This is a genomic window from Pannonibacter sp. I15F10I1, from assembly GCF_900185665.1.
Classification (GTDB): Bacteria; Pseudomonadota; Alphaproteobacteria; order Rhizobiales; family Stappiaceae; genus Pannonibacter; species Pannonibacter indicus.
The window spans coordinates 284,446-342,116 of sequence record NZ_FYAN01000002.1 but is presented as its reverse complement, the minus strand read 5'-3'; the positions used below and the strand labels follow the sequence as shown (position 1 = coordinate 342,116).

47 protein-coding genes, 1 tRNA gene and 1 riboswitch (2 of these 49 only partly in view) are annotated in these 57,671 nt (G+C 63.0%); of the genes, 27 read left to right on the top strand and 21 right to left on the bottom strand.

Going from position 1 to position 57,671, the window contains the following annotated elements; translation table 11 throughout:
* Positions 1-38 carry the start of a hypothetical protein gene (locus IF10I1_RS01480; RefSeq protein WP_186424329.1) on the bottom strand. The gene continues 409 nt to the left of window position 1, outside the view, so the window shows 38 of its 447 coding nt (coding positions 1-38); its start codon is at positions 36-38; its stop codon lies off the left edge, out of view.
* A gap of 17 nt (positions 39-55) precedes the next feature.
* A complete protein-coding gene (locus IF10I1_RS01475; RefSeq protein WP_186424328.1) occupies positions 56-406 on the bottom strand; it encodes a hypothetical protein in 351 nt (116 codons plus the stop codon).
* Between the two features lie 104 nt (positions 407-510).
* On the opposite strand from IF10I1_RS01475, the gene IF10I1_RS01470 reads away from it, so the two are divergent.
* From IF10I1_RS01470 to IF10I1_RS01445, 6 genes are all read left to right on the top strand, one after another.
* Complete coding sequence (locus tag IF10I1_RS01470) at positions 511-768, top strand: helix-turn-helix transcriptional regulator (RefSeq protein ID WP_186424327.1); 258 nt, start codon at positions 511-513, stop codon at positions 766-768.
* A gap of 211 nt (positions 769-979) precedes the next feature.
* Positions 980-2,116 (top strand): hypothetical protein, encoded by a 1,137-nt coding sequence (locus IF10I1_RS01465; protein ID WP_186424326.1) that lies wholly within the window; start codon positions 980-982, stop codon positions 2,114-2,116.
* Between the two features lie 363 nt (positions 2,117-2,479).
* Positions 2,480-3,550, top strand: coding sequence for a hypothetical protein (locus IF10I1_RS01460; RefSeq protein ID WP_186424325.1), 1,071 nt, complete (start codon positions 2,480-2,482; stop codon positions 3,548-3,550).
* Entirely contained in the window at positions 3,547-3,858 is a 312-nt protein-coding gene (locus IF10I1_RS01455) for a hypothetical protein (RefSeq protein ID WP_186424324.1), read from the top strand. Before IF10I1_RS01460 ends, IF10I1_RS01455 begins: the two co-directional genes overlap by 4 nt.
* Positions 3,848-6,097: a DUF6371 domain-containing protein gene (locus IF10I1_RS22800; RefSeq protein ID WP_208994249.1), complete on the top strand. Its 2,250-nt coding sequence runs from the start codon at positions 3,848-3,850 to the stop codon at positions 6,095-6,097. Before IF10I1_RS01455 ends, IF10I1_RS22800 begins: the two co-directional genes overlap by 11 nt.
* Before the next feature lie 126 nt (positions 6,098-6,223).
* Positions 6,224-6,847, top strand: coding sequence for a recombinase family protein (locus tag IF10I1_RS01445; protein ID WP_058900878.1), 624 nt, complete (start codon positions 6,224-6,226; stop codon positions 6,845-6,847).
* 554 nt (positions 6,848-7,401) lie between these two features.
* Here the strand turns inward: IF10I1_RS01445 and IF10I1_RS01440 are convergent.
* Positions 7,402-7,478, bottom strand: a tRNA-Arg gene (locus tag IF10I1_RS01440).
* A gap of 404 nt (positions 7,479-7,882) precedes the next feature.
* Here IF10I1_RS01440 and IF10I1_RS01435 point away from each other — a divergent pair.
* Both IF10I1_RS01435 and IF10I1_RS01430 read left to right on the top strand, forming a co-directional pair.
* Positions 7,883-8,653: a hypothetical protein gene (locus IF10I1_RS01435; protein WP_186391682.1), complete on the top strand. Its 771-nt coding sequence runs from the start codon at positions 7,883-7,885 to the stop codon at positions 8,651-8,653.
* Positions 8,654-8,735: 82 nt separating this feature from the next.
* Positions 8,736-10,145, top strand: a complete 1,410-nt coding sequence (locus IF10I1_RS01430) for a M48 family metalloprotease (RefSeq protein ID WP_051105384.1) — start codon at positions 8,736-8,738, stop codon at positions 10,143-10,145.
* A 357-nt stretch (positions 10,146-10,502) separates the two neighbouring features.
* On the opposite strand, the gene IF10I1_RS01425 is transcribed toward IF10I1_RS01430, so the two are convergent.
* The 5 genes from IF10I1_RS01425 to IF10I1_RS01405 all read right to left on the bottom strand — a co-directional run bounded on the left by IF10I1_RS01425 (position 10,503) and on the right by IF10I1_RS01405 (position 16,947).
* Positions 10,503-11,372 (bottom strand): RNA polymerase factor sigma-32, encoded by an 870-nt coding sequence (locus tag IF10I1_RS01425; protein ID WP_050472322.1) that lies wholly within the window; start codon positions 11,370-11,372, stop codon positions 10,503-10,505.
* Between the two features lie 465 nt (positions 11,373-11,837).
* Entirely contained in the window at positions 11,838-12,410 is a 573-nt protein-coding gene (locus tag IF10I1_RS01420; protein ID WP_050472324.1) for a CarD family transcriptional regulator, read from the bottom strand.
* Between the two features lie 470 nt (positions 12,411-12,880).
* The gene (fdxA, locus tag IF10I1_RS01415) at positions 12,881-13,219 is read right to left on the bottom strand and encodes a ferredoxin FdxA (protein ID WP_019964945.1); all 339 of its coding nucleotides are present in this window, start codon (positions 13,217-13,219) and stop codon (positions 12,881-12,883) included.
* Between the two features lie 198 nt (positions 13,220-13,417).
* Entirely contained in the window at positions 13,418-13,786 is a 369-nt protein-coding gene (locus IF10I1_RS01410; RefSeq protein WP_082205872.1) for an RNA-binding S4 domain-containing protein, read from the bottom strand.
* Between the two features lie 56 nt (positions 13,787-13,842).
* Positions 13,843-16,947, bottom strand: a complete 3,105-nt coding sequence (locus tag IF10I1_RS01405) for a helicase-related protein (RefSeq protein ID WP_244293660.1) — start codon at positions 16,945-16,947, stop codon at positions 13,843-13,845.
* Positions 16,948-17,642: 695 nt separating this feature from the next.
* Here IF10I1_RS01405 and pyc point away from each other — a divergent pair.
* The 3 genes from pyc (at position 17,643) to IF10I1_RS01390 (ending at position 23,573) form a co-directional block, all read left to right on the top strand.
* Positions 17,643-21,086 (top strand): pyruvate carboxylase, encoded by a 3,444-nt coding sequence (pyc, locus tag IF10I1_RS01400; protein WP_186424322.1) that lies wholly within the window; start codon positions 17,643-17,645, stop codon positions 21,084-21,086.
* Between the two features lie 1,042 nt (positions 21,087-22,128).
* Positions 22,129-22,572 (top strand): hypothetical protein, encoded by a 444-nt coding sequence (locus tag IF10I1_RS01395; protein WP_186391686.1) that lies wholly within the window; start codon positions 22,129-22,131, stop codon positions 22,570-22,572.
* 239 nt (positions 22,573-22,811) lie between these two features.
* On the top strand, positions 22,812-23,573 hold the full coding sequence (locus tag IF10I1_RS01390) for a TSUP family transporter (RefSeq protein ID WP_186391687.1): 762 nt from the start codon (positions 22,812-22,814) through the stop codon (positions 23,571-23,573).
* Positions 23,574-23,577: 4 nt separating this feature from the next.
* Here IF10I1_RS01390 and IF10I1_RS01385 read toward each other — a convergent pair whose 3' ends face one another.
* Together IF10I1_RS01385 and IF10I1_RS01380 are read right to left on the bottom strand one after the other, a co-directional pair.
* On the bottom strand, positions 23,578-24,294 hold the full coding sequence (locus IF10I1_RS01385; RefSeq protein ID WP_186391688.1) for a glutamine amidotransferase: 717 nt from the start codon (positions 24,292-24,294) through the stop codon (positions 23,578-23,580).
* Positions 24,295-24,375: 81 nt separating this feature from the next.
* Positions 24,376-24,849: a TerB family tellurite resistance protein gene (locus IF10I1_RS01380; RefSeq protein WP_050472331.1), complete on the bottom strand. Its 474-nt coding sequence runs from the start codon at positions 24,847-24,849 to the stop codon at positions 24,376-24,378.
* Between the two features lie 334 nt (positions 24,850-25,183).
* Here IF10I1_RS01380 and IF10I1_RS01375 point away from each other — a divergent pair, with 334 nt between their 5' ends.
* The 6 genes from IF10I1_RS01375 (at position 25,184) to dmeF (ending at position 32,029) form a co-directional block, all read left to right on the top strand.
* Positions 25,184-26,467 (top strand): imelysin family protein, encoded by a 1,284-nt coding sequence (locus IF10I1_RS01375; protein WP_186391689.1) that lies wholly within the window; start codon positions 25,184-25,186, stop codon positions 26,465-26,467.
* A 301-nt stretch (positions 26,468-26,768) separates the two neighbouring features.
* Entirely contained in the window at positions 26,769-28,313 is a 1,545-nt protein-coding gene (locus tag IF10I1_RS01370) for a di-heme oxidoredictase family protein (protein ID WP_186391690.1), read from the top strand.
* Positions 28,313-29,410: an imelysin family protein gene (locus tag IF10I1_RS01365; protein WP_186391691.1), complete on the top strand. Its 1,098-nt coding sequence runs from the start codon at positions 28,313-28,315 to the stop codon at positions 29,408-29,410. The genes IF10I1_RS01370 and IF10I1_RS01365 overlap by 1 nt, the downstream gene beginning before the upstream one ends.
* On the top strand, positions 29,391-30,554 hold the full coding sequence (locus tag IF10I1_RS01360) for a DUF1513 domain-containing protein (protein WP_186391692.1): 1,164 nt from the start codon (positions 29,391-29,393) through the stop codon (positions 30,552-30,554). The genes IF10I1_RS01365 and IF10I1_RS01360 overlap by 20 nt, the downstream gene beginning before the upstream one ends.
* A gap of 205 nt (positions 30,555-30,759) precedes the next feature.
* Positions 30,760-31,032, top strand: coding sequence for a metal/formaldehyde-sensitive transcriptional repressor (locus IF10I1_RS01355; RefSeq protein ID WP_050472336.1), 273 nt, complete (start codon positions 30,760-30,762; stop codon positions 31,030-31,032).
* 28 nt (positions 31,033-31,060) lie between these two features.
* Positions 31,061-32,029, top strand: coding sequence for a CDF family Co(II)/Ni(II) efflux transporter DmeF (gene dmeF / locus IF10I1_RS01350; RefSeq protein ID WP_186391693.1), 969 nt, complete (start codon positions 31,061-31,063; stop codon positions 32,027-32,029).
* Positions 32,030-32,042: 13 nt separating this feature from the next.
* On the opposite strand, the gene IF10I1_RS01345 is transcribed toward dmeF, so the two are convergent.
* The 9 genes from IF10I1_RS01345 to IF10I1_RS01305 form a co-directional block, all read right to left on the bottom strand.
* Positions 32,043-33,119 (bottom strand): iron ABC transporter permease, encoded by a 1,077-nt coding sequence (locus tag IF10I1_RS01345; protein WP_186391694.1) that lies wholly within the window; start codon positions 33,117-33,119, stop codon positions 32,043-32,045.
* Positions 33,097-34,038, bottom strand: coding sequence for an ABC transporter substrate-binding protein (locus IF10I1_RS01340; RefSeq protein WP_186391695.1), 942 nt, complete (start codon positions 34,036-34,038; stop codon positions 33,097-33,099). Before IF10I1_RS01340 ends, IF10I1_RS01345 begins: the two co-directional genes overlap by 23 nt.
* 11 nt (positions 34,039-34,049) lie before the next feature.
* A complete protein-coding gene (locus IF10I1_RS01335; protein WP_186391696.1) occupies positions 34,050-34,817 on the bottom strand; it encodes an ABC transporter ATP-binding protein in 768 nt (255 codons plus the stop codon).
* Positions 34,814-35,266: a DUF1636 domain-containing protein gene (locus tag IF10I1_RS01330; RefSeq protein ID WP_186391697.1), complete on the bottom strand. Its 453-nt coding sequence runs from the start codon at positions 35,264-35,266 to the stop codon at positions 34,814-34,816. Before IF10I1_RS01330 ends, IF10I1_RS01335 begins: the two co-directional genes overlap by 4 nt.
* 34 nt (positions 35,267-35,300) lie before the next feature.
* A riboswitch (cobalamin riboswitch) is annotated at positions 35,301-35,518 on the bottom strand.
* A 318-nt stretch (positions 35,519-35,836) separates the two neighbouring features.
* Positions 35,837-37,147 carry an NAD-dependent dihydropyrimidine dehydrogenase subunit PreA gene (gene preA / locus IF10I1_RS01325; RefSeq protein WP_186391698.1) on the bottom strand — a complete coding sequence of 437 codons (1,311 nt, stop codon included), beginning with the start codon at positions 37,145-37,147 and terminating at the stop codon, positions 35,837-35,839.
* A gap of 28 nt (positions 37,148-37,175) precedes the next feature.
* Positions 37,176-38,534, bottom strand: a complete 1,359-nt coding sequence (locus IF10I1_RS01320; RefSeq protein ID WP_186391699.1) for an NAD(P)-dependent oxidoreductase — start codon at positions 38,532-38,534, stop codon at positions 37,176-37,178.
* 508 nt (positions 38,535-39,042) lie between these two features.
* Positions 39,043-40,695, bottom strand: coding sequence for a CRTAC1 family protein (locus IF10I1_RS01315; RefSeq protein WP_186391700.1), 1,653 nt, complete (start codon positions 40,693-40,695; stop codon positions 39,043-39,045).
* Complete coding sequence (locus tag IF10I1_RS01310; RefSeq protein ID WP_186391701.1) at positions 40,692-42,161, bottom strand: di-heme oxidoredictase family protein; 1,470 nt, start codon at positions 42,159-42,161, stop codon at positions 40,692-40,694. The genes IF10I1_RS01315 and IF10I1_RS01310 overlap by 4 nt, the downstream gene beginning before the upstream one ends.
* 42 nt (positions 42,162-42,203) lie before the next feature.
* Positions 42,204-43,472: an ROK family transcriptional regulator gene (locus IF10I1_RS01305; protein WP_186391702.1), complete on the bottom strand. Its 1,269-nt coding sequence runs from the start codon at positions 43,470-43,472 to the stop codon at positions 42,204-42,206.
* A gap of 251 nt (positions 43,473-43,723) precedes the next feature.
* Here IF10I1_RS01305 and xylF point away from each other — a divergent pair, with 251 nt between their 5' ends.
* The 7 genes from xylF (at position 43,724) to IF10I1_RS01270 (ending at position 52,347) form a co-directional block, all read left to right on the top strand.
* Positions 43,724-44,758, top strand: a complete 1,035-nt coding sequence (xylF, locus tag IF10I1_RS01300; protein WP_050472347.1) for a D-xylose ABC transporter substrate-binding protein — start codon at positions 43,724-43,726, stop codon at positions 44,756-44,758.
* A 145-nt stretch (positions 44,759-44,903) separates the two neighbouring features.
* Positions 44,904-46,193 (top strand): sugar ABC transporter permease, encoded by a 1,290-nt coding sequence (locus IF10I1_RS01295; RefSeq protein ID WP_186391703.1) that lies wholly within the window; start codon positions 44,904-44,906, stop codon positions 46,191-46,193.
* 3 nt (positions 46,194-46,196) lie between these two features.
* Positions 46,197-46,979 (top strand): ATP-binding cassette domain-containing protein, encoded by a 783-nt coding sequence (locus IF10I1_RS01290; RefSeq protein ID WP_186391704.1) that lies wholly within the window; start codon positions 46,197-46,199, stop codon positions 46,977-46,979.
* 154 nt (positions 46,980-47,133) lie between these two features.
* Entirely contained in the window at positions 47,134-48,579 is a 1,446-nt protein-coding gene (gene xylB, locus IF10I1_RS01285) for a xylulokinase (protein WP_186391705.1), read from the top strand.
* 1 nt (position 48,580) lies between these two features.
* Entirely contained in the window at positions 48,581-49,897 is a 1,317-nt protein-coding gene (xylA, locus tag IF10I1_RS01280; protein ID WP_186391706.1) for a xylose isomerase, read from the top strand.
* An 82-nt stretch (positions 49,898-49,979) separates the two neighbouring features.
* A complete protein-coding gene (gene otsB, locus IF10I1_RS01275) occupies positions 49,980-50,717 on the top strand; it encodes a trehalose-phosphatase (RefSeq protein WP_186391707.1) in 738 nt (245 codons plus the stop codon).
* A 226-nt stretch (positions 50,718-50,943) separates the two neighbouring features.
* Complete coding sequence (locus tag IF10I1_RS01270) at positions 50,944-52,347, top strand: trehalose-6-phosphate synthase (RefSeq protein ID WP_163001411.1); 1,404 nt, start codon at positions 50,944-50,946, stop codon at positions 52,345-52,347.
* An 84-nt stretch (positions 52,348-52,431) separates the two neighbouring features.
* Here IF10I1_RS01270 and hppD read toward each other — a convergent pair whose 3' ends face one another.
* Positions 52,432-53,544 (bottom strand): 4-hydroxyphenylpyruvate dioxygenase, encoded by a 1,113-nt coding sequence (hppD, locus tag IF10I1_RS01265; protein WP_186391708.1) that lies wholly within the window; start codon positions 53,542-53,544, stop codon positions 52,432-52,434.
* Positions 53,545-53,668: 124 nt separating this feature from the next.
* Here hppD and IF10I1_RS01260 point away from each other — a divergent pair, with 124 nt between their 5' ends.
* The 3 genes from IF10I1_RS01260 to IF10I1_RS01250 all read left to right on the top strand — a co-directional run bounded on the left by IF10I1_RS01260 (position 53,669) and on the right by IF10I1_RS01250 (position 56,659).
* Complete coding sequence (locus tag IF10I1_RS01260) at positions 53,669-54,148, top strand: Lrp/AsnC family transcriptional regulator (RefSeq protein ID WP_200901709.1); 480 nt, start codon at positions 53,669-53,671, stop codon at positions 54,146-54,148.
* Positions 54,149-54,213: 65 nt separating this feature from the next.
* Positions 54,214-54,951 (top strand): tellurite resistance TerB family protein, encoded by a 738-nt coding sequence (locus IF10I1_RS01255; protein WP_186391709.1) that lies wholly within the window; start codon positions 54,214-54,216, stop codon positions 54,949-54,951.
* 79 nt (positions 54,952-55,030) lie between these two features.
* Positions 55,031-56,659, top strand: a complete 1,629-nt coding sequence (locus IF10I1_RS01250; protein WP_186391710.1) for a GMC family oxidoreductase — start codon at positions 55,031-55,033, stop codon at positions 56,657-56,659.
* A 16-nt stretch (positions 56,660-56,675) separates the two neighbouring features.
* On the opposite strand, the gene IF10I1_RS01245 is transcribed toward IF10I1_RS01250, so the two are convergent.
* Positions 56,676-57,671, bottom strand: partial view of a citrate synthase gene (locus IF10I1_RS01245; protein ID WP_186391711.1) — the 3' portion only. 111 nt of this gene lie beyond the right edge of the window; the window shows 996 of its 1,107 coding nt (coding positions 112-1,107); its start codon lies off the right edge, out of view; the stop codon is at positions 56,676-56,678.

The following is a 57,671-nucleotide window of genomic DNA, read 5'->3' as shown; positions in this document are numbered from 1 at the left end:
AGAGCGGCCACAGGGCAAGGCTGATGACGCTGTTCCATGGTTTTCCTTTCATTTTTCACGCTGTGAGTGCTGCAAGTTTTGCCGTCAGCTGAGCGCGCCGGGCGGCTATGGTGGTGCTTGGGCTGTCGGAATAGTCAAGCAAAGTGATTGCCTCACTTGCGGCGGCGGCAAGGCGTGCCCGCTCTGCGGCTGGCAGGGCCGCAACGGCTGCCCGTGCTGCCTGCTTGGCCTTGGCCTTGGCGGCTGCGGCCTTGGCTGTCGCCCATGCCTCGCGCAGGGCTTTGCTGAAGCAGGACTGCAAGGACGGCGCAGGGCCGAAAATTCGGGCATTCCGCGTGAAATTTGCGTGAACTGCGCGGGCGTCTGCCCATGCAGCGCGGAAGATGGTGGAACGGTTAAACAGCATCGCTTTGCGCCTCAAATTGATTATGATAGATATCATAATCATTCGTAACGAAGTGTCAACCTGATAGCTACGATGGTAGTTATCAAAGCTATTCGGAGTATGGAATGCTATCGACGGGAAACCAGCTGAAGGCCGCGCGGGCGCTTGTGGGCATGGAGCAGATCGCTCTTGCCGCTGCGGCAGGCGTCAATGTCGGGACGATCCGGAAAATGGAAGCACGGGGCAGCAGCATTCTCAGCAGCGGGCTTGATACCATCCAAGCCGTGCAAGGTGCCCTTGAAGCCGCAGGCGTCGAGTTCCTGGCGGCCGATGCAGCAGGCGGTGTTGGGGTGCGCCTGCGGCGGGATGCGGTCGAGGGATGATGGTCTGCCCTGCCGACGCCAGCCCCCCCCTTCCAGGGACCGTATGACCGCAAAGCCGCGCTACGGGCGGAAAGACCCCGAAAAAGGGCCAGACACCCCGCCAAAAATGTTGGGTTGACGCGGTTGACGGGGTTGACGCCACCGGTTGACGTTGACGGGGTTGACCTGGTGCCCTGCGCCCGTTCTTCCTGATTTGTGAGAAGGTTTGATTATGGCTCAGTTGTTTGAAAGGCTTAAACGCGATTTCAGCAGTTATGCATGTGAAGAAGCGGTAAGGCGGAGGTTGGATGCGTGGACCTCTGGTAAAAAAGATGCCTATGTTTTTTGTCCAGAAACTAGAAAAACGCCTGAAGTTCAGTACTCTGAAGAGTTTAGGTCTTATCATCTATGGAAGCGTCTATATGGAGATACCATTCCATTCAATGGATATGGTCCCGAATATAGCGCTGAGGAACAATATTATTATTTTCCAATGCCTGACGCTTGGAAGCCGTATGTAAAGCCTTGCGGCCCCGCTTCGGAAATTGGTCTTGATGATTGGTTAGAGCAACTTCTGGCAAAAGGCGGAGAAGGCTTGCGGTCGCGCCTGCTTTCCCTTGGTGTTGATTGTCCATATTGGTGGACTAGGTGGGCGTTATTTGCGTGTGGATCTTCTGTTGATGAAATTTACAGAGATTGCAGGTGGATGGACCCAAAGATAATTTCATCTGTACTTGAAGAAATTATCAACTTAACTGAAAAAGCTTCAGATAATTTTGAGATATTACATAATTTGTTCTTGCGTAGTGGAATTAGTGAGGTGGCTGATGATCAGAGAAGATATGGAGCAGAGGGCTCAAATAGATATATGCATGGAATTGTTGAGGGTGGAATATACGGCGCTTTTGATCTTAAGAAAATAAGTAAAATAAAGGATTTCTCGGTTGTTCTTTTGCAAAGTGCAGTCGAGTGGAAATCACTTATAAATGCGAAGGGACGGCCTTCCGCCGTCAGGCGCAGGGCTTTTGCTGGCTTTGCAGGCGGTATTTATTACTTTTTGACAGGTGAAAAGCCAACCGAAACATACCATGGAGGGTTTCATGATTTTTTACTTACGGCGGAGCGGGTTTTTTGGGGGGATTGGGATGTCGCTCTTGAATTTCCAGAGAGACAAAAACCGGGAACGTCAAATAGTCATTCTGACGTTAAGCATTTAATAGGGGAGGTTTCTTATTATTTTAATGGATTTATGCATGAATTTAGAGAAGATAGGCCCAGTGAGCCGGGTGATACTTTGTTTTCCTATGAGGAATCTATATTTTATTGGATGCGCAACCTTTTAAAAGAGCAGCTGGCTCCGGTTCTTTAGTCCGGCCCGCCTTTAAAAGTGTGTGCGGCTTTCATGGACTAAAAAGGGTGCGGAATGAATGCCGTGCCTGCACCCTCATCGTGCGCCGTCGCAATTGTGCGGTTGGCTAAGATAAGGATGAGGGTCCATGGAACATGAACAACGACTTGACCCTGAAGCTCTGTTGACGGAGCGCGGGGCGGCTGACTTTCTCAAGATAAGCCATCGTGCTTTGCAGGCGTGGCGGGTGCGCGGTGCTGGCCCCGTGTTTGTTAAAGTTGGCCGGCTGGTCCGATACCGCCGGTGTGATCTGCTCGACTTTTGCGCTTCGCAGACTTTTGCCTCGACGTCCGCCGCTGATGCCCAGCGCACGGAGGTTCGGCCATGAGTGCTGCCGAGTTTGAAGACTTTGCCCGGTTCCTGGGCTTCTCCGGCGTTGAGCTTGAGGCCGTGAAAGTTGGCAAGGGGCTGGTGACTGCGCCTTGCCCGTGGTGCGGCAGCAGCCATCGCCACGGGGCCGGGGAGGGCTGGCGTGTGGCGGGGTGCAGCAGCGCCTACGCGATCAAAATGCGGCCCGGTCAGTACCGGCTAATGCCGCGTGAAGGCGCGGAATTTTCCTCTGTCAAGGCCGCTCAACGCAGTTTTGCGCCGCTCTCAGGGGTGAATCTTCTGGCCCGGTTGCATCCGGCTGAACGGCATTTTGCGCCTCTCATGCGGTCACTCATGGCTGCCGCTCTGGACGTGCGGAAGTGCAGCCGCTCGCCTTGGCGCGTCCAGACGATTGAGTATCACTGCGATGGCTTGGGGCGTGTCGAGATTGCAGCACCCGGCAGCTGGTTTTGGATGCCAGCGGAGGAAGCGGGCGGGCGTTCTCTCCAGCATAGTGGCGGGCTGCTGGGGCTGCTCGCTTCGCTCGCTGGCAGCTCAGGCGGCCTCTATGCGGCGGAGCTGCTGGAGGCTTTTACGGGCTTCCGAGTCTCGGGCTTGAGCCGGGCCGCGTTGCGGGATTTCTTCGACCGGCACACAGGGACTCTGCTGCCGGTGGTGGCCGGTTTGCGCCCTGAGGCCCTCTGGGCTTTGTCGAAGTCGCCGCCCGGCGCGGCATTGCACCCTTTGATGCGCGAATTGCTTAGTGCGCTGTTTCCGCGTGGGGAATCTTCGGAAGGGTCATTCTTCTACAACAATGCCCGTGCGGGGGTACGGTTTTCAGTTCTGCGGGGTGGGCGTTGGGTTGGCCGGTTCGATCTCGGCGGAGCTAGAGTGCGGGCACATGGGCGCGATGTGTTGTCGCTGCTGGGCCTTGTCTCCGGCATAGAAGGTGGCTGGTGGGCGGAAAGAATCCTCACGACAGCGCTGGGCCTCGATCTTCCGGGCGAAGAGCGAGGACGGCTTGCGCAGGGGCTCACTGAAGTTATTGCGCCTGCATTTTTCGCCAGAGAAGGCGACGAAGCATGAGGCGGCGGCGGATTAATTTCGAACGGGTGGCGAGCGCAGCGCTGGCAGCTGCGCCGTCAATTGTCAGCCGGTGGCTCCCGGACGGACGGCGCGAGGGCGTCGAGTGGGTCGCACGGAACCCAAAACGCGGTGACCGGCGGCGCGGTTCGCTGAAGGTGAACCTTAGCACTGGCAAATGGGCGGATTTTGCGACGGGTGACGGCGGGCGCGATCTTGTCGCGCTGGCGGCGTTTTTATTTGACCTCAAACAGCCGGAAGCGGCGGAAAAGGTGGCTGGTATGCTGGGGGTGAATGCCTATGACGATTGACCCCTTCGCCCCGATCTCCGGCAGCGCCAGCCCGGCCCCGGCCCCTGCCGCTCCGGCGTCGGTTCCTGCCTGGCTCCCGGTGCTGCCTGTGCCGCCCGGCGCGCCGAAGCCGCCAAAGGAGCACCCCGCGAAAGGCAGGCCGTCCGCCGTATGGATTTATCGAAATGCTGCGGGCGGGGTTCTCGCCCTCGTCGCCCGGTTCGAAAAGCCGGACGGCGGCAAGGACGTGATGCCTTTGACCTGGTGCCGGAATGCATCTGGGCGCGAGGCGTGGCGCTGGACGGCCATTCCCGAAAACCGGCCGCTGTACGGCCTCGACCGGCTCGCCCAGCGCCCGGACGCGCCGGTCATCATCACAGAGGGGGAGAAGGCAGCAGACGCGGCGGCAGCGTTGTTGCCGGACCATGTGGCCACAACGTCGAGCGGCGGCGGCAAGGGGGCAGCGAAGTCTGACTGGTCGCCTCTGGCTGGGCGGGCTGTGGTCATCTGGCCGGATGCCGATGCGCCCGGCCGGGTCTATGCGGATGAAGTGGCCCGGCTCGCGCTGGCGGCGGGGGCTGTGTCCGTTCGTGTGATCGAGCCGCCGCAAGGCGTCGCCAAAGGCTGGGATGCTGCGGACGCTAAAGAGCAAGGATGGAACACGGCTAAAGTTCTGCATCTGGTGGCGACCGCTAAAGAAGTCTCCCTCGCGCCACTGGGGAATGATTTTGCGCGGGATGAAGCAGGTATGCGCCCAGCGCCGGAACCGGCTCCCGAGACGGCCCCGGACAGCCTTGCCGACACTGCGAAGCAAGGGGGGCGCGGCAAGCGCCGGGAACGCAAGAGCCCGCCGAAACGGGATGCTTTCTTGGCTTCACTGGATGCGGCGGAGCTGTGGCACTCCCCGGAGAAGGTGGGTTTCGCCACCGTTCCTGTTAACGGGCACCTAGAGCATTGGCGATTGGACAGCGCGGCCTTTGCGCGCTGGGCTGCCGGACAGTTCTACCGCGCCACCGGGAATGCCCCAGCCGGGCAAATGCTGGCCGATGCGTTGCGGGTGCTTCAGGTTCGAGCTGTGGAGGAAGGCCCCCGTCATAAGACGTTTTTGCGGACTGCTTGGGACGGCGAGGCGTGCTGGCTGGATCTCTGCGATGACGCTTGGCGGGCTGTCCGGATCACTGGCAACGGTTGGGAGGTGATCGCCCGTCCGCCGGTCAAGTTTTTGCGGGGTGAGACGATGCACGCCCTTCCGGAGCCGGAAGCCGGGCATTTGATTGAGGAACTTCGTGGTTTCATAAACGCCGATGACAGCGACTTCAGGCTAATCGTTGCCTGGCTCGTCGCGGCCCTTTGGGGGCGCGGCAGTGCGTTTCCGGTCTTGGCGCTTGGCGGGGAGCAGGGCTCCGGCAAATCGACGATGGCAAGGCTCCTGCGGGGCTTGGTGGACCCTTCGGCAGTCTCGGGGCTTGCGCAGCCGAAAGACGAGCGCGATCTCTTCACGATGGCGATCTCGTCGCACGTGCTGTCTTTCGACAATCTGTCGAAAGTGGAAAACTGGTTCAGCGATTCCGTCTGTCGTCTCTCCACCGGCAGCGGTTTTCTTACCCGTAAGCTGCACTCTGACGCGGAACCCTTTTGGTTCGCGGGCTCGCGGCCTGTGCTGGTGAATGGGATTCCGTCCCTGACCGGGCGGGCCGATATGGCTGACCGCAGCCTGACGGTTCGCCTGCTTCGCATTGACGAGACAGCCCGGCAATCTGAGGACGATTTCTGGGCGGCGTGGGAGGCCGTGCGCCCTGGCATCATTGGCGCGCTTCTCGACGCGGTGGCGGCGGCTGTCCGGCGCTATGACAGCACAAAGCTGGAACGTGCACCGCGCATGGCGGACTTCGCCCGCTTGATGGCAGCAGCGGAACCGGGCTTGGGCTGGATGGCTGGCGATTTCATGACAGCCTATGAGGCGAACCGTCGAGAAACGGCTGAGGCCGTATTTGAGGGCGATCCGGTGGCCGTGGCGATAGAACGCTTGATGCGCGAGGAACACCCGACCGGGCGTTGGGAGGGGACGGCAACGGCCCTCTTGGCTGCTCTGACGCGGCTGGGCGCGGAAGATGCGACAGGCGGAAAGTTCCTGCCGCTGAAGCCCAACACGCTGGGCGATGCCGTGGCCCGTGCTGCCCCTCTTTTGCGAGCGAAAGGAATAGCTGTTGAGAAGCGACGGGCTGCCGGTAGCCGGACAATTGCAATATCGTGGCTCTGACGGCTCTGTTCAAAAAGGGTATACTATTTTTGCACCACGCAAAGCGCTGGTGCAAAAAGATACTTGCATAACCCTAAATAGACCGATACATATTGAACCATACAAAATAGACCGATGGGGGTTCCTATGTTGGTCCGGGCTTATCTTCGTGCATCCACCAAGGAACAGGACGCCACCCGCGCCCGCGCTGCCCTTGACGCCTTTGCAAAGGAACGCGGTCTGAAGATAGCCGCCCGCTACATCGAGAACGAAAGCGGTGCCAGCTTGGACCGTCCAGAGCTCTTCCGCTTGCTTGCGGACAGTGAGCGCGGCGATGTGTTGTTGATTGAACAGGTGGACCGTCTGTCTCGCCTGTCTGGTGAAGATTGGGAACGCCTCAAGGCAGAAATCGCGGCTCGCGGGGTGAAGGTCGTTGCCCTGGACCTGCCGACGAGTTGGACGCTGGCCAGCGCTACGGCAACCGATGAATTCTCCAGCCGCATGGCTGAGGCGATCAACGGGATGATGTTGGACATGCTTGCCGCAATTGCCCGGAAGGATTACGCAGACCGGCGGCGGCGGCAGGCGGAGGGCATCGCCAAGGCCAAGGCTGGTGGCCGATACACGGGGCGTCCGGCTAATGACGCACGGAATGCCGCGATTGCGCGGATGCTGGAGCGTGGCGACAGCTGGTCAATGATCATGGCCGCGACCGGTGCCGCTAAAGGGACTGTCGCCAAGATCGCCAAGAACCTGAAGGCGGCAGACTGAGCCTAACACTCTTTCGCTTTCCTCATGGCCCGCGCCTCGCCAAGGCGTGGGCCTTCTGTTTTTTGGGCCTCCCTTCTCCCGCGCCCCCTTCCACTCATTGCAGCACGCTGCCGCAGATGACCGGCAGGGAGACGGGGCGCGATTAAGGCCCCCCCTATGGAAGGGACCGTACAAAGCCCTGAGGCGCCGACGGGTGGAAAGACCCCGAGCCGCCGCCAGCCTCACACTAAACACAAAGCCTAAACTTCTAAAGAAACCAACGGCTTATTCTGTCATCGGCGCTAAAGTTGCAACTCATGAGCGAGGCGCTGGGCTGTTTTGTGCGCGGCGCGATGACGACCGAATGACGACCGATGACAACCCCTGTCAATTACTAAGCGTTTGAAATCAAACGGAAATGACGGCCATGACGACGATGACGGCCTTTCTTTATTGAAATAGAGAAAAGAGAGAATCAGCGTGAAGGGGGAGGGGAAGGGCAGTGCAGTGTTTATATATTGCTTATATTGGCCAGCTGGAGAATGGCGTCACTTAGCGTAAGCGCTTGAAATTATTGGTGATCCCGACAGGATTCGAACCTGTGACCCTCAGATTAGGAATCTGATGCTCTATCCTGCTGAGCTACGGGACCAGCCGGGAATGCGCATAGCATGATTTGCGGGCGAGGGCGAGAGTGTGTGTGGCGGGAAATGTGGTGGCAGGGGGCTGTTGACAATCCATTGTCAGGGGCAGGGTGCCGCCGCGGTGGGTGTGAATTGCGGGTGAAGCTGCAATGCGCTTAAATCTTGTGCCTTTTCCGCCATTTATGAGCCGCAATCATCCCCTATGCGACAGGGGTGCCAGACCGGGATATTCCTCACCTGGCTGTGGCTTGCCGGGCCTGCAGGGCTTTGGGCGGTTCGGGGCAGGTGGTTTCCGCTGGCTGGAGGGTGGATGCAGGCAAGTTCTGTGATGCGCAGGGCAAGAGGCCTTTGGGGCAGGGCGGGAAGCGCTGCCTTTGTGTGCGGGCTCGGATTGGTCCTCCCGCCCTTTGTCATGCCTGCTGCACGGGCGCAGGCCGCCGGCCTTCCCTCCGAACTGGCTTGCCATGGCAGTGCAGGCAAGGCCGAAGCCGTTCGCCTCGCCTCCATATCGGATAGCGGCGAACTGACCCTTGAGGATGGCCGCCGCATCGTGCTGGCGGGCGTCTGGCTGGCCCAGCCGGGCCGCGATGCCTTGCGGGACATGCTGGCGCCCGGCACCGGGCTGACAGTGCGTGACCTGGGGCCGGAAGACCGCTGGCGCCGCCGCGCCGCCCAGGTGGAGGCACCGGGCGGGTGGCTGCAGGGCCGGCTTCTGGCGGATGGCTTTGCCTTCGTTCTGCCGCCCGTGAAGGCCCGTGGCAATGCGGCGCCGGCCATTTCCTCTGAGTGCCTGAGGGAACTCCAGCTTCGCGAAAGCGTTGCACGAAAGAAGCTTGGGGCGGACTGGGGCGAAGGGGTGCGGTTGCGCTCGGGCGATCTGGCCGGGCTTTCGGAGCGCACAGGGCTCTTCACGATCGTTGAAGGACCTGTTGTATCTCTTGGAAAAAGCGGCAAGACTCGCTATCTGAATTTTGGCCGTCACTGGTCTTCGGATTTCACAGTCACAATTGATGCCCGGCTGGATGCCGAACTGGCCGCCAAAGGGGTGCCGCCGGAGGCGCTGGAAGGGCGCTGGGTCCGGGTGAGGGGAATTTTGCAGGACAGGAACGGGCCTTTGCTGGAGGTGACCGATCCGGTCCAGATTGAAGCTTTTGCCAGGGACAGAGTGTCGGGCGGTGAATGAATTGCCGGTTGGAACAGTGCCAGTGAAGAACCAGTCTAGCCCGGTGCGCAAGGCGCTCCGCACCCTGTTGACGGCAGGCCTGATGGCCAGTCTCGCGGGCTGCCAGATGCTGGGCGGCAATTCGGCTTCTGTGGGCGTCGTGGCACCGGGCACGCTGCGGCCGGGCCTTGCGGCTGATATCGGCGCGCGTGAACATCCACGTGTGGTGGCGACCTATGGCGGCGTCTATCAGAACCCCGGCGCGGAGCGGGCGATTGCGGCTGTTGTCGGCCGTCTCGTGGCCGCTTCCGATGATCCGAGCCAGAGCTACCGCATCACCATCCTCAATTCTCCGGCGGTGAATGCCTTCGCCCTGCCGGGTGGCTATCTCTACATCACCCGCGGGCTGCTGGCGCTGGCCAATGACACGTCCGAGGCTGCGGCGGTGCTGGCCCATGAAATGGCGCATGTGACGGCGAATCACGCCATCCAGCGGCAGCAGAAGGCCGAGGCTACGGAGCTTGCCAACCGCGTTGTCAGCAATGTGGTGAAGGATCCGGAGAAGGTGAAAGAGGCGGTCATCTCCTCGCAGCTTTCCTTCGCCCGCTTCTCGCAGGCGCAGGAGCTGGAGGCGGACAAGATCGGCGTGCGCACGCTGGCCCGCGCCGGGTTTGACCCCTTTGCCGCTGCACGTTTCCTCAATTCCATGTCGGCCTTTGCGGCGCTCCAGAGCGCGCGCAAGGAAGGCTCTTCCGCGCCGGATTTCATTTCCTCGCATCCGAGCACGCCGGAGCGCATGAACCTTGCCGTCCAGGAGGCGCGCGCCATCAGCGCGCCGGGCATCGGCGAGCGTGACCGCACGGCCTATCTGTCGAACATCGACGGCATGCTGTTTGGCGATGATCCGCTGGAGGGCTTCGTGCGCGGGCGCGACTTCCTGCACAAGGCGCTTGGCATCGGTTTCTCGGTGCCGGCCGGCTATGTGCTGGAAAACTCGCCGGAGGCCGTGCTGGCCAGCAATGGCTCGGGCACGGCCATGCGCTTTGATGGGGCCGATCTGACCGGCTATGACAGCCTGCGCAGCTACATGAATGCGGGCTGGATCAACGGTCTCATTCCCGACAGCGTCAAGGAAACGACCATTAACGGCCTGCCGGCGGTTGTCGGCTCCGCGATCACGCAGGGCTGGTCCTTCCGCATCGCCGTGGTGCGCATCGGCCGCAATGGCTACCGCTTCATCTTTGCCAGCCGGGATCCGGGCGGGGCTTTCACCCGCGACTATGACCAGACGATCCAGAGCTTCCGCCAGCTGTCTCCGACAGAGCGGGCGCGGCTGCAGTCGCTGCGCATCAAGGTGGTGCAGAGCCGCGACGGCGATACGCCGCGCAGCCTTGCCATCGGCATGAGCGGCATCGAACCATCCCGCCGGCTGGAGTTCTTCTCCGTGCTGAACGGATTCCGCCCGGATGACGAGATCCCGGCAGGAACGTCGGTGAAGCTGGTGGTGGATTGAAGCGGGGTTGAGCTGAGCCTGAAACCGTGCCTGGGAGTCGTCCCGGACGGAGCGAAGCGGAGATCCGGGGAACCACTCGTTCGCAGAGCGGTGAGTGGTGCTTCCGGCGGGAACCCGTTGCCAAAGCTCAGGATGACAGAGGCGCTCTGCAAGCGAGTAGACCCCGGCTCGCGCTACGCTTGGCCGGGGTGACTCATACCAAGGCTCTGAGATGCTGACGCATCACGCCTTGAAAATGCTCAAGCGCCGCACGGGCTTAACCCGCGCTCGATGAGTCAAGATCATCAAACGCCGGTATCAGTGTCTTGGCAAGGATCGCCGGTTAAAAGCACTCTCCCCCTGGGAGCATGCCCCCCCTCACGGCATCAGGGCCAGACGGTCCGGCTGGGCCTTGAGCAGGGCTTCCTTCAGCTTTTCCAATGCCCGGTTCTCGATCTGGCGGACACGCTCCTTGGAGATGCCCATGGTCTGGCCAATGGCTTCCAGCGTGGCGCTTTCTTCCTTCAGGCGCCGCTCGCGCACGATCTGCCGTTCGCGCTCGGTCAGCACATTCATGGCGGAGCGGAGCCACTTGCGCTGGCGTTCGCCATCGATCTCGCCGCTGACCACTTCATCGGGAAGCGGCGCATCGGAGACGAGGAAGTCCTGCCGGTCGGCGCTGCTGCCTTCCGTATCTGACAGGGGCGCGTTGAGCGAGGTATCGGGACCGGACAGCCGGGCGCTCATCATGTCCACGTCGGCAATCTTCACGCCGATGGTTTCGGCGATCTGCCGGTGCATCTCGCTTTCGTTGATGCCCTGTTGCTCGGCGCTGATCTTGGCGCGCAGACGGCGCAGGTTGAAGAACAGCGACTTCTGCGTCGAGGAAGTTCCCCCGCGCACGATCGACCAGTTGCGCAGGATATAGTCCTGGATGGAGGCGCGGATCCACCATGTGGCATAGGTGGAGAAGCGGACCTCGCGCTCCGGCTCGAACCGGCCTGCGGCTTCCAGCAGGCCCACGTGGCCTTCCTGGATCAGGTCGTTCATCGGCAGACCGAAGTTGCGGAAGCGGGCGGCCACGGCGATGACGAGACGCATATGCGAGAGGGACAGGCGGTCCAGTGCGGCCTGATCCTGTTCATCCCGCCATTTGATGGCGAGCTGCTGTTCTTCCTCGCGGCTAAGGTACGGCGCGTTGATGGCGGCCTTGACGATCTGACGCCGGGTGCTCATCGATGTACTCATGATGGCAGGCTCCCTGTTGCTTGTCGGATATGTTACGCCACTTGCGGCGGTCCAGATCAGCGTTTTCACCCGGTTTGGACGGTGGCGTGGCTGCCGGGGAATGCAGTGCCCGTCAGCGCGCCTCAGGCACGCAAAGCTGCGGGGGAGGGCAACTCCTTGCCCTGAATAGGCTTTTCGTTTGAGGGCTGCCTTTCGGCCTGCCCGCCGGGCCAGGTTTCTGGCACATTCTGACGCAGGCGCATCACGAAAATGTGGCTGCAGCGTCTCATCAGACCAAGGCATCTGAGATGCTGACGCATCACCCCCTGGGACTGTTCAAACCCCGCACGGGCTTGATCGGTTCCCGGATAAGCCTGGCTCATCGGAAGTTAGTATGAGACAATGGCCTCAGTGAGGGCAAAAAAAGGAAAAGGGCGCACGGCTTGCGCCGGACGCCCTTCCTGATCGTGAAAAGAGGCGGCCTGATCAGGCGGCTTCTTCTTCCTGCTCGCCTTCTTCCTCGGCGCTCTTGATGCGGGCCGGGGTCTTGGCGAGGTTCTGCTCGATCTGCTTGACGGCTTCCGTCTCGGAGCACTTGTTCACGGCCGCGATTTCACGGGCCATCCGGTCTAGTGCAGCTTCATAGAGCTGGCGCTCGGAATAGGACTGTTCCGGCTGGGCGTCGGAGCGGTAGAGATCGCGCACGACTTCGGAAATGGCCAGCAGGTCGCCGGAGTTGATCTTGGCTTCGTATTCCTGGGCGCGGCGGCTCCACATGGTGCGCTTGACGCGCGGACGGCCGCGAACGGTCTCCAGAGCCTTCTTCACAGCAGCGGCATCCGCCAGCTTGCGCATGCCGACCGAGGCGATCTTGGCGACGGGGACACGCAGGGTCATCTTGTCCTTCTCGAAGCTGATGACCAGCAGTTCCAGCGCATAACCCGCAACGCTCTGCTCTTCGATGGCCGTGATCTGGCCGACGCCGTGAGCGGGATAGACGATATGTTCGCCAGTCTTGAAGCCCTGACGCTGCGCGGTCTTCTTGGTGGGGGTTGCCATACGCTTCGTAACTCCTGCGCAGTTACGGCTGAATGAGCCGTACCGGGCCGCCACGGGGCGGACCGTTGTTCCTGTGGTAACGCAAACCGGACCGGAACCTGCTCACGCATGAGCACCGGACCTGTCTGTACGTCTTGGGTGGTCAGCCGCCGGTGCTCGCCGGTTCAAACGGGCCGCATTTCACATGTGCATGGCTGCGGAGAAACTTGATCTCGCGCACGATCCAGCGGTGGACTGCGACCATAAAAAAACCTCCAGGGGGAGGGGGTGAACCAAGACTGCGACGACTACTTGAACAACCTATCACAAAAACGCAAAAAACCAAAGCAGAAAGCGACCGGGTGTTATGCTGGCCGCTCTGGCAACTTGCTTCCGTATCGTAACCTGCAGGCTTCCGCCATGCGTCAGGTCAAGGATTTCCCGCTTTTGCCAAGGCTCCAGGATGCTGACGCATCAAGCCTTGCAATTGCTCAGGCGCCGTCCGGACCGTTGGGCGAGAAGTGCGTTTCCAGCTTGTTCTTGATGCCGTCGAACTCGGGTGCCTCGGGAAGGGCATCCTTCTTCTCGGTGATGTTGGGCCATTTTGCCGCATACTCGGCGTTGAGCTCGATCCACTTCTCGAGGCCGGGCTCGGTATCCGGCAGAATGGCCTCGGCCGGGCACTCCGGCTCGCACACGCCGCAGTCGATGCATTCGTCCGGGTTGATGACGAGCATGTTCTCGCCTTCATAGAAACAATCGACCGGGCAGACTTCGACACAGTCGGTGTACTTGCACTTGATGCAGTTGTCAGTGACGACGTAGGTCATCGCGTTCCTCTTGATGGCGCTGGCGGTATCAGCCGGTCCTCGCGCCGTCTCCCTCAGCTACGGCGGACCGGCAGAGCCTGCTTCCCGTTTCAGGGCCGTTGCCTACCGCTTTTGCCCCTTTGTGGCAAGCACAGTAAGGGCAGGAATGGCCTGGCGAAAGAAAAGCGCATGCGTCCTTTTGCCTGTCAGGGGATCAACTTACTCCGGATCCTCGAGGCCGGAGTGAAAAGCGTCCATGCGGCGCCGGTCGCGTTTGGTGGGGCGGCCCGATCCGGGATCCCGCTGCGCCGGCGCAGAGGGCACATCCGCGCGCGGGGCGGGCGGCGGGGTCAGGTCCTTGTAGAGCAGCTGTGCTTCCGGGGCGGGGCCGCGCCGGGTGCCGAGACCGGCGACTTCCAGCACGACAACCCGCCGTTCCAGCGTGATGGTCAGGACATCGCCGGTGCGGATGGCCTTGCTGGCGCTGTCGATCTTCTCGCGGTTGACGCGCACATGCCCGCCGGTGGCCAGTTTCTGAGCCAGGGTGCGGGATTTCGTCACCCTGGCAAACCAGAGCCACTTGTCGATCCGCTGCGAGGCGGACGGCCCCGCGTGCGGGGCCGTGTCTGATGTGCCTTTGGCGCTCAGGACTTGCCTTTTTCCATGTTGGCCTTCAGAGCCAGCAGGGCTGCGAAGGGCGAGTTCGGATCAATCGGCTTTTCCGGACGCGGCGCACGGTCACGCTGGCCGGCATGGCCCTGACCCTGCTTCTGGCCCTGATGGTGCGGCTTGCCGCCCTTGCCGCCTTCGCGGCGGTCGTCGCGCCGGTCATCACGGCGGCCTTCGCGGTTGCCGTCACGGTTTCCGCGGTGCTCACCGCCGGAGCGGTTGCGGCCGCCTTCTGCGCCTTCGCCTTCGCCGCGCTTGCCCTGCTGCGGACGGCCGCGGCCGCCCTTGTTGCGGTCACCGCGGTCACCTCCGCCGCGGCGCTCGCCAGCTTCACCGCCCTGACGCGAACGCCCGCCGGTGCGGCCCGGACGCCAGATGTCGATGGTGACGGTTTCGGTGGCAACGGCGGCGGCAGCTTCGCCGGCGTCAGCCGTCTCTGCCTCAGCCTCGGCTGCAACCGGTTCTGCGGTGGCTTCAGCTTCTGCCGGAGCTTCTGCTGCGGTTTCTTCCACTGCAGCTTCCGCTTCCGCCGGAACGGCTTCGACCGGAGCGGCTTCGGCCGCGGCCGTATCGGCAGGTGCGGCCTCAACCGTCACGCTGGCCACGGCAGCTGCGGCCACCGGGCGCTCGATCTCGCGCTTTTCGTTGCGATAGCCCAGAGACTTCAGGATTTCCGTGAAGTCATCGCCTGCGCAGCCCAGCAGCGAGGTCATCGCCACGGTGACGGTAAAGCCGCCGCCCTGAGCAATGGCACCATCCGGAGGCGTGACGCTGGCATCAAGCGGCTTCCAGGCGATGAGCGGGCGGATGAGGTCGGCCAGGCGCTCCAGAATATCGACGCGAACGGCGCGCGGGCCGCAGACGCGGAAGCCGACAACCTTGTACAGCGCCTTGTCGATCTGCGGATCGACGGTGATCGAGGTGCGGCCCGAGGCGGACAACTGCGGCAGCTCCACGAGGCCGGGCATGTCCGGCGTGCCGTGCTTCAGCGCCCAGAGCTGGGCCAGAAGCTGGCTCGGAGCCGGCTTCAGCAGGGCCGGGACATAGATGTTGTAGGCGCCGAAGCGGACACCCAGCTTGCGCAGCGAGGCGCGCATGTCCTGATCGAGCTGGCGCACATCATTGGCCACATCCTGGCGTTCCAGAATGCCGAGCGCCTCATAGATGCGGTAAGCGATGCCACGGGCAAGGCCTTCCAGCCCTTCGGCGTCCTTCAGGTCGATCAGCGGCTTCAGCAGCGTGCCGACATGCGCCTTGACCCACAGGTCAACGCGAGCCTGCACCCGGTCACGGGCGGGGCCGGTCAGGTGCTCGTCGGCCAGCAGCACGAAGCCGGGCACCAGCGCGTCGTCACCGGCGGTGAGACGGGCGACAGGTTCGCCCTGCCAGCGGATGGTGCCGTCCGTGCTCAGGACGAAATCTTCATTGGGCGCGCGCGACAGCCGGTCGGAACGGGCTTCGATCTCGCTGGCCAGTGCCTTCTGGGCTGCTGCGCGTACGGCCTTCCCTTCCGGGCTGTCCGCAACCGCATCCGGCGCGAACCGGAACCCCTGCAGGCGGCCGATATGCTGGCCCTCCACAAGGACGTCCCCAGTCTGCGTGATTTCCGCTTCCAACATGGCGTTCTCTCTCAAACGTCTCATCAATACGCTTGTCCGCCTGTCCACGAACCGTTGGGTCAAACGGTCATGCAGGGCGTCCGACAGTCTGTCTTCAATGCCTCTGGTGACACCCTGCCAGTGAACAGGGTCCTTCAGCCATTCGGCACGGTTTGCCACGAAAGTCCAGGTGCGGATGTGCGCAATCCGGTTCGCAAGAGTGTCGATATCACCATCCACCCTGTCTGCGAAAGCCACTTGACGCTGAAACCAGTCTTCATCGACCACCCCGTTGCGCACGAGCAACGTGTATAGGTGGATAAGCAGGTCTCCGTGGTTAGCCGGGGCAATCTTGCGATAGTCCGGCACCTGGCAGACATCCCAGAGCAGCGCCACCCGTGCGGGGGAGGACGCCATGTCGCGGATGCCGTGATCCTTTGCGGCATATTCGAGGGCCTGCGCGTCGTCGGCGGGTGGTGCGCGCACCAGCCCGTCTTCGCGCGGAGGCAGGTCCAGTGTGTCACGCAGGCTGGAAATCGACGTGAAATCGAGCTGCGTGTTGCGCCACTGGAAAACTTTCAGCGCATCGAACCGGTGGCTTTCGATCATCTCCACGAGATCATCGGACAAGGGATCGACACGGCCCGTCACACCGAAGGAGCCATCGCGCATGTGGCGCCCGGCGCGCCCGGCGATCTGGCCCATCTCGGCGGGGCTGAGATTGCGGTATTGATAGCCGTCGAACTTGCGGTTTCCGGCAAATGCGATGTGGTCCACATCCAGATTGAGGCCCATGCCGATCGCGTCGGTGGCGATCAGATAGTCCACGTCACCGTTCTGGAACAGCTCCACCTGTGCGTTGCGCGTCCGTGGGCTGAGCGAGCCCAGCACCACCGCCGCGCCGCCGCGCTGACGGCGGATCAGCTCGGCAATCGCATAGACCTCGCTGGAGGAGAAGGCGACGACGGCAGAACGGGCCGGCAGGCGGGATATCTTCTTGGAACCTGCATAGGTCAGCACCGACATGCGCGGCCGCGTCACCACATTGAGGCCGGGAATGAGCTTTTCCAGCAGGGGACGGGCGGTCGCAGAACCCAGCAGCAGCGTCTCGGAGCGGCCGCGCAGGTTCAGGATGCGGTTGGTGAAGACGTGGCCGCGCTCCATGTCGGCGGCCAGCTGCACCTCGTCGATGGCGACAAACTCGGTGTTGAGATCGAGCGGCATGGCCTCGACCGTCGAAACCCAGAAGCGCGGCGCCTTGGGGACGATCTTCTCTTCGCCCGTGATCAGGGCAACCGCAGCCTCGCCTGCGCGCTCCACCAGACGGCCATAGACCTCGCGCGCCAGCAGGCGCAGCGGCAGGCCGATGAGGCCGGAGGGCTGGGCCAGCATTCGCTCGATGGCGAGATGGGTCTTGCCGGTGTTGGTCGGGCCCAGCACCGCCGTAACGGTTCTGGACCGGGCGGCCGGCGGCAAGGTCATGATCTGGATCGGAGGCATCGCGCGGAGTGCTTCGTTCGGCCGGGTGTCTTGGCCCTCACAAAGGTCAGGGCGTGCGGAAGGCTGTCTAGCATAGGGTCTTCCCCCTGTCCCTCACGATTTTCGGCCCCGGTTCTAACGCGGCGCCATGGCTGAAACGGGGCAGCGAATCCGGGCAAAGGAACGAGTCTGGAACAAAGGCTGATCGAATCGCAGACAAGCCGCGAGTCTGTTTTTGTTCCCTACGACATGTGGTTTCCGGCAAGGGGGTGACCACGAAATCCTGAATCTGACCAAGGATTTAAGGTGGGCAGGGCGCCGTTTTCCGGAATCGCGTCAAGCTCAGGAAATCGTGCAGATCAGGTTAACCGGATCAGCAATTTTCACGAGCGCTATCTCAACCTTCAGCACCAAAGCGGAACGACTCATGCACGAATCGCTGTCCGTTATGCGTTTTTGTTTTGTTCGTACGACAGTTTGTAGTGTTCAGGCGGCAGAGCCACGAAATAGCGGTTGGAGGGTATAAATGGTTGCTTATGGCAACCAGTTGAACCGGGCAAAAGATAAAGAATTATGTCCCATTATGGGGCGTTTGATTGTTGAGCTGGCGCAGGCGAATAGGTCAAGAGTGTTGGCTCTTTTCTTTGCTCTCATCCCTTTGTATGACTCATGCGCTTTCATATTGGGGAGGTATGGGCTTGGCCATCCGTAAGATTCTCGTTGCCAACAGATCTGAAATCGCCATCCGCGTGTTCCGTGCCGCGAATGAGCTTGGGCTGAAAACCGTCGCCATATTTGCCGAGCAGGACAAACTGGCGCTGCACCGCTTCAAGGCCGACGAGGCCTATCAGGTCGGCAAGGGCCTGGGCCCGATCGAGGCCTATCTGTCCATCGACGAGATCATCCGGGTTGCCAAACTCTCGGGCGCCGATGCCATTCACCCCGGCTATGGCTTCCTGTCGGAGAGCCCCGAGTTTGCCGAGGCCTGCGCCCAGAACGGCATCATCTTCATCGGCCCGCAGCCCGAGACCATGCGCCGCCTTGGCAACAAGGTGGCGGCGCGCAATCTCGCCATCGAGGCCGGAGTTCCGGTCATGCCGGCCACCGATCCGCTGCCCGATGACATCGAGGAGATCAAGATTCAGGCCGCCGGCATCGGTTATCCGGTGATGCTCAAGGCCTCCTGGGGCGGCGGCGGGCGCGGCATGCGCGTCATCCGTGACGAGGCCACGCTGGTGCGCGAAGTGGTCGCCGCCAAGCGCGAGGCCAAGGCCGCCTTCGGCAAGGACGAGATCTATCTGGAGAAGCTGGTCGAGCGCGCCCGCCATGTGGAAGTGCAGATCCTGGGCGATTCGCACGGCAATCTGGTGCATCTGTTCGAGCGTGACTGCTCCATCCAGCGCCGCCACCAGAAGGTGGTTGAGCGTGCGCCTGCGCCGTATCTCTCCGAGGCCCAGCGGCAGGAACTGTGCGGCTATGGCCTGAAAATCGGCCAGGCGGTGAATTACTGCGGGGCCGGGACTGTCGAGTTCCTGATGGATTCGGACACGGGCGCCATCTACTTCATCGAGGTGAACCCGCGCGTGCAGGTGGAGCATACGGTGACCGAGCAGGTGACCGGCATCGACATCGTCAAGGCGCAGATCCGTATCGCAGGCGGGGCCGCCATCGGTACCGACGCGAGCGGTGTCCCGGCGCAGGGCGATGTGCGGCTCAACGGCCATGCGCTGCAGTGCCGCATCACCACCGAAGACCCGGAACAGAACTTCATCCCCGACTATGGCCGCATCACCGCCTATCGCGGCGCGACGGGCTTCGGCATCCGCCTTGATGGCGGCACGGCCTATTCGGGCGCTGTGATCACCCGCTTCTACGATCCGCTGCTGGAAAAGGTCACGGCCTGGGCCCCCAGCGCCGAGGAAGCCTGCAAGCGCATGGAACGCGCCCTGCGCGAGTTCCGCATCCGCGGCGTGGCGACCAACCTTGTGTTCCTTGAAAACATCATCGGCCACCCGGACTTCCGCGCCAACAACTACACCACGCGCTTTATCGACGGCACGCCGGAACTGTTTGCGCAGGTGAAGCGGCAGGACCGCGCCACCAAGCTGCTGACCTATATCGCCGATGTCTCCGTCAACGGCCACCCGGAAACCCGCTCGCGCCCGCGCCCCGGCCGGGAAGCGGCTGCCCCCGTCGTTCCGGATTTTGGCAATGTGAAGCCCGATGGCACCCGCCAGCTGCTGGAACAGCTGGGGCCGAAGGGCTTTGCAAATTGGATGAAGGCGCAGCCGCAGGTGCTGGTGACCGACACCACCATGCGGGATGGCCACCAGTCGCTGCTGGCCACCCGCGTGCGCACCCACGACATTGCCGCCATCACCGATGCCTATGCCACCGGTCTGCCGCAGCTTCTGTCGCTGGAATGCTGGGGCGGGGCGACCTTTGACGTGGCCATGCGCTTCCTGACGGAAGATCCGTGGGAGCGCCTGCGCCTGATCCGCCAGAAGGCGCCGAATATTCTGCTGCAGATGCTGCTGCGCGGCTCCAACGGCGTTGGCTACACCAACTATCCGGACAATGTGGTGCGCTTCTTCGTGCATCAGGCAGCGCAGAACGGTGTTGATCTGTTCCGCGTGTTCGACTGCCTCAACTGGGTGGAGAACATGCGTGTCTCCATCGACGCCGTGCTGGAGACGGACAAGCTTTGCGAGGGCGCGCTGTGCTACACGGGTGATCTGCTCGACAGCGCAAGGCCGCAGTATGACCTGAAGTACTATGTCAGCCTCGCCAAGGAGCTGGAAAAGGCGGGTGCGCATATCCTCGGCGTCAAGGACATGGCGGGCCTGCTAAAGCCTGCGGCCGCGCGCATCCTGTTCAAGGCGCTGAAGGAAGAAGTCGGCATTCCGATCCACTTCCACACGCATGACACTTCCGGCGTTTCGGCTGCCACGGTTCTGGCTGCGGTGGATGCAGGCGTGGATGCCATTGATGCGGCGATGGATGCCTTCTCCGGCAACACCTCGCAGCCCTGCCTTGGCTCCATCGTCGAGGCGCTGAAGGGCTCGGATCGCGATCCGGGGCTTTCGGCAGAGGCCATCCGCCGCATTTCCTTCTACTGGGAAGCGGTGCGCGGCCAGTATGCGGCCTTCGAAAGCGACCTCAAGGGGCCTGCCTCCGAAGTCTATCTGCACGAGATGCCGGGCGGTCAGTTCACCAACCTCAAGGAACAGGCCCGCTCGCTTGGCCTTGAAACCCGCTGGCACGAAGTGGCGCAGGCCTATGCCGATGCCAACATGATGTTCGGCGATATCGTCAAGGTCACGCCGTCCTCCAAGGTGGTCGGCGACATGGCACTGATGATGGTCAGCCAGGGCCTGACGGTGGCTGATGTGGTGGACCCGTCCAAGGATGTGGCCTTCCCGGATTCAGTGGTGCAGATGCTGCGCGGCGATCTGGGGCAGCCCCCGGCCGGCTGGCCGCAGGCGCTGCAGGCCAAGGTGCTGAAGGGCGATACGCCCATCACCGTGCGCCCCGGCTCGCTCCTGAAGCAGGAAGATCTGGAAGCCCGCCGCAAGGAAGCGGCTGAAAAGACCGGGCTTGAGATCGGCGACATGGATCTGGCCTCCTATCTCATGTACCCGAAGGTCTACACCGACTTTGCCAAGGCGCAGAGCCAGTATGGCCCGACTTCGGTGCTGCCGACGCCGGTCTATTTCTACGGGCTTGAGGTGGGCGAGGAAATCCTCGTCGAGCTGGAGCCGGGCAAAACGCTGGTGGTCCGCTGCCAGGCGGTGGGCGAAACGGATGAGCAGGGCGAGAAGAAGGTGTTCTTCGAGCTGAACGGCCAGCCGCGCATCATCAAGGTGCCGGACCGGGCCCATGGCGCCGCAGGCAATGCCGCCCGCCGCAAGGCCGAGGCCGGCAACGAGGCCCACGTGGGCGCGCCGATGCCGGGCGTCATCTCCACCGTTGCCATTGCGGCGGGACAGGAGGTCAAGGCCGGTGACGTGCTCTTGTCCATCGAAGCCATGAAGATGGAAACCGCGCTTCATGCCGAGCGCGACGGTGTGGTCTCCGAAGTGCTCGTCACGCCCGGCAGCCAGATCGACGCCAAGGACCTGCTGGTGGTGTTCAAGGCCTGACCGCAGCGTCAGACAGGAAATGCGCAAGGGGAGGCTTCGGTCTCCCCTAACGTAAATGTGGGCGCATATTATAAAACTTACCCGAACCCCTTAGTTCCATGGGACTTTCGGGGTTCGGATATGCTTCAAAAATCTGAAACAAGTAAAAATTGCGCCTTCCCCCACCCTACGGCGGAGTGAACGTCAATTTCTGCAAAAATCCGCAAATCCAAACAGGAACAGGAAAGTGAGCCAGGGAACGAAGAAGTTCCCGTCGGGCCGTGCATACCCCCTCCCGTAGCAATCAATTAAAATACTGAAGAAAACGGGCTGATATCGAATAATCCCCGATCTATACGAATAATATCGTCTCAATCGACTAGGAAAATGGATGTTGCACTTTGTCTAGACTCTTATCGATATCCAAATTCGAATGGACTGCCTTGGCAATCGGTGCCTCCCTTTCCATTCCCCTGTCCTCCGGAACGGCGTCCGCGGTTATCGTATTTGCAATGGATCGAACGGCAGCGGTGTGCGTCGAGCGTGTTGGTTTCCTGCGGGAGCAGGTAGCTTCAGACTTTTGGTTGGGAGTCATACCTGACAGGGGATTAACCGACCTAAACAGGTTCGAAATACTTCAAGACAGAGTGTCCGAAGCCCTTAATGACCCTCGGTTAGCGAGCGAAGAACCGACTTCCCCACTCCCCGACTTGGATGAGATCATACCGCCATCCGCAACAGAATTGCGTGAGGAATTCAGCGAGATGAACTTAGAACTCTTGAAAACGTGCAAGGAGCGCTATGACTTACTCATCAAGGAATTCTCCAACTTCGCCGCTTTGAGAGTCAATGACTCCAAGGAAGCCTTTGTCGCAAAGAACGAATTCCTATACCGAGTTGGTGACATAGGTTCGATAATGAAAATCGCTTTGGTAGATTATAGTACCAAGCTTTTCCAATTGAGATCGAGGGTCTCGAAGAAACAGAAATGATTCTGTTACCCATCAACAACGAGACCAAGGCTTGAGTTCAAGAATAAAAAAAGATGAGCGGATCAACGCGAATGTCAAAATTTGTTCTCAGGTATTTTTTCGAGTATGGCGCAGGTGGTTGTTTATGGGCGGCAAACGAAGAGACCCGCGAAAAGCTTGGCAGTGGCCCGGTTGATTCCGCCTGCTATGATCAGGAAGGACGTGTAACGCTCGAACCAAGAGTCGCCCTATCCGATGTCGCTCGTTCATTGCGAGACGTGCTTGATTTTGAACATTCAGGATACCTGAATCCTATTTACCCGCCTGATCCGAGCCTTTGGACGCAAGATTTGTGCGAACGTTTCAATCTTGGAGTGGATCAACTCCTCGAACTTTTGCGGCAGGAGCTGGGCTCGGAATATGAGATTCAAGACGAACAGCTCCGACTTGCGGAAGACCCAGAGCTTGGTGAGTATCTGGACAGCCATCCAGAACTTTCCGCAATCGAAAACGTGGCCAACCCCACAGTTCGCTAATAAGTCTATAAAATTAACATAAGTGCAAATGTGGTTCGAAGAGCAAAATCTACGGACCACATTTTCGTTAGGGGCTGGGGCTTTGGTCTCCCCTTTTTGCTTCAACCTGTAGCAACCCTAAAACCGCCCTTGCCAGTCCTCATATTCCGTGGCATCGCAGGCGTCCCATTCCCAGATGCTGGTCCGTGCCCCCGCCTTACATGAGACGGCAGGCCCCCAGCCCCTTCCGGTGTTCTTCCATGGAACTGTCCTATGAGGTTCTCGGCCTCCTGTTTCTTGCCGCTCTCATGGCCGGCTGGATCGATGCGATTGCAGGCGGCGGCGGGCTGATCACCATCCCAGCGCTGCTGCTGGCGGGCCTGCCGCCCGCAACGGCGCTGGCGACCAACAAGCTGCAGGGCAGTTCCGGCACGCTGACGGCCGCCACCTATTTCATCAGCCGGGGCATGGTGTCTGTGCGGGCAAACATCCTGCCCATCATCGCCATATCGCTGGGCTCCATCTTCGGCGGCTGGGTGCTGCAGCAGATCAATGCGGAGCTGCTGGTGCTGTTCATCCCCTTGCTGCTGGTGTCGATCGGCCTCTATTTCCTGTTCTTCGCCAGGAACCTTGATGAAGAGCGGGCGCCGCGCATGAGCGCCGAGCGCTATGCGGTGACGGCCGCGCCCGCCCTCGGCTTTTATGACGGTTTCTTCGGGCCGGGCACCGGGTCTTTCAGCTCCACGTCGCTGGTGCTCCTGCGCGGCATGACCATCCGCAATGCCACAGCCCATGCCAAGCTGTTCAACCTGACCAGCAATCTGGGCGCGTTGTTCTATTTCATTCTCTTCGGCCAGATCGCCTGGGTGGCGGGTGGTGTCATGGTGCTGGGGCAGATGGCCGGTGCCTATCTCGGCGCCCACTTTGCCTTCAAGGGCGGAGCAAGGATCATTCGTCCGGTCACTGTCATCGTATGCTTTGCCATGAGTATCCGCGTGCTCATCAGCGTCTGGCCGTGGTGAGGTTTTACCCAGCCCGCCCGATCCAGATGTCGAGGAAGTCGTCCAGCCATTTGCGCAAGGCCTGGTCGAAGACGTAGCGGCCGGCGAAATGGTCCTGGCGGCCTTGCGCGCCGGGCAGGGACATGCGCGGGGCGCCTTTCGTGGTCCAGCGCACCATCATGGCGTGGGTGAGTTCCGGGTGAAACTGGATGCCATAGGCGGCGGGGCCAACACGGATCGCCTGATTGGGATAGGTGTCGCCCGATGCCAGAAGATCGGCCCCGCGCGGCAGGTTGAAGCCCTCCCGGTGCCATTGGTACACCTTGGATGGCCAGTGCATCAGCGATTTGCCGGTTTCTGTCGGGTGCAGCGGATAGTAGCCGATCTCGACCAGGTCCTGCGGATGAGCGCCAACCTTGCCGCCCAGGTGCTTCACCATCATCTGCGCGCCAAGGCAGATGCCAAGAAAGGGCTTCTGCTCCGAGAGGGGCACGCCGATCCAGTCGATCTCCCGGTGGACGAAGGCTTCCGGATCATTGGCGCTCATCGGCCCGCCGAAGATGACGGCACCCGCGTGATGCTCCATCGTGTGGGGCAGCGTGTCGCCGAAGCGCGGGCGGCGGATGTCCAGTGCAAAGCCGCGCTTCACAAGCTCCTGTCCCACACGGCCGGGCGACGAGGTTTCCTGATGCAGGACGATCAGGATGCGCGGCCGGTGCGGGGAAGCAGGATCAGGATTCATGGTGTCACGATAACGTTGCAACCGGCCCGGCGTCGAGCGCTAATCCAGAGCAATGCGCCCTGAAATCAGGCAGTTGCCGGCTCACTCCGTGTCCGGCTGTCCCTGCTCGCGGGCAACTTTCTGGCGCAGGGCAATCCGGTCGCGCGAGGAGACGCCGAGCAATTCCGAGACACGCCAGATGGTGTTGTCCTCGAACTCGTGCACGCGGCCGTCCGCATAGACAAGCTGCCACATCAGCTCGATGATCTTCTGGCGTTCCTCTTCCTCCAGCTTGCGCTTCAGGACGGAGGTGAAGCCATACATGTCGACAGCCTCGTTGTCCTTGTCCGTGGCAAGGGCCACAAGCTCGGCCGTTTCGCTGTCGCTCAGGGAATAATGGGTCTTCAGGATCGAGGTGAGCTTGGTTTTCTCCACGTCATCGACTTCACCATCCACACTGATGACATGGACGAGCAGAGCGGCGACGGCCAGCCGGTGATCATCTTCGGCGAAAGTCAGATTGTCGCTGTCGCCAAAGGTGACGTCCTTGATGAAGCGCTTGAAAGCATCGAGCATAAAATCATCCGTCCTGAAGTCTTGGGCGCGGGACCCGTTAACCGCAGCGGTTCTGGGTTCTCGCCACCGGATATCCGTATCTTCCCTGAGATATAGGTGAGAACGTGGCGGAAAAACCACCCGAAAACCTGACTTTTGGCCACAAGCGCGTGAGGTGTTGTCCGTTTGCACCGCTGCCTGCGCTGTTTTGTAACTTGACACAAACCTTCAGGAATTGTCTTGTCCGCCGAGACCTGCCGCAGGCGTGTGCCCCTCTTCCGCCAGATCCGGGACATTTCTGCCGGGCAGTCACCGGGCGGCGCTGGGGCCGTCCGATGCCCAGGGAGATTGCCCCATGACCCGTTCGTTCAAAGCCATTCTGTTTGCAGCCACTGCGATGATGGCTCTTTCCGCCACCATTTCCGCTCATGCGGCGGATGTGAAGCCAGCCGATGTTCTGGCCACCTATCAGGATGTCGCGGCTGCGGCCTATGCGGATTCCGTCATCTCTGCCAAGGCGCTGAAGGTTGCCATCGATGCGCTGATTGCCAAGCCCAACGACGAAACGCTGGCTGCCGCCCGCAAGGCCTGGATTGCCGCCCGCAGCCCGTATCAGCAGACGGAGGCTTACCGTTTCGGCAATGCCATTGTCGATGACTGGGAGGGGCGGGTGAACGCCTGGCCGCTGGACGAGGGCCTGATCGATTATGTGGACGTGTCCTATGGCGACAGTTCCGAAGAGAACCCGCTTTATGTGGCGAATGTCATCGCCAATCCGAAGCTGCAGCTGAATGGTGAAGAACTCGACGCCACGGTGATCACGCCGGAGCTTCTGTCGGAAAAGCTTCAGGAGGCTGGCGGTGTCGAGGCCAATGTGGCGACCGGCTATCACGCCATCGAGTTTCTGCTCTGGGGGCAGGACCTGAATGGCACGGGTCCGGGCGCGGGCAACCGTCCGGCCACGGATTTTGATCCGGCCAATTGCACCGGCGGCAACTGTGAGCGGCGCATCCAGTATCTGCAGGCGGCAACAGACCTGCTGATCACGGACCTGGAAGAAATGGCGGCTGCCTGGGCTCCGGGTGGTGCGGCGCGCGAGGAGCTTGCGGCCAAGGGCGAAGCGGGCGGTCTTGCCACCATCTTCACCGGCATGGGCTCTCTCTCCTACGGCGAACTGGCCGGTGAGCGCATGAAGCTCGGCCTCATGCTGCACGATCCGGAAGAGGAGCATGACTGCTTCTCCGATAACACCCACATGTCGCATTACTATGACGTGGTCGGCATCCGGAATGTCTATTTCGGCACCTACACCCGCCTTGACGGCACCAAGGTCTCCGGCCCGTCGCTGGCGGATCTGGTGGCGGAAAAGGACAAGGCCGCGGCGGAAGAACTGAAGGGCAAGCTCGACGCGTCCCTGGCCGCCTTCGACACGCTGAAAACCCGTGCCGAAACGGTCGAAGCCTATGACCAGATGATCGGCGAGGGCAACGCCGAAGGCAATGCCGTGGTGCAAGCAGCCATTGACACTCTCATTGACCAGACCCGGTCCATCGAGCGTGCCGTTGCGGTGCTGGGCCTTGAATCGATCGCCTTCGAGGGCTCCGACAGCCTGGATAATCCGGGTGCCGTGTTCCAGTAAGGACGGACTGGACGCGACAACGGGGAAGGGGAGTTTTCCCTTTCCGGGGCTTGCAAGGCTTCTCCATCGTCATCCCGGACGCGCATCGCGCGATCCGGGACCGGTGAGCCGGGGTGCCTGACTGGTTCAAGAAATGAGAGCCGAAAGACCTTGGCTCACCGGTCCCGGATCTCCGCTTCGCTGCGTCCGGGAAGACGATGGAAGGGCTGACGGTTTAAGAGACGGGGAGGGGACTGTGTTTCCCTCTCCTGCCGCTGCAGAGGGGTGTGGCTGATCTTTCCTGAACAGCCAGGGGAACAGCATGATTTTCTTCCGATGGAGGCGTTTGGCGGCTCCCGTCCGGCTTGTGGCCGGTATCTGTCTTCTTACCGGTGCAAGCGTTGCGGCTGCTCAGACAAGTCCGCTTGATCACCGGCATGACCTGACACCGGCGGACCGGGAAAAGGCTGCAAAAGTGCTGGCCGCTCCTGAAAATTTTGCCGCGCCCGAGCCGTTCGAAGACATGCCGGGCGGGGCTGCCACCTCGCGCAAGCGTATCAACCGGGATGCCTTTTCCCATCCGTCCGCCAATCTCAGTTTCGAGGAACAGCAGACCTTCCGGGTCGGCAACGGCATCTTCCGCAAGTTCTGGGTCTCTGCGCCGTCCTCCACGCAAGCCTCGGACGGGCTGGGGCCGCTTTACAATGCGCGCTCCTGCCAGGGCTGCCATCTGAAGGACGGGCGCGGTGCGCCGCCTGCGCCTGGTGAACCGGCTGTCTCCCTGTTCCTGCGGCTGTCCGTGCCGCCGGTGACGGACGAGGAGCGGCAGGCATTGGCAAACCGGCAGATGGCCACGCTGCCGGAGCCTGTCTATGGCGGCCAGTTCCAGACCTTCGCCGTGCCGGGCCTTGCCCCTGAAGGGGAGCTGCGGATCACCCATGAGGATCTGCCTGTGGCACTGTCTGGCGGCGAAACGGTCATCTTGCAGAAGCCGCTCTATGAGGCGGGGAACCTTGCCTATGGCCCCATGCGGCCGGACACGATGATCTCGCCCCGCGTGGCGCCGCAGATGATCGGCCTTGGCCTGCTGGAGGCGATTCACCCGGCGGATCTTGAAGCCCTTGCCGACCCGGACGATGCGGATGGGGACGGCATCTCCGGGCGTCTCAGCCTCGTGCGCGATCCGGCAACCGGCGCGCTTGTGCAGGGACGCTTCGGCTGGAAGGCCACGATGCCGGATGTCCGGGCGCAGAGCGCTGCGGCTTTCTCCGGCGACATTGGTATCTCGACGCCGGAACATCCGGACCCTTACGGCGATTGCACGGCAGCCCAGACGGCTTGCCGCGCCCTGCCCACGGGCGAGCAGGACAGGCTGGGTAAGACGGAAGCGCCCGACCCGGTGATGGATCTTGTCACCTTCTATTCGGAGAACCTTGCCGTTCCGGCCCGGCGGGACATGGCTGATCCGGAGGTGCTGAAGGGCAAGGAGGTGTTCTATGGCACCGGCTGCGCCTCCTGCCATGTGCCGAAATACGTTACCCGCAAGGACGCGAAGAACCCGGCGCACAGTTTCCAGCTGATCTGGCCCTACACCGATCTGCTGTTGCATGACATGGGCGAAGGGCTGGCGGACCACCGTCCCGATGGGGATGCCAATGGCCGCGAATGGCGGACGGCTCCGCTTTGGGGTATTGGTCTGACGCAGACAGTCAGCGGCCACACCCGTTTCCTCCACGACGGGCGGGCCCGCTCGCTGCTGGAGGCCGTGCTCTGGCATGGCGGCGAGGCGCAGGCCGCACGCGATGCGGTGGTGGCCATGCCGCCTGAGGACCGCGCGGCCCTGATCCGTTTTCTGGAGTCTCTTTGATGCGCCGCATTGCCTGCCTTGCCCTTGCCTTTGCCAGCACTCTCCTGCCTCTGCATGCGCAGGAGAAGGCCGGCTATGCGGATTTTGTGAAAGGGGCGGTCGAGGGCTATATCCGGCCGGAGACCCGTGCCTTTGCCAATGCTGCCAAGCGCCTGCCCACCGCTGTTGAAGACGCCTGCAAGAGCCCCGGCACAGGCACCGCAGACGACTTCCGCGTTGCCTATGGGGTGGCCGTCGCTGCTTATGGGCGGATCAGTTTCCTGCGCTATGGCCCGCTTGCCGAAGAAAGCCGGCTGGAGCGTCTTGCCTTTCTTCCTGACGCACGCGGCGTGGCGCAGCGGCAGATCCGCAAGCTGGTGGCAGAGCGGGATGAAAGCGCCACCACCCCTGAAAGCCTTGCCGCCAAGAGCGTGGCCGTGCAGGGCCTGACGGCGCTGCAGCTGGCGGCCTTTGATGACAACGGCCAGGTGACGCTGGGCGGCACGGATGAGGCGGGCGTCTATGCCTGCGCCTATGCGCAGGCGCTTACCGTCAATCTGGCGCAGCTCTCCGGCGAAGTTGCGGCCCTTTGGGAGGCGCCGGACGGGTTCAGCGGCCAGCTTGAAGCCGCGGGGCCGGATCATCCGCGCTTCCGCAGCAGCAAGGAAGCCGCCGAAACCCTGTTCAATGCACTGGTGACCGGGCTGGTGATCGTGCGTGATCAGGATGTCATCCCCGCTTTTGGCCCAGCGCTGGGCAATGATCCGGCATCGGCAAAGCCCAACCGCATACCTTTTTCCCGCGCCAATTTCGGCCAGGCCTATATCGCCAGCGAACTGACCGGCATCCGCGATTTCATCCGCGCCTCGAATTATGCAAAGGGCGTGGACAGCGAAGGCGAGTGGATTGCCGCGAGCCTGGAATTCGAGGTCTCCAATTCACTCAAGGCACTCGCCCGCGCCGGTGAGCCCATGCGTGAGACGGTGAAGACGCCTGAAGGCTACAAGGCCTTGTCGGATATGCTGATTTCGTTGAAGGGCCTGCGCGATCTCGTTGCGCTCAATCTGGCCGGGTCGCTCAATATGACCGGAGGGTTTAATGCGCTGGACGGCGACTGATGCGCTGGTGTTGAACCGGCGGCGGTTTCTGGCTGGCCTCGGCCTGACGACCGCCGCCGCGCTGATGACCTTGCCCGTGCAAGCCGCGGTCAAGCTCCTTGGTGCGGATCTGGACGAGCCGCTGTTCGCCAGCGCCCGGCGCAATGCGGACGGCAGCCATGCGGTCGCCATCCTGACAGCCGATGGCCGGGACGTGATGGAGGTGCCGTTGCCCGCGCGCGGCCATGGCGTGGCCCTGTCGCCGGACGGGCGCAGACTGGCCGCCTTCGCCCGCCGCCCCGGCCAGTTCATCATGGTGATTGACCGGAGCGGGGAAACCCCGCCGCAGCTGACGGAAGCCGAGCCCGGGCGCCACTACTATGGCCACGGCGTCTTTTCGGCTGACGGGCGGCTGCTCTATGCGGTCGAGAACGCCTTCGGCACGGTGGGGGAGGAAACGCAGGGCCGTGTCGGCGTCTATGATGCCAGCGGCGAAATCCTGAAGCGCATCGGCGAGTTCGAGACCCATGGCATCGGTCCGCATGACATTCTGCTGGCCGAGCAGGGCCGCGTGCTGGTGGTCGCCAATGGCGGCATCGACACCCATCCGGTCACCGGCCGCGAGATGCTCAATCTCGACACGATGAAGCCTTCCATCGTCTATCTCGATGCGGCCACCGGCGCGTTGCTGGCGCAGCACGCGCTGCCGGAGGATCTGCATCAGCTCTCGCTCCGCCACATGGCGCTGGACGGGCGCGGGCGGGTGTGGGTGGGTGGCCAGTTCGAGGGCGAGAAGAGCCGTTCCCCGCAGCTGGTCGTACGGCTGGAGCGGGACCGGAAAATGGAACTGGTGCCGTTGCAGAACGATGTTCTGGCCCAGCTCGACAATTACATCGGCTCGGTTTCCATCAATGCCAGCGGCGATGTGGTGGCGCTGTCCTGCCCGCGCGGCGGGCGCATTCTCTACATGGCCGCAGACAGCGGCGCTTTGCTTGGGCTGGATACGATTACCGACGGCTGCGGCCTTGCCGCCATTGATGAACACGGCTTCCTTGTCTCCGACGGCAACGGCGGCCTCAGCCTTGCCGAAGACCCCGGCACACGGGCGCAATCCCTCGCCTTCGTGCCGGGCATCTCCTGGGACAACCACATGCTGGCGCTTTAGTGTGCCGGGGTTCCGGTGAAGCCTCCCTATGCTTCAAACTGAAACATTTCTCGATGTTTCAATGCCTTGTTCGTGACGTGAGCGCTGATTTCTGCATGCTCTGCCCGCCCCGGTGTGCGTCGGCCGATCCATTCCATGGCTTCACATAGTCTGCGTCATATACTATAGTCCCCTATACTATTAGAAGCTGAGGTTAGCCACCGCCATGTCTCACACCATCCGCGACAAAGAGAAGCTCATTGCCCGGGTTCGGCGCCTGAAGGGGCAGATTGAGGGGATCGAGCGCGCTCTTGAGGCCGAGAAACCCTGCGGCGAAATCCTGCGTCAACTTGCTTCAGCCCGCGGCGCAATGAGCGGGCTGACTGCCGAGGTGGTCGAGGATCATCTGCGGGAGCACGTGCTTCACGCCAAAACCGGAGCAGACCGTGAGCAGGGCGGGGCAGAGCTGATCGAAATTATCCGAACCTACATGAAGTAAGCCGGCGTGCCGGCAGGAGCCAGGTCACATGCCCGCAGTCGACATATCCAAGCATACTCACGATCACAATTTCCTCGGCCGCGATCACCGCAGGAACGAATACAGGGTCTGGCTGGTCATTGCCGTGACCGCGTCGATGATGGCTGTCGAAATTGTCGCGGGCACGGTCTATGGATCCATGGCGCTGGTGGCAGATGGCTGGCACATGTCTACCCATGCTGGTGCCATGCTGATCACCGCCCTGACTTACCTCTATGCGCGCCGTCATGCCGATGACCGCCGTTTCACCTTTGGCACCGGTAAGCTCGGTGATCTGGGCGGCTTTGCCAGCGCCGTCGTCCTTGCCTTGATTGCGCTTCTGATCGGCTGGGAAAGTCTGATGCGGCTGGCCAATCCGGTGGAGATCAGTTTCGGGCACGCCATTGCCGTTGCGGTCCTGGGGCTTGCGGTCAATCTGTTCTGCGCGTGGCTGCTCCGGGATGATCACGCCCACCATCATCACCATGGCCACGGGCACCATCATGCGCATGATCACACTCATGGCCATGCCCGCCATGAGCACGCTCGGGACAACAATCTCCGCGCCGCCTATATGCATGTGCTGGCGGATGCACTTACGTCAATCCTTGCCATCGTGGCCCTGCTGGCCGGACGCAGCTATGGTTGGCTCTGGGCTGATCCGCTCATGGGTATCGTTGGCGCGCTTGTGATCGCTCGCTGGTCTTGGGGGCTGATTCGCGATTCAGGCTCGGTCCTGTTGGACCGGATTCCTGACGACAAGGATTTGCGAAGCGAAATCCTTGAGGCGCTGGAAACCGGCACCGACCGGATTGCAGACCTGCATGTCTGGCAAGTCGGGCCAGGGCATCATGCTGCAATCATCTCGGTGGTGTCGAGCGCTCCTCGCGAACCCTCGGACTACAAGGCCTGCCTCGCGGAGATACACGAACTCTCCCACATCACTGTTGAAGTCGAACGGGTGAGGGTCAACCCCTGACGTCCCTCACCCCTCACCTCTGCCGTGCCATCAGCCAGATGAAGAACAGGCCGCCGGCGAGGCCGGTGACGATGCCGATGGGCATGTCTTCCGGGGCCATGACGACGCGGGCGCAGATGTCGGCAAGGATCAGGAACAGGGCTCCGGCCAGTGCGGACAGCGGCAGGACGCGGGCATTGTCGCCGCCCGCCACCAGCCGCACCAGATGCGGCATCATCAGGCCGACGAAGCCGATGATGCCGGAGAAGGCGACCGACACGCCGGTGATGAGGGCGCCCGCCACAAACACCGACAGCCGCAGCCGGTTGACGGGGATGCCGAGCGTTGCTGCCGTCTCATCCCCCAGCGTGATGGCGTTCAGCTGGCCCGCCTTCAGCCACAGCCAGATCCCGCAGGGCAGGAGCACGGCCAGCGGGTAGAGCAGGTGGCTCCACTGGGCAAGGCCGAGCCCGCCCAGCATCCAGAACACCACCGTATGGGTGGCCTTGGGGTCAGCCAGGAAGATCAGGATGTTGGCGCAGGCCATGATCACGAAGGACACGGCAACGCCTGCCAGCACCAGCCGGTCGGGCGAACCGGCCCGCGTGATCCGTACCACGCAGAGCACGATGGCTGTTGCCCCCAGCGCGCCGAAGAAGGCGAGCAGCGGCACGGTCAGCATTCCGAGAAACAGCCCGGTATGCAGCAGCGCCAGAATGGCGCCGAAGGCAGCGCCCGAAGAAATGCCGAGCAGATGCGGGTCGGCCAGCTGGTTGCGGGTGACCGATTGCAGGGCGGCACCGGTCATGGCAAGGCCTGCGCCGACAAGAGCTGCCAGCAGCGCCCGGGGAAAGCGCACATCCCAGACGATGGCTTCGCGCGCGGCGCTCCAGGTCTTCTCCACCGATCCGGGGAAGATCTTCGACAGAAGGATCCCAGCGACATCCGCAGGTGGCACGGCGACGGCGCCCACGGCCAGGGCGGCAATCACCGCCGTGGCCAGAAGGGCAAAGCACAGGGCCGCGATGGCCAGCACCGGCCAGATTCTGGACCGGTGCCGGGCAAGTGCGCCTTCCAGCGCATCGGCCTCAGTTGCGTGCGAAACCGTCAACGAGCTTCTCCACGGCGCGGATGTTGCGGGGGCCGGGCGTTGCCTCGACATATTCCAGCACGACGAAGCGGTCATTCTTCACGGCATTGATGCTGGCGAAGGCCGGATTGGACTTCATGAAGGCGATCTTCTGTTCCGCCGTCACCTGCCCGTAGTTGACGATGACGACCACTTCCGGATTGCGCTCGATCACCGGCTCCCAGGCGACGGTGGCCCAGCTCTTGTCGAGATCATCCATGATGTTGTGCCCGCCTGCGGCCTCGATGAGGGCGGTGGGCATGGCGTAGCGGCCTGCGGTGAAGGGCGTGTCCTCGCCGCTGTCATAGACGAAGACGCGCAGCGGCTCCTTGCCCGGCTCCTTCACCCTGGCCGTCACTTCGGCAAGCTTTGCCTCGTAACCGGCGACCAGCGCCTTCGCCTTGTCCTCGACGCCGAAGATCGTCCCGAGGTTCAAAAGGTCGTTGTACATGTCGGCCATGGAGATCTTCTCCTTGGGGCCGATGTGGATGCAGCTTTCGGTCAGCTCATAGACCTTGATGCCGAAGGGGGCGAGGGTGTCGGGCGTCACCTCGCCGCCCACCTTCATGCCGTAGTTCCAGCCCGCGAAATAGAAGTCCGCCTCTGCACCCAGCAGCACTTCCTTGGTGGGGTATTTTTCGGCGAGTTCCGGTAGCTCCTTCACGCCTTCGCGCATTTCCGGGTCCAGCGTCTTCCAGCCGGACACGCCGGTGTAGCCGGCCATGTGGTCCGTCAGGCCCAGCACCAGCATCATTTCGGTGAGGTTCACGTCATTGGAGACGGCGCGTGTGGGGGCGGCGTCAAAGGTGACATCGCGGTTGCAGCTTTTCACCGTCACCGGATAGGCGAGGGCGCTGGCGGTTGTGGCCAGAAGGGCGGCGAGAGCAAGGGCTATACGCATGTTTTCAGATCTCACAAGTGAAAGGAAAAACGGGGGGAGGAGCCGGAGGTGTCGATCCGCGATCGGACAGAGAAAGCCCCGGCGATCGTGTTTTCGGTCAGCGCCTCTTCCGGCGTGCCCATGGTCAGCACGGTGCCATTGGCGAGCAGCAGCACCCGGTCGGCATGTTCTGCGGCCAGCGTCAGGTCGTGCAGGGTGGTGATCACCGTCAGCGGCAGGCCGCGTAAAAGCGCCATCAGCTCCAGCTGGTGGCGGATGTCGAGATGGTTCGTCGGCTCATCAAGAATGAGCAGGCGCGGTTCCTGCGCCAGCGCACGGGCCACCAGCACCCGCTGGCGTTCGCCGCCGGACAGGGTGCCGAAGGAGCGCCCGCTCAGCGCCGTTAGATGCAGCCGGGCCAGGGCATGCTCCACCACCTCGCCGTCACGCGCTCCGGCTGCCGCAAGTCCGCGCTGATGCGGCAGGCGGCCGAGGCTGACGATCTGGCGCACGGTGAGGGCAAAGTCCGTCGGCTGCTCCTGCAGCACCACGGCAATGCGGCGGGCCGTGTCACGGCTCGACATGGCCCAAAGGCTCGTGCCTTCCAGCCGCACATCGCCGGTCTGCGGTTTGTGGAAGCGGTACAGCAGCCGCAGCAGCGACGACTTGCCCGCACCATTGGCACCGCAAATGGCCAGCATCTCACCCTGATTGACGGTGAAGCTGATCCCGGAGAGGAGCGCCAGATTCCCGCGCGGCCCCCAGCCGAGATTGTCCGCTTCAAAGAATGGCGCGCTCACGTGCCGGGCCCGAAGGCGGTTGTGCGGCCGGGCGCGGGAATGCGGGCCAGCGCCGTCTTCGCCATCCGGCCCGGACGTTCTGAGGCCTTGCACCAGCCATCGGCAAGGCCGTGATACTGGCGGGCGAAAGCGGTGATATCCGGCACGTCGTCCAGCGTCAGATTGCCGAACAGCCAGCCGGTCTTGCCCGGCGACGTCAGCGCGACAGCGCAGGGCTGGCCACAGGCGGCCATGCATTCAACGCCGGAGACGGACCAATGCGTGTCCTGCTGCAGCGCACCGGCAAGGGCGGTGCCAAGGTTCTGGCCGGGCCGCTCGCCGGTTTGCGTGTCACGGCAGGTGACGCAGATGGTGAGATGATGGGAAGGGGAGGTTCCTTCCGTCTGGGGAATGGCCTGCACGGGCGCAGGCACAGGTGTTCCGGCCAAGGCCGGTCCCTGAATGGTCATGGCTATGCTCCTTCCGGGACACCCCGCCCGGCGGTTTGAGGTCTGCTGTGATGGCAGGTCTCCTGACTTGCGGGTCGCCGCTTGCCCGGTCCTTCCCGTTCCTCGCAGGAACAGTGGATCACCCGGGGTCGCTCGCCGCCTACAGTTGCGGGGGCAGTCACGGACTTGGCGCCTGTTGGCTACACCGTACCGTGTTCCCTTTTCACCCGGCCAAGGCTTTGCCAGCCGGGAACCATCGCCGCAGATGATCAAAGCCGCCGTCCTTCCTGTCAAGCTCCATCGTCATAAATTCAGGATGGGTCTTCATACGGCGGCAGTGATATATGTAATAAGATAACATTACAACATGAGAGCTGCGACTGGATAAAAAAATCCCCGGCTGCCTATGCCGGCAGCCGGGGGAGTCGCCTCTCATCGAGCTGGGGTGGACGGTATCCCGGGGGCAGGGATGCCGCCAAAAGGCTGTGCCTTTACGCCAAGTCTTAAGATGCTGACGCATCAAGACTTGGAACGCTCAGGCGCCGCAGTGTTCGAACAATTTCCGTTGAGCAAAGCTCTCCGGGGGCTTCGTCACTCGGCGGCGATGCGGGCGCTGGGGTTGTTCGGATGTGTCGTCCAGTTGGCATAGTCCCCAGAGACGGAACGTCCCGTCCGTGGATCAACGGTTCCGGTGGCCATTGGTTCCATGGTGATGCAATTTTCCACCGGGCAGACCGAGACGCAGAGATTGCAGCCGACGCATTCCTCGTCGATCACCTCGAACTTGCGCACCCCGTCGACCATGCTGGTGATCGCCTGATGCGAGGTGTCCTCGCAGGCGATGTGGCAGCGGCCGCACTTGATGCAGAGGTCCTCGTCGATCTTCGCCTTGGCGATGTAGTTGAGGTTGAGGTAGCGCCAGTCGGTGACATTGGGCACCGCGCGGCCGGAGAAGTCCGAAATCCGCTCGTAGCCGGCCTCGCCCATCCAGTCCTTCAGCCCCTCGATCATCTCCTCGACGATCTTGAAGCCATAGGTCATGGCGGCGGTACAGACCTGCACGTTGCCGGCACCCAGCGCGATGAACTCCGCCGCATCGCGCCAGGTGGTGACGCCGCCGATGCCGGAAATGGGCAGGCCGTAGGTTTCCGGATCGCGGGCGATTTCCGCCACCATGTTGAGGGCAATCGGCTTCACCGCCGGGCCGCAATAGCCCCCGTGGGAGCCCTTGCCGTCAATGGTCGGCGTTGGTGCCATGCGGTCGAGATCGACACCCACGATGGAGTTGATGGTGTTGATCAGCGACACCGCATCCGCACCGCCGCGCTTGGCGGCCTGCGCGGGCTTGCGCACATCGGTGATGTTGGGCGTCAGCTTGACGATCACCGGCATGCGGGTGTGCTTCTTGGCCCAGCGGGTGACCATCTCGATATATTCCGGCACCTGGCCCACGGCCGAGCCCATGCCGCGCTCGCTCATGCCATGCGGGCAGCCGAAGTTCAGCTCCACGCCATCGGCCTCGGTCTCTTCCACGCGCTTGAGGATCGCGGCCCAGTTGGGCTCCTCGCAGGGCACCATCAGGGACACGACAAGGGCGCGGTCCTTCCAGTCGCGCTTGACGCGCTTGATTTCCTGCAGGTTCACCTCAAGCGGCCGGTCGGTGATCAGCTCGATGTTGTTGAGGCCGATGAGCTGGCGGTCCTTGCCGTGAATGGCGCCATAACGCGGACCATTGACGTTGACCACATTCGGGTCCTCGCCCAGCGTCTTCCACACGACGCCGCCCCAGCCCGCCTTGTAGGCGCGCACCACGTTGTATTCCTTGTCCGTTGGCGGCGCGGAGGCGAGCCAGAACGGGTTGGGCGACTTGATGCCGACGAAATCAGATCTCAGATCAACCATGACGGGATCTCCGGAAAGAACGGCTGGCTCAGGCGCTGAGCGCCTGATGGATGGCTTCTGCGGCAACCTTGCCGTCCTCGACGGCGGCCACGGTCAGGTCTTCCCCGCCGGCGATGCAGTCGCCGCCGGCCCAGACTTTGGCCATGGTGGTTGCACGGGTGGCGTCCGTGACGATGCGGCCCTTGTCGAGGGTCAGCGCCGCCGCCGAACCGTTCAGCCCGGACGGGTTGAGCTTCTGGCCCACGGCCTTGAACACCATGTCTGCGTCAAGGCGGAAGGTCTCGCCGGTCATCATCAGCTTGCCCGTGTTGTCGAGCCGGGTGCGTTCCAGCTCGATGCCGGTCAGCTTGCCGTTTTCCCCGTGCATTGCCCTGGGGGCTGCCCAGTGCAGGATGCGCACGCCATTGGTCTGGGCGAGGTCCTGCTCATAGGGGCTGGCGTTCATGTGCTCCTTGCCGCGCCGGTAGGCGATGGTCACCTCCTCGGCGCCCAGCAGCTTGCTCTGCACGGCAATGTCCACCGCCGTCATGCCGCCGCCGATCACCACCACGCGCCGGCCGACGGGCAGGGTGGAAAGATCCTCCGCCTGCCGCAGCTCCGCGATATAGGCAACCGCATCCACCACGCCCTCCAGCTCCTCGCCGGGAACGGACAGGCCATTGACGCCGGCAAGGCCGATGCCGAGGAACACCGCGTCGAAGTCCTTCGTCAGGGCGGAAAGGGAGAGGTCTTCGCCCAGCACCTTGCCATGCTCCACGGTGATGCCGCCGATGGAGAGGATGAAATCCACCTCGCGCGCGGCAAAGTCATCGACGGACTTGTAGGCGGCGATGCCATATTCGTTGAGCCCGCCCGCCTTGGGCCGGGCATCATAGAGCGTTACCGCATGGCCATGCACCGCAAGGCGGTGGGCGCAGGACAGGCCCGCCGGGCCAGCGCCCACAACAGCCACGCGCTTGCCGGTTTCGGGGGCGCGGGTGAAGGGCGTGGCGGCGTGCGTTTCCATGTAATGGTCGGTGGCAAAGCGCTGCAGCTCGCCGATCTTCACCGGCTTGGCTTCGGCCTCGTTGCGCACGCAGGCCTGCTCGCACAGGGTCTCCGTCGGGCAGACGCGGGCGCACATGCCGCCAAGGATGTTCTGCGCAAAGATCGTGCGCGCCGCGCCGGTGTCGTTGCCGGTCGAGATCTGGCGGATGAACAGCGGAATGTCGATGCTGGTCGGGCAGGCGTTCACGCAGGGCGCGTCATAACAGAAGTAGCAGCGGTCACTCTCCACCCTTGCCTCATGCGGGTCGAGGCGCGGGTGCAGGTCACAGAAGTTCTGTGCATACTGGTCAGCCGGAAGGCGCGCAGGCGCAATGTCCGGACCAGATCTGGTCTCAGTCATGGGAGGATCTCCGGAAGGTGGCGATCTATGTTCGGCGCCCGTTTCTTTTTGCGAACAGGCTTATCCGCTCCCATTGAAGGAAAATTTGTCCAAACAGTCAAATATTTTTCGAAAGATCAATTATATGAAGATGATAATCATGTTTTTTGCAGGTGCTAACTGATTGAAATGATTTGGGGCAAGCGGTTCCCGATCCGCAGCCTTTCCGGCTTCATCCGGCCGGGAAAACCGGTTTTCGGGCAATCGAACCGGTCAACCCCCCTCCGTTTCCGTCCTGCCATGACTTGATCATGGCACTCACACCGTCTCGCTGCATCCGGTGAGGCGTGAGCTTGGGGTAAGGGGACGGGTGAAGTCGCCGGCAGGCTGCCTCACCTGGCGCTGTTCGGCATGGATGCCATGATCAAGTCATGGCAAGACGGTGTGTCTGAGATGGTAATCACCTGACAGTGGTCCCTCCGTAAGACTGTGCCGGCTGTCAGGTGATTTCCGTCTCAGGACACTCTATCTACTCCGGCAGCCAGAGCTTCGCCTCTTCCGCGCCGCGTTCGATGACCACGTGGGTGTTGGCGAAGACGCGGTAGGCGTGGCTCCATTCGCCGTCCGGCCAGCGCACGCGGATCTGGGCGCGTTCGGAGACGCCGAGGCCGAAATGGGCAAAGCCGAGCTGGCCGGAGGCGTGGCCGCCGCCAATCTGCAGGTCGCGCTCGATGGATTTGGTGCCTGCCCGCACGCTGATCTTGGCGCCGATGGCGTTGCGGTTGGGCTTGTCCGGCTGTTTCAGCTCCACGGCGACCCAGTTGCCGAGCGGGCGCGGGGCTTCGGCTGTGCCGGCGCCTGTGTTGCGGAACAGGCTGACGGGGGCGCTGCGGTTGACGACAATCAGATCCAGCAGGCCGTCCTGATTGAAATCGGCAAGCCCTGCGCCGCGTCCGCGCCGCTCCAGTGCGATGCCCGCAAGGTCGCCGGTTTCGGTGAAGCTGCCATCCCACTGGCCCAGCAGCAGGTTGTCCGGGTCAAAGGCGGCAAAATCCGGCATGGCTTCCACATTGCCCTTGGCGATGTAGAGGTCCCACAGGGTGTCGTTGTTCACATCCTGAAATTCCGCGTGCCAGCCGGTGGAGGGGCGCAGGTCCCCGCCCGCATAGGGCCGGTGCGCGGTAACGCCTTTTTCAAAGGCGATGTCCGCATAGACCGGCACCACCTCATCGCCTTCCTTTTCCAGCGTCTGCAGCTTGGTGTCTCCCATGCTGGTCAGCGCATATTCGGGCTGGCCGTCCACATCCAGATCAATGCTGGCAATGCCCATGCCCCAGATGGTGAGGCTGCGCCAGCCATCGGCGCGGCGGTAAAGCCTTGCAGGGCGGCCCGGCGGCACGGCCCAGAGCTGTTCTTCACCGCCCCGGTAGTAATGGCGGTCGTTGGAAATGCGCAGCGAGGCTTCGCCGGAGCGGTTCCAGTCGGTGAACATCATCGACAGGGCGCAGAAGCCCGGTGTCAGCCGCTCTGCCTGCGAATAGTCCGGCCGGTCCTGCGATTGCGGACGGAAGAGGAAATTGTCGTGGCAGGTGCCCCAGGGCGAACCGGGGAGCGAGCGGTCCACATAATTGCCGAAGGCGAGCGCCGGATAGGCGTTGCCAGCCTCCCAGACGGCGGAGAAGGAGGTTGTCCACTCGTTGCCGCCCTTGAAGCCGAGGGAGCGGTTGGCGACCTCGAACTGGCAGTCCCCTTTGCCGCGCAGCAGCAGGTTTTCGCCCTCGCGCAGTACGGCGAGGTCCGGTTCTCCGTCATTGTCGAAATCGAGCGGATAGGCGCCCAGCACCTTGGTCAGGCTGCGCTCATCGACGCCGCTATCGGTGCCTGCAAATTTCAGCGGCCCGCCGGTGGTGCTTTCGTTCACGAAAAGCCCGGCCGGGTTCTTGCCGCCGGCGATGAACAGGTCCGGCTTGCGGTCGCCGTTGCAGTCGAGAATGGCAACGCCGCCGCCGACGAAATATTCCCAGGGGCCTTCGTAGCTCTGGCGGATGCCGGCAGCTTCCGCTTCCTCCACGAAATGTGGCACGGGGGCGATTGAGTCTTTGCGCTCCTGCGCCAGCGCAGCCGTGGCGGCAAGCGGCAGCAGGGCGAGGAGAGAGGTGGTAACCGGGCGGAGCATGCTCATTTGCCAACCTCCAGGCTGCGCAGGAAGGCAATCACCGCCTGCCGGTCTTCTTCGGAAAGGGCGGCATAGGCCTTCTGCGTCTCCTCCGCCGCGCCGCCATGGGCCATGATCACCTCATGCAGGGTGGTGATGTCGTTGCGGTGGCCATAGGGCGCCGTATTGCCCACGCCCCAGAGTTCGGCGGTGATGAACACGTCCCGCTCGACGAAACGCTGGCCCAGAAGCTCGTTGCCCAGCCGGTTGTTGCGCTGGCCGGAAATCTGGTGGCGCTTGAGGTCGCCGTAAAGCGGCACCAGCACGCGGCCCCTGTCATCACGCGGCAGGGCCTTCACCCATGCGAGCGCGGACAGATCATAGACCAGCGGCGTTTCCACATCCTGCCGCCGCAAGGTGCCAGCTCCTTCCACCGGGCCCGGGTCCTCGAAGGCGAGGCTCTCCAGCGGCAGGGACGGGCGGTGGCAGGATGTGCAGCCGGTTGCGGCAAAGAGGTCCTCGCCCCTTGCGGCGGCGGCCTTCCAGTCATCGGGCAGGTTCTCCTTGCGGCCCGGCGCGGGCAGGGTGGCCTGAAAGGCGACGAGGGCAGAGACATGTTCGGGGCGGATTTCGTCCGTCACGCCGTCCATGTCGAAATCATCCGTGCCGGTCCACATGGAACCGAAGCGCTCCTGCGCCTGCATGCCATGATGCACGTTGAGCGCGTTGACCGAAAACTGGCGCAGAGAGGCGAACACGCCCTTCTGGCTGAAGGGGCGCAGCACCAGATCCCGGTCGATGCCGTCGATGGCGGAAACATCGATCGTGCCATCGGGATGGGCGGTCACCTTGCCGAAGCTGACGCCCTTGGTTTCGAGCTGGGCCGTCACTGCCACCTTGTCCGCCCGCGCCTGGCGCACGGCTTCGGCACGCTGGGCTTTCAGCTCAGCCGTCATCTCCCGCGCCAGCAGCTCGATCAGGCCGGAGCCCTGCAGGATGTTGGTGCCGCGCTCGTTGGAAAACTGCGGGTCGGAGGTGTCGAAATCGGCGCTCTCGAAGCCTTCGGAGACGAAGACATTGGCGGTGAAATCCCCGGCGCCGCCGATGACCGGCTGGTGATGGCATCCGGAGCAGGCGGCCGCATCCGGGCCGGGCATGCGGTTGAACATGTTCTCGACCGCGCGCTTGCGCTTCGTCGGTACGATGGCCTGCGTCGCCATGGGCCGTCCGGCGCCTTCCTCGCGGATGAAACGCGCCTCGAACAGGCGGCGGCCTTCTTCGGCAAGGGCTTCGAGCGCGGCGGGGCTGCCGGTCTTGCGGGCTTCATCCAGAGAGGCGCGGATGTCCTCCAGCGGCGGCGTGTGATCAACGTTCCGCTCGCTCCAGCTCTGCGCCTGCGCAGATGCCGCAAGGCCCAGCCACAGCGCCCCTGCTCCTGCAAGTGCCGCTGCAAAAGGCGGCCATATGCGGCCTCGTTCCTGTCTCCCCCTCATGCCGTCTCTCCCCCCGGCTGCGGTTCATATGTGCCGCAGCAATCAGATCCCTTTTCTGGCGCCTTGCCGGATGAGGCTCGCTCGGGGGCTTATGCCCTCCGGCTGCCCGGTCAGGTTTTCATCCAGCCGCCGCATCGCCTGCGCAACAAGACCGCGGCGGATGAAGTCCTCGTTCCATTCCACCACGTCGATCACCAGATGCCGCCGCAAGTCCTCCACCAGCACCTCCTCAAGTGCCTGATGCATGCCGGCTTCCATGAATTCGAAGGCCTCGATGCCCGCGCCGGTCAGCACGATGCGCGCCGGCTCGATGATGGCCAGCAGCCGCGCCAGGCCGGTGCCGAGCGCCCTGCCTGCGCCGTCGAAGACCGCACGCACATGGGCGTCCCCGGCTTTCGCCTTTGCGTAAAGGTCGTCAAAGGTCTGGCTGTTGACCGGCAGTGAACGCGGGTCCGTGTCTTCGGGCAGATCCAGCACCTGCCGCAGCAGGGCATAATCGGCGAGATACGCCTCAAGGCAGCCGCGCTTGCCGCAGCGGCACAGGGCGCCGCCGGGAATGTGGTTCGCATGGCCGATTTCCGCCGCTGCGCCTGTCGCGCCGACGAAAAGGTGGCCATCGAGAAACAGCCCCATGCCGACGCCGTAATCCACCATCACCACGGCAAAGGTGCCGCTGTAGCGCTCCGGCTCAGACCAGTGCAGCGCCTCGGTGATCATGTTGGTGTCGTTGGTCAGGAAGCACCGCGCGCCCAGCCGGGTGCGGATGGGCGCAACGACGGGAATATTGCGGCCGTTGAAGGCCGGGCTCCAGACGATCTCGCCGCGCACCCGGTCCACGATACCCTGCGAGGCGACGCCGATTTCCTGCACGGTCGCCGGATTGGCGCCCGACTCCTCAACGAAGCTTGTGATGGTGCTGCACAGAAGATCGGGAAAGCTTTCCGCATCGGCCCGCGTGGTGTCGAAGGGATATTTGCGGCTGAAGATGATCCGGCCGGTAAAATCGGCCAGCGCCAGATCGATCCAGTTGACCGAAATGCGCAGACTGATGACGCTGGCCGCGGCGCCGTTGAGGGCCAGCATGCTGCGCGGCCGGCCCCGTGACTGGGCAGCGCGCGGCTCTTCGGTCTCGATCCCGGCAATCAGGCCTTCATCCAGCATGTCGGAGGTGATGGCGGTGATCGTCGCCGGGCTGAGGCGCGTGGCCCGTCCCAGATCGATGCGCGCCATCTGCCCTTCGCGCCGCAGCGTCTGCAGGATGATGCTGCGGTTGCGTTTGCGGATCTGGTCCCTGTTCGCTGTCTGCGTCATGTCCTGACGTAGTTCCCGTGCTGTTTCCGTCCCTGACCTGCCAGTCTTTATGCCGCCAGCATGGTCTTCAGCGTAATGAAACCGTTTCCGGTCTCCAAAAGCATGTTGACAGGCGGCGAGCTTTGGAGCAACTTTTTTTCGGGCGCCGAAAAAAATAAAGGTCCGCCCGCTGAGATGGGGGTTCGACACTCTCAGGATTGAAGGAGGCGGCGCCGGGAGAAGGGTGACGCCTTTCAGGAGGAAACAACGCAATGCGCAAGATTGCCATGATTTTTGCGGGCGCGCTCATGTCTGCGACCGCTCTGACTGCTGCCGCACAGGCGCAGGATGTCGTCGTCGGTGTGAGCTGGTCCAACTTCCAGGAAGAACGCTGGAAGACCGACGAAGGCGCGATCAAGGCCGCTCTGGAAGCTGCCGGTGCCAAGTACATCTCTGCTGATGCCCAGAGCTCCTCTGCCAAGCAGCTGTCCGACATCGAAGCCCTGATCGCACAGGGCGCCACCGCCCTCGTGATTCTCGCACAGGACGCCCAGGCCATTGGCCCGGCCGTGCAGGCCGCTGCCGACGAAGGCATTCCGGTTGTCGCCTATGACCGCCTGATCGAAGATGCCCGCGCTTTCTACCTGACCTTCGACAACGTGGAAGTGGGCCGCATGCAGGCCCGCGAAGTCCTGAAGGCTGCGCCGGAAGGCAACTATGTCATGATCAAGGGCTCCTCCACGGACCCGAACGCCGACTTCCTGCGCGGCGGCCAGCAGGAAGTCCTGCAGGAGGCGATTGACGCAGGCAAGGTCAAGATCGTGGGCGAAGCCTACACCGACGGCTGGCTTCCGGCCAACGCCCAGCGGAACATGGAACAGATCCTGACCGCCAACGACAACAAGGTGGACGCCGTTGTTGCTTCCAACGATGGCACCGCAGGCGGCGCCGTTGCCGCTCTGGCGGCCCAGGGCATGGAAGGCATTCCGGTTTCCGGCCAGGACGGCGACCATGCCGCTCTGAACCGCATCGCCAAGGGCACCCAGACGGTTTCCGTGTGGAAGGACTCGCGCGAACTCGGCAAGACGGCTGCCGAAATCGCCGTGGCTCTCGCCAAGGGCGGTGATCTGGGCAGCGTTGAAGGCGCCGCCCAGTGGACCTCGCCGGCCGGCACCGAGATGACGGCGCGCTTCCTCGCTCCGGTCGCGATCACCAAGGACAACCTCAATGTTGTCGTGGACGCAGGCTGGATCAGCAAGGACGCACTCTGCCAGGGCGTTTCCGGCGGCCCGGCTCCCTGCAACTAAGGCCTGACCGGTCAAGACCTTGCACTGCCCCGGATGGTTCCGGGGCAGTGTTTCCGATGTGAAACCGCAGCGCTTGCTTGACTGACCTTGGGTCACGCGCTCCAATCGGCACATCAGGACCGGCTTTTCAACCAGGAGCACTTCGATGTCGAATGCAGACCTGTCCGGGGCGAGGACTCCGGCGGCCCGCTCGTTTTTATCCGCGCTGCAGCTGGACACGCGCCTGCTGGGCATGATCGGGGCGTTCATCGTCCTCTGTCTCGTGTTCAACGTGATCACGGACGGGCGTTTCCTGACACCGCGCAACATCTTCAACCTGACGATCCAGACCGTCTCGGTCGCCATCATGGCAACGGGCATGGTCTTCGTCATCGTCACCCGCCACATCGATCTGTCCGTCGGTTCGCTCCTGGCGACGGTCGCGGCGGTGATGGCGGTCGTGCAGACGCAGGTTCTGCCTTCAATGCTTGGCCTCGGCCATCCGTCCATCTGGATCCTTGCCATTCTCGCCGGTCTGGTGGCCGGTGTCGCGATCGGCGCGGCGCAGGGCTGGATGATCGGCTATCTCGGCATTCCCGCCTTCATCGTCACGCTTGGCGGTTTGCTGGTCTGGCGCAACGTGGCCTGGTTCATCACCGACGGCAAGACGATCGGCCCCCTCGACCAGACCTTCCTGCTGCTCGGCGGCACGGGCGGCTCGCTTGGCGAAACCTGGTCCTGGATCTTCGGGCTCGTCTGCGTTGCAGCTTCCATGGCCCTGTTGTTCTCGGCCCGCAAGCGCCGCGCCTCGCATGGCTTTTCCGTGAAGCCTGCGTGGGCCGAAGCCGTGATTGCAGCGGTGATCTGCGGTGCCATCCTCGGTTTCGTCGCCGTGCTCAATGCCTATGACATGCCGGTGCAGCGCGTGCAGCGCCTGTTTGCGGATCGCGGCGAGACCATGCCGGAAGGCTTCCGCATGGGCTACGGCATTCCGATCTCGGTGCTGGTGCTGATCGTCGTGGCGGTTGCCATGACCATCGTTGCCCGCCGTACCCGCCTTGGCCGCTACATCTTCGCAACCGGTGGCAATCCGGATGCGGCCGAATTGTCGGGCATCAACACCCGCCTGCTGACGGTCAAGATCTTCGCGCTGATGGGTGGTCTTTGCGCCATCTCCGGTGCGGTGGCCGCAGCCCGTCTCGGCTTCTCCACCAATGACATCGGCACGCTGGACGAACTGCGCGTCATCGCAGCGGCCGTCATCGGCGGCACGGCGCTCTCCGGTGGTGTCGGCACCATCTACGGAGCGATCCTGGGTGCGCTGATCATGCAGTCGCTGCAATCCGGCATGGCCATGGTGGGTGTGGATGCACCGCTCCAGAACATCGTCGTCGGCATCGTGCTGGTCTTTGCAGTCTACGTCGACATCATCTACCGCAAGCGCACGGGGGATTGATCCATGGCGCCTCTGGTCGAAATGAAAGACATCTGCATCTCGTTCGGCGGGGTGCGTGCGGTGGATCATGTGTCCATCGACCTCTTCCCCGGTGAAGTGGTGGGCCTGCTGGGCCACAATGGCGCGGGCAAGTCGACGCTGATCAAGATCCTGTCCGGCGCCTACCGCCAGGACAGCGGCGAGATCCTGATCGATGGCCAGCACGCCACGATCCACAGCCCGCGTGATGCGCGCAAGTACAACATCGAGACGATCTACCAGACGCTGGCGCTGGCCGATAACCTCGATGCCGCTTCCAACCTGTTCCTCGGCCGCGAGCTGGTGACGCCATTCGGCTTCGTTGATGATGACGGGATGGAAGCCGAGACGCGCAAGATCATGGGACGGCTCAACCCGAACTTCAAGAAGTTCAAGGCTCCGGTGAAGGCCCTCTCGGGCGGTCAGCGCCAGTCGGTCGCCATTGCCCGCGCGGTCTATTTCAACGCCCGCATCCTGATCATGGACGAGCCGACGGCTGCCCTTGGCGTGCATGAAACCCAGATGGTGGCGGAACTGATCGAGGAGCTGAAGCGTCAGGGCCTCGGCATCTTCCTCATCAGCCACGACATCCACGATGTGTTCAAGCTGTGTGACCGCATTGCCGTGATGAAGAACGGCCAGCTGGTCGGCACCGCGAAGACCACGGATGTGACCGATGATGACGTGCTGGGCATGATCATTCTCGGCAAGTGCCCTCCCGGCGCAACGCCGGGACCGGGCGCGCTCAACGATGTAGCCGCGGCCTGAACGCCTGACCACTTGACCACGCGGGAGCCTGCGGCATCGCAGGCTCTGGCAGAAACGGCCGTCATCGGCTAGAAGAAGCAGTCCCCGGACGGGCGCGCACAGAAGCGTCGCCTGCTCCGGGGTTCTTTCGGATCAATTTTGAGGGGCGTACCTCATGCATATCGGCCTTGATATCGGCACCAGTTCGGTGAAGGCGATCCTGATGGATGACAGCCAGGCGGTGATCGCCTCGGCCAGTGCCCATCTGACGGTCGAGCGCCCGCATCCCGGCTGGTCGGAGCAGGACCCGGACAGCTGGTGGACGGCGCTGGAACAGGCGATGGACGAGCTTGCCGCCTCCCACCCCAAGGAGATGGCAGCGGTGCGCGGCATTGGCCTGTCCGGCCACATGCACGGGGCCACCTTGCTGGATGCGGCAGACAAGCCGCTGCGCCCCTGCATCCTGTGGAATGATGGCCGCTCCGCCGCGCAATGCGCGGATCTGGAAGCGCGCGAGCCCCGGTTCCTCAGCCTTGGCGGCAACCGGGTGATGCCGGGCTTCACAGCGCCGAAGCTGCAATGGGTGCGCGAGAACGAGCCGGAGATCTTTGCCCGCACGGCCAAGGTGCTGCTGCCGAAGGATTACGTCCGCCTGCGCCTGACCGGCGAGCATGTGGGCGACATGTCGGACAGTGCCGGCACGCTGTGGATGGATGTGGCCGCCCGCGACTGGTCCGATGCGCTGCTTGAAGCGACCGGTCTCAACCGCAGCCACATGCCGCGCCTTGTTGAGGGCTCGGATGCCAGCGGCCGCCTGCGGCCGGAACTGGCGCAGCGCTGGGGCATGACTTCTGCCCCGGTGGTGGCCGGTGGCGGCGGCGACAATGCGGCCTCGGCCTGCGGCACGGGTGCGGTAAAGCCGGGCTCGGCCTTCGTCTCGCTCGGTACCTCCGGCGTGCTGTTCGTCACCAATGACCGGTTCTCGCCGAATGTGGGCAGCGCCGTGCATGCCTTCTGCCATGCGGTGCCGGATACATGGCACCAGATGGGCGTGATCCTGTCGGCAACCGACAGCCTCAACTGGCTGTCCAAGGTGCTGCGCCGCCCGGCGCATGAGCTGACGGGGCTCGTCACGGAGTTGAAGCGGCCTTCGGATGTGATGTTCATGCCGTATCTGGGCGGTGAGCGCACGCCGCATAATGACGTGGCGATCCGGGGCGGCTTCTTCGGCATTTCGCATGACACGGATGAGGCGGAGCTGACCCATGCGGTGCTGGATGGCGTTGCCTTTGCCCTGATGGACTGCCTTGCGGCGCTGACCTCTGCCGGCACGAAGGTGGAGCGTGTCACCGCCGTGGGCGGCGGTTCGCGCTCGCGCGTCTGGCTGGAGATCATCGCCACCGTTCTGGGCGTTACCGTCGATCTGCCGCAGGATGGCGACTTCGGCGCCGCGCTTGGCGCTGCCCGCCTCGGTCAGGCGGCGGCGGATGGCTACTCCGATGCGCTGTTCAGCGCCCCGCCGATGGCCGCTGCCATCGACCCCAATCCCGCTCTTCGTTCCGCCTATGGCGAGGCCTATGCCCGCTGGCGCAAACTCTATCCCGCAGTGAAGGAGATCTGACGTGGCTACTGGTTTTTTTGACGGCCTGGAGCCGGTCCGCTTTGTTGGCCCGGATGCCAGGGACCCCTATGGCTACCGCTTTTACGACAAGGACCGGGTGGTCCTCGGCAAGCGCATGGAAGACCATCTGCGCCTTGCCATCTGCTACTGGCACTCGTTCTGCTGGCCGGGCGGCGACCCGTTCGGCGGCGACACCTTCCAGCGCAAGTGGATGGCCGCCGGTGATCCGATGGAACAGGCCCGTCTGAAGGCCGACGTTGCCTTCGAGATGTTCCAGCTGCTGGACATGCCCTTCTTCACCTTCCACGACCGCGACATCGCGCCGGAAGGGGCGACGCTGGCCGAGAGCAACGCCAATGTGAACGCCATCGCCGACATCTTTGAAAAGAAGATGGCCGAGACGGGCGTGAAGCTGCTGTGGGGCACGGCGAACCTCTTCTCCAACCGCCGCTTCATGAGCGGTGCCGCCACCAACCCGGATCCGGAAATCTTCGCCTATTCGGCAGCGCAGGTGAAAAACGCCATGGACGTGACCAAGCGTCTGGGCGGTGCAAACTACGTGCTGTGGGGCGGCCGCGAGGGCTATGAAACCCTTCTCAACACCGACCTGAAGCGCGAACTGGACCAGCTCGGCCGCTTCCTGTCCATGGTGGTCGAGTACAAGCACAAGACCGGCTTCAAGGGCACCATCCTGATCGAGCCGAAGCCGCAGGAGCCGACCAAGCACCAGTATGACTATGATGTCGCCACCGTCTTCGGTTTCCTCAAGGCTTATGGTCTGGAGAACGAAGTGAAGGTGAACATCGAGCAGGGGCATGCGATCCTTGCCGGTCACTCCTTCGAGCACGAGCTGGCGCTGGCCAATGCACTGGGCATCTTCGGCTCGGTGGACATGAACCGCAACGACTACCAGTCGGGCTGGGATACGGACCAGTTCGCCATGAACGTTCCGGAACTGGCGCTCGCCTATTACGAGATCCTGAAAGGTGGCGGCTTCACCACCGGCGGCACCAACTTCGACAGCAAGATCCGCCGTCAGTCGATTGACGCGGTGGATCTGATCCAGGGCCACATCGGCTCGGCAGACGCCATCGCTCGCGGCCTGCTGGCTGCGGCCGCCATGATCGAGGATGGCCGTCTCGGCGGCTTCGTCGAAGACCGTTACGCCGGCTGGTCCAAGCCGGAAAACGCTGCAATCCTCAAGGGTGACGTGTCGCTGGAAGCTCTGGCTGACCGCGTTCATGCCACGGATCTTGAGCCGCAGCCGAAGTCCGGCCGTCAGGAATATCTGGAAAGTCTCGTCAACCTCTTCGTTTGACGTCTTGCAATCATCCGTCCCTGCTCTGGAGAAAATCCGGGGCAGGGGTGGACTTTTCCCGCGTGTGTCTTAAACTGAGCACATGCAACATTCTGTCCGTCTGCAGCCCGATAGTGCTCTTTTTCTCGATTTTGATGGCACGCTGGCAGCTCTTGCGCCCCGGCCGGAGCTTGTAGACGTTGATGAACAAGTGATCAGCTTTCTGAGCCGGATCAATGATTGTCTGGGCGGCGCCGTGGCCATTCTCACCGGCCGGCCCATTTCCCAGATCGACGGATTTCTCCACCCCCTCGCACTGCCCGCCGCCGGCCTCCATGGGCTTGAATGGCGCAGCACCGCTGCTGCTGATCCCGTGCGTGCCGAAGCTTCGCCGGACCTGCAGTATCTGCGGAGGTCGGTCGAAGCCAGCGGGCTGCTGGCCGACGGCATCATGCTGGAAGACAAGGGTGCGGCCATCGCGCTGCATTACAGGTCCGTTCCCCATCTGGAAGGCGCGCTGGAGGCTTATCTTGCGCGTACCCTGACCGGGCTGCCGGATCTGCATGTCCTGCGCGGCAAGATGGTGATGGAAGTCAAACCCGCGACCCATGACAAGGGGCTGGCGCTGCGCCAGTTCATGGAGCTGCCGCCCTTCCGCGGGCGGGTGCCGGTCTTTGCAGGCGATGATGTGACGGATGAGGATGCCATGGCGGCCGCGCTTGCCCTTGGCGGCAGCGCGCTCAAGGTGGGGGAGGGGCCAACCTGTGCACCCGCACGGCTGCCGGATGTGGCTGCGGTCACGGACTGGCTGGCGCAGCAGGTGCGCCATCTCACAGCTTAACTCCGGCAAACGGCGGTTTCAGGGTGTCTGGAACAGCCATTGCGGGAACTCTTTGCTGCCTTGACTGTTCAGTCAATGGCGTTGTGCGCCGCATAAGTAAGGTCAAGGCGTGATGCGTCAGCATCCCGGAACCTTGGTTTCACTGTGTCTTGAGAGGGCATTTCATCTGCTGCCTGCCTGCTGTCAGGCTTCCGGCACATCAATCAGAGCAAAGGAGGCGAAGGCCATGGGACGGCTTGTTGTGGTATCAAATCGGGTGGGCCCGATGAAGGACACAGGCAAGGCTGGAGGGCTCGCCGTGGCTCTGGTCGATGCGCTCACGAGTTCCGGCGGACTGTGGTTCGGCTGGAGCGGCAAGATCTCCGAGGAAGGCACCTTCGGCCCCTTTCAGCAGCAGAAGACGAAGTCGGTCCAGCTGGTGCAGATCGACATGAACCAGGCCGACCATGACAGTTTCTACGCCGGCTATGCAAACCGGACGCTCTGGCCGGTGCTGCATTACCGGCTTGATCTGGCTGTCTTCGACCGGGCCTTTGAAAACGGCTACCGGCATGTGAACGAGCGCTTTGCCTCCCGGCTGCATCCGCTGCTGCAACAGGATGATTTCGTCTGGGTGCATGACTATCACTTCATGCCGCTGGCCGCGACGCTGCGCCAGATGGAGGTGAAGGTTCCCATCGGCTTCTTCCTGCACATTCCGTTTCCGGCGCCGGAGGTTCTGGCGGCGCTGCCCAATGCGGGCGCGCTCATCCGCACCATGCTGGCCTATGACGTGATCGGCTTCCAGACCTCGCGCGATGCCGCCAACTTCCGCCGCTTCGTGGTGGATGAGCTGGGGGGCACCAAGGGTGCGGGCGGAGTGGTGAAACTGCAGGACCGGCAGGTGCTGGTGAAGGCCTATCCCATCGGCATTGACGCGGAGGCCTTCGCACGGTTTCCCGAGACGCCGGATGCGCAGCGGAACTCCGCCCGCCTTGCCAAGCAGCTGGCCGGGCGGCGCCAGATCGTCGGCGTGGACCGGATCGATTACACCAAGGGTCTGCCGGAGCGCTTCCGTGCCTTTGCCCGGCTGCTGGAGGATTACCCGGAAAATCAGGGGCAGGTGTCGCTGATGCAGGTGGCGCCGCCGTCCCGGGCGGAACTCGATGCCTATATCGATATCCGGCGCGAGCTGGAGGGGCTGACCGGCCATGTCAACAGCCGCTTCTCGCAGCTGGACTGGACGCCGATCCGCTTTCTGGCGCGGGCCTTTCCGCGCCGGGTGCTGGCGGGAATCTACCGGTCGAGCCACGTCGGGCTGGTGACGCCGCTGCGCGATGGCATGAACCTTGTGGCCAAGGAATATGTGGCGGCGCAGGCACCGGAGGATCCGGGGGTGCTGGTGCTGTCCCGCTTTGCCGGTGCGGCAGAAGGCATGCCGGAGGCGATCAGCGTCAATCCCTATTCGGATGAAGACGTGGCGCGCGGGCTGCAGCGGGCTCTGACCATGCCGCTGGACGAGCGCCGCGCCCGCTGGCAGCCGATGTTTGACCGGCTGTGCCGCGAGGACGCGAAGAACTGGTCTTCTTCTTTTGTCGCAGATCTCATGGCATCCCGGCGGGAGGTTGGGGCCTCGTTGACGGCGGCCTGATGCGAAGGCGGGTGCCGCCGCCATATCCCTCCTTGAGTTGCGCAGGCCCCGCCACCTTCCGGCAGCGGGGCTCTCGGGCTCAGGTTACTCCGCAGCATCCACCTTGATGACGCCGCGGCGGATCTGGTCTTCCTCGATGGATTCAAACAGGGCGCGGAAGTTGCCCTCGCCGAAGCCTTCATCGCCCTTGCGCTGGATGAATTCGAAGAAGATCGGCCCGATGACGGTCTTGGAGAAGATCTGCAAGAGGATCTTCGTCATGCCGCCGTTCACAACGCCTTCGCCGTCGATGAGGATGCCGTGCTTCTTCATCCGTTCCAGCGGCTCGTCATGGCCGTTCACGCGGGCCTTGGACATTTCGTAATAGGTGTCCGGCGGGCCGGGCATGAATTTCAGGCCGTTGTCCGCCAGAAGGTCGGTGGCGCTGTAGATGTCATCCGTGCCCACCGCGATGTGCTGGATGCCTTCGCCCTTGTACTTGCGCAGATACTCTTCGATCTGGCTAGTGTCGTCCTTGGACTCGTTCAGCGGAATGCGGATCTTGCCGCAGGGCGAGGTGATGGCGCGGCTGACAAGGCCGGTGATGCGCCCGTCGATGTCGAAATAGTGGATCTGCCGGAAGCCGAAGAGGTTGCGGTAGAAGTCCCACCACTTGTCCATATTGCCCCGGTAGACATTGTGGGTGAGATGGTCGAGGTAATAGAAGCCGACGCCTTGCGGCTTCGGATCAACCGGCCCCAGCCACTCGAACTCCGCCGAATAGGCCGAGCCCTTCTCGCCATACTGATCGATGAAATAGAGCAGCGAACCGCCGATCCCGATGATGGCCGGCACGTCCAGCGTCTTGCCGTCCCCTTCATAGGGCGTTGCGCCCATCTTTACCGTATGGTCAAACGCCTTTTGTGCATCCACCACGCGCCAGGCCATGGCCGGGGCGCAGGGGCCGTGGGCTTCGACGAAACGCATGCCGTAGGAGCCGGGCTCGGCATTGAGGATGTAGTTTACATCGCCCTGACGGTAGACGGTGATGTTTTTCGTCCTGTGCTTCGCTACGGGGCTGTAGCCCATGCGGCGGAACAGGGCGTCCAGCTTCTCGGGCTCCGGATGGGCAAATTCCACGAACTCGAAGCCGTCGGTGCCTGCCGGGTTGTCTGCCGTGATGGTGGCGGGCGGTGCGTCGTGCGGGAAAGGTCCCATGCTGTCCTCCTCTTGATGGTGAGACAAGCTTGCGCTCTGGTGCGCGCAATGTGTGTGCAAAGGACGTAAAATCCCGTAAGGTGGTGCAAGTTTTGTGCGTGCTTTCCCTGGTAGGTGCATCGTCGTGCAGGTTGACAGCTTTGATCTGCGGCTTCTGTCCGCGCTTCAGGAAAATGCCGCCCTCACCAACCAGCAGCTGGGGGAGCGGATCGGGCTCTCTGCCAGCCAGATTTCCCGCCGCCGGCAGGCGCTGGAAGCAGAGGGCATCATCCGCCGCTACCGGGCGGATCTGGCGACCGAGCGGCTGGGCTTTTCGGTGACGGCTTTTGTCGGCGTCACCCTTGGTGCGCACAGCCGCGAGAATGCCCGCCGCTTCCGCGCCATGGTGCAGGCCATGCCCGAGGTGCAGGAGGCCCATACGCTGACGGGCGACGTGGATTACATGCTGAAGATCGTGGTGCCGGACCTGAAGGCGCTGAGCCGGGTGATCAATGACGACCTGCTGCCGCATGAGGCGGTGCAGAACGTGCGCTCCTCCATCGCCATGGAAACGCTGAAGGATGACAATCTTCTGCCTCTGGACAGTGTTCCCGCCGGGCGCTGACTTGCAGCGGGGCAGCCAAGCCACCATCTGAGGCTGACGCAAGGTTTGCCAAGGAGCCTCCAGACATGTTCGATGCGAAATCCCTTCTCGATCAGGTGATGGGTGCGGCCTCCCGCTCCGGTCTTGCACAAGGCGGCAAGACCGGCGGCTCCGGTGACCTGATGTCCCGCGGCAAGGATTTCCTGTCGTCGAACGCAGGCGGGCTGGCTGCTGGCGGGCTCGCCGGACTTCTGCTCGGCAGCAAGTCCGCGCGCAAGATCGGCGGCAAGGCGGTCACCTATGGCGGCCTCGCGCTGGTCGCAGGCCTCGCCTACAAGGCTTACCGCGATTATCAGACCGGCCAGCAAAATGGCGGCCAGCCGCCGAGCCCGCAGCAGCGGGCCCCGCTGGAACTGGAAGCCCCGCGCGGCACGGCCTTTGACCCGGAGCGCGCGCCCGGCGGCAGCCAGATCGTGGCCCGGACCCTGCTCAGCGCCATGATCGCCGCTGCCAAGGCGGACGGCCATATCGACGCGGAAGAACAGCGCCGCATCTTCGGCAAGATGGATGAGGCCGGGCTTGATTCCGAATCCAAGGCTTTCCTGATGGACGAGCTGCACGCCCCGCTCGATCTCGACAAGATCGTCAACAGCGCCACGTCGCCGGAAACCGCCGCCGAGATCTACGCCGCCTCGCGGCTTGCCATTGATCCCGATCACGCCGCGGAAAAAGCCTATCTCCAGATGCTCGCCGCCCGGCTGAACCTTGATCCGGCGCTGGTGGACGAGATCGAGATGGCCGTGCGCGAACAGGAAATGGCGTAATTCCATGCCCGCCCTTTGACGGTCTTGACCGGACCGCGCCTGCGTGTCTCCACTTGTGCCAAAGAACACGGGTGGAAACATGCAGGATCTGGGCGAGTGGGATTATGTGATCGTCGGCGCTGGCTCGGCGGGCTGCGTGCTGGCGAACCGGCTGTCGCAGGATCCGGACATCCGGGTGCTACTGCTGGAAGCGGGCGGGCGGGACAGCTATCACTGGATCCATATTCCCGTCGGCTATCTCTATTGCATGGGCAATCCGCGCACGGACTGGTGTTTCCGCACGGCGGCGGAACCGGGGCTGAACGGGCGCGCGCTCAATTATCCGCGCGGCAAGGTGCTGGGCGGCTGCTCGTCGATCAACGGCATGATCTACATGCGCGGTCAGGCCCGTGATTATGACGGCTGGCGCCAGCTTGGCCTCACTGGCTGGGGTTGGGAGGATGTGTTGCCGCATTTCCGCGCCTCAGAGGACCACTACCAGTGGAACGATGATCTGCACGGGCAGGGCGGCGGGCTCAGGGTGGAGCAGCAGCGCCTGTCCTGGGACGTGCTGGACAGTTTCCGTGAAGCCTGCGCCGAAACGGGCATTCCCAAGGTGGATGACTTCAACCGGGGCGACAATTTCGGCTCGTCCTATTTTCAGGTGAACCAGAAGCACGGCATCCGCTGGAACACGGCCAAGGGCTTCCTGCGCCCGGCGCTGAAGCGGCCCAATCTGCGTGTGGTGACGCAGGCGGAGGTGACCAGCGTTCTTCTGGATGGCCGCCGCGCCTCTGGCGTTGCGCTGACGGTGAAGGGGCAGCCTGCCACGGCACGGGCGCGCGGCGAGGTGATCCTTGCTGCCGGGGCAGTGAAGTCACCGCATATTCTGGAGCTGTCGGGCATCGGCAATCCGGATGTTCTGGACCGCATCGGTGTCACTGTCCGGCATTCCCTGCCGGAGGTGGGCGAGAATCTTCAGGATCATCTGCAGCTGCGCACCATCTTCAAGGTGCATGGGGCAAAGACGCTGAACCAGATGGCGGGCAATCTTTTCGGCAAGGCGCGCATCGCGCTGGAATATGCGCTGAGCCGCTCTGGCCCCATGTCCATGGCGCCCAGCCAGCTGGGCGTCTTTGCCAGGTCTGATCCCTCCTTCGAGACGGCTAACATCGAATATCACGTGCAGCCGCTGTCGCTCGACAAGTTCGGCGAGCCGCTGCACCCCTTCCCGGCGATCACCGCCAGCGTCTGCAATCTGCGGCCCGACAGCCGGGGCCATGTGCATGCGCTGACGGGCCATGCGAAGGACCAGCCGGAGATCCGCCCGAATTATCTCTCCGCTGCGGCTGACCGGCAGGTGGCGGCGGACAGCATCCGCCTCACCCGGCGGATCATGGAAGCCCCGGCCATGGCCCGCTACCGGCCGGAGGAATATCTGCCCGGCCCCTCGCTGCAGAGCGATGAGGAGCTGGCGCGGGCAGCCGGCGATATCGGCACCACCATCTTCCACCCCACCAGCACCTGCCGCATGGGTGCGGATGAGGCCAGCGTCGTGGATGGGCGGCTGCGGGTGCGGGGCATTGAAGGCCTGCGTGTCGTGGATGCTTCCGTCATGCCGCTGATCACCTCCGGCAACACCAACGCCCCCACCGTCATGATCGCGGACAAGGGCGCGGCGATGTTGCGGGAGGACCGGCGTCAGGGCGCTGCGGTGGCTGCGGCCTGATCTGCATCCGGGGAGGTTATGCCGCGACCGGCCCCACATAGCGTGAGGCGGGACGGATGAGGCGGCCGGTGGCGCGCTGCTCGGCCACATGGCCGCACCAGCCGATGGCCCGGCCCACGGCGAACAGGGGCGTGAACAGGCTGCGGTCTATGCCCGCCGCTTCCAGCATCACGGCGGTGTAATACTCCACATTGGTCTGCAGGGGCCGGTCCGGCTTGTGGCGGGCCAGTGCGGCAAGTGCTGCCTGCTCAACCCCTTGCGCCAGGATCAGCCGTCCGGCGTTGGAGGGCAGTTCCGCAAGACCTGCCTTCAGCACATCGGCGCGCGGGTCGCGGGTGCGGTAGATGCGGTGGCCGAAGCCCATCAGCCGCTTGCCGTCCTTCAGCGCCCGTTCGATCCAGCGTTCCGCCCGGTCCGAGGTGCCGATGGCATCAAGCATGTCCAGCACCGGTCCCGGCGCGCCGCCATGCAGCGGGCCCTTCAGCGCTCCCATGGCGCCGATGACGGCAGAAGCCATGTCCGCGCCCGTCGAGGCAATGACTCGGGCGGTGAATGTGGAGGCGTTGAAGCCGTGATCGAGAATGGTCACGAGATAGCGGTCGACCGCCGCCGCCGCCCGTGCATCCGGCGCCTTGCGCGTAAGCATGCGCAGCATGTCTTCCGAGCTGCGCAGGCTGAGGTCGGGCATCACCGGGGCAAGGCCCTGGCTGATCCGCCAGCCTGCGGCCAGAAACACCGGCAGGCTGCCGCACAGCACCACGGGATCTTCGTCCGCCCCTTCGCTGGCCAGCGCCGAAAGCCCCAGCCGCATCAGCTCGTAGGTGCCGAGCTTCGGCGAGGCGGCCTGCAGCACGGGCAGGGCACGGGCCGCCGTGGCACGGGCCTCGGCAAAGCGGGCCGTCAGCTCCGCGCCGCGCGGCACGCGCAGGATATCAGCCCAGAAGAAGCTGGCTGCCTCCTCGTAGGTGAGCTTTCCGGCGAGGTCTTCGATGGGCCTGCCGCGCAGCACCAG

Bases quoted from the DNA above. Each gene is read 5' to 3' on its own strand.
- hppD (WP_186391708.1), bottom strand. From the start codon at position 53,544: ATGGGACCTTTCCCGCACGACGCACCGCCCGCCACCATCACGGCAGAC.
- IF10I1_RS01430 (WP_051105384.1), top strand. From the start codon at position 8,736: ATGGCCAGTCTCGCGGGCTGCCAGATGCTGGGCGGCAATTCGGCTTCT.
- IF10I1_RS01420 (WP_050472324.1), bottom strand. From the start codon at position 12,410: ATGGCAACCCCCACCAAGAAGACCGCGCAGCGTCAGGGCTTCAAGACT.
- IF10I1_RS01255 (WP_186391709.1), top strand. From the start codon at position 54,214: ATGTTCGATGCGAAATCCCTTCTCGATCAGGTGATGGGTGCGGCCTCC.
- IF10I1_RS01250 (WP_186391710.1), top strand. From the start codon at position 55,031: ATGCAGGATCTGGGCGAGTGGGATTATGTGATCGTCGGCGCTGGCTCG.
- IF10I1_RS01380 (WP_050472331.1), bottom strand. From the start codon at position 24,849: ATGCTCGATGCTTTCAAGCGCTTCATCAAGGACGTCACCTTTGGCGAC.
- IF10I1_RS01385 (WP_186391688.1), bottom strand. From the start codon at position 24,294: ATGAATCCTGATCCTGCTTCCCCGCACCGGCCGCGCATCCTGATCGTC.
- IF10I1_RS01290 (WP_186391704.1), top strand. From the start codon at position 46,197: ATGGCGCCTCTGGTCGAAATGAAAGACATCTGCATCTCGTTCGGCGGG.
- IF10I1_RS01320 (WP_186391699.1), bottom strand. From the start codon at position 38,534: ATGACTGAGACCAGATCTGGTCCGGACATTGCGCCTGCGCGCCTTCCG.
- IF10I1_RS01340 (WP_186391695.1), bottom strand. From the start codon at position 34,038: ATGCGTATAGCCCTTGCTCTCGCCGCCCTTCTGGCCACAACCGCCAGC.
- IF10I1_RS01445 (WP_058900878.1), top strand. From the start codon at position 6,224: ATGTTGGTCCGGGCTTATCTTCGTGCATCCACCAAGGAACAGGACGCC.
- IF10I1_RS01405 (WP_244293660.1), bottom strand. From the start codon at position 16,947: ATGACCTTGCCGCCGGCCGCCCGGTCCAGAACCGTTACGGCGGTGCTG.
- IF10I1_RS01305 (WP_186391702.1), bottom strand. From the start codon at position 43,472: ATGACGCAGACAGCGAACAGGGACCAGATCCGCAAACGCAACCGCAGC.
- IF10I1_RS01315 (WP_186391700.1), bottom strand. From the start codon at position 40,695: ATGAGCATGCTCCGCCCGGTTACCACCTCTCTCCTCGCCCTGCTGCCG.
- otsB (WP_186391707.1), top strand. From the start codon at position 49,980: ATGCAACATTCTGTCCGTCTGCAGCCCGATAGTGCTCTTTTTCTCGAT.
- IF10I1_RS01375 (WP_186391689.1), top strand. From the start codon at position 25,184: ATGACCCGTTCGTTCAAAGCCATTCTGTTTGCAGCCACTGCGATGATG.
- dmeF (WP_186391693.1), top strand. From the start codon at position 31,061: ATGCCCGCAGTCGACATATCCAAGCATACTCACGATCACAATTTCCTC.
- IF10I1_RS01455 (WP_186424324.1), top strand. From the start codon at position 3,547: ATGAGGCGGCGGCGGATTAATTTCGAACGGGTGGCGAGCGCAGCGCTG.
- IF10I1_RS01425 (WP_050472322.1), bottom strand. From the start codon at position 11,372: ATGAGTACATCGATGAGCACCCGGCGTCAGATCGTCAAGGCCGCCATC.
- IF10I1_RS01465 (WP_186424326.1), top strand. From the start codon at position 980: ATGGCTCAGTTGTTTGAAAGGCTTAAACGCGATTTCAGCAGTTATGCA.
- preA (WP_186391698.1), bottom strand. From the start codon at position 37,147: ATGGTTGATCTGAGATCTGATTTCGTCGGCATCAAGTCGCCCAACCCG.
- IF10I1_RS01470 (WP_186424327.1), top strand. From the start codon at position 511: ATGCTATCGACGGGAAACCAGCTGAAGGCCGCGCGGGCGCTTGTGGGC.
- IF10I1_RS01435 (WP_186391682.1), top strand. From the start codon at position 7,883: ATGCCTGCTGCACGGGCGCAGGCCGCCGGCCTTCCCTCCGAACTGGCT.
- IF10I1_RS01475 (WP_186424328.1), bottom strand. From the start codon at position 406: ATGCTGTTTAACCGTTCCACCATCTTCCGCGCTGCATGGGCAGACGCC.
- IF10I1_RS01355 (WP_050472336.1), top strand. From the start codon at position 30,760: ATGTCTCACACCATCCGCGACAAAGAGAAGCTCATTGCCCGGGTTCGG.
- IF10I1_RS01460 (WP_186424325.1), top strand. From the start codon at position 2,480: ATGAGTGCTGCCGAGTTTGAAGACTTTGCCCGGTTCCTGGGCTTCTCC.
- IF10I1_RS22800 (WP_208994249.1), top strand. From the start codon at position 3,848: ATGACGATTGACCCCTTCGCCCCGATCTCCGGCAGCGCCAGCCCGGCC.
- IF10I1_RS01365 (WP_186391691.1), top strand. From the start codon at position 28,313: ATGCGCCGCATTGCCTGCCTTGCCCTTGCCTTTGCCAGCACTCTCCTG.
- fdxA (WP_019964945.1), bottom strand. From the start codon at position 13,219: ATGACCTACGTCGTCACTGACAACTGCATCAAGTGCAAGTACACCGAC.
- xylB (WP_186391705.1), top strand. From the start codon at position 47,134: ATGCATATCGGCCTTGATATCGGCACCAGTTCGGTGAAGGCGATCCTG.
- xylF (WP_050472347.1), top strand. From the start codon at position 43,724: ATGCGCAAGATTGCCATGATTTTTGCGGGCGCGCTCATGTCTGCGACC.
- IF10I1_RS01390 (WP_186391687.1), top strand. From the start codon at position 22,812: ATGGAACTGTCCTATGAGGTTCTCGGCCTCCTGTTTCTTGCCGCTCTC.
- IF10I1_RS01270 (WP_163001411.1), top strand. From the start codon at position 50,944: ATGGGACGGCTTGTTGTGGTATCAAATCGGGTGGGCCCGATGAAGGAC.
- IF10I1_RS01330 (WP_186391697.1), bottom strand. From the start codon at position 35,266: ATGACCATTCAGGGACCGGCCTTGGCCGGAACACCTGTGCCTGCGCCC.
- IF10I1_RS01295 (WP_186391703.1), top strand. From the start codon at position 44,904: ATGTCGAATGCAGACCTGTCCGGGGCGAGGACTCCGGCGGCCCGCTCG.
- IF10I1_RS01370 (WP_186391690.1), top strand. From the start codon at position 26,769: ATGATTTTCTTCCGATGGAGGCGTTTGGCGGCTCCCGTCCGGCTTGTG.
- IF10I1_RS01310 (WP_186391701.1), bottom strand. From the start codon at position 42,161: ATGAGGGGGAGACAGGAACGAGGCCGCATATGGCCGCCTTTTGCAGCG.
- IF10I1_RS01395 (WP_186391686.1), top strand. From the start codon at position 22,129: ATGTCAAAATTTGTTCTCAGGTATTTTTTCGAGTATGGCGCAGGTGGT.
- IF10I1_RS01360 (WP_186391692.1), top strand. From the start codon at position 29,391: ATGCGCTGGACGGCGACTGATGCGCTGGTGTTGAACCGGCGGCGGTTT.